General features: G+C 36.0%; 50 protein-coding genes and 6 pseudogenes (1 of these 56 running past the window's edge). 36 read left to right on the forward strand and 20 right to left on the reverse strand.

The genetic code is table 11. The features are described 5' to 3' along the window. From A3835_01775 to A3835_01840, 14 genes and pseudogenes are all read left to right on the forward strand, one after another. Nucleotides 1-452 (forward strand): annotated as a pseudogene (locus A3835_01775) (restriction endonuclease). Next, complete coding sequence (locus A3835_01780; GenBank protein ORI08314.1) at nucleotides 433-1,248, forward strand: DNA methylase N-4; 816 nt, start codon at nucleotides 433-435, stop codon at nucleotides 1,246-1,248. Before A3835_01775 ends, A3835_01780 begins: the two are co-directional and overlap by 20 nt. 286 nt (nucleotides 1,249-1,534) lie before the next feature. Continuing rightward, the gene (locus A3835_01785) at nucleotides 1,535-1,975 is read left to right on the forward strand and encodes an isoleucyl-tRNA synthetase (GenBank protein ORI08315.1); all 441 of its coding nucleotides are present in this window, start codon (nucleotides 1,535-1,537) and stop codon (nucleotides 1,973-1,975) included. A gap of 49 nt (nucleotides 1,976-2,024) precedes the next feature. Beyond that, nucleotides 2,025-2,576: a competence protein gene (locus A3835_01790; GenBank protein ORI08316.1), complete on the forward strand. Its 552-nt coding sequence runs from the start codon at nucleotides 2,025-2,027 to the stop codon at nucleotides 2,574-2,576. Next, nucleotides 2,576-3,694 (forward strand): carbamoyl phosphate synthase small subunit, encoded by a 1,119-nt coding sequence (locus A3835_01795; GenBank protein ORI08317.1) that lies wholly within the window; start codon nucleotides 2,576-2,578, stop codon nucleotides 3,692-3,694. The genes A3835_01790 and A3835_01795 overlap by 1 nt, the downstream gene beginning before the upstream one ends. A 22-nt stretch (nucleotides 3,695-3,716) precedes the next feature. Next, on the forward strand, nucleotides 3,717-4,361 hold the full coding sequence (locus A3835_01800) for a hypothetical protein (GenBank protein ID ORI08746.1): 645 nt from the start codon (nucleotides 3,717-3,719) through the stop codon (nucleotides 4,359-4,361). Between the two features lie 81 nt (nucleotides 4,362-4,442). After that, nucleotides 4,443-5,126 carry a CheY-P-specific phosphatase CheX gene (locus A3835_01805; GenBank protein ORI08318.1) on the forward strand — a complete coding sequence of 228 codons (684 nt, stop codon included), beginning with the start codon at nucleotides 4,443-4,445 and terminating at the stop codon, nucleotides 5,124-5,126. Between the two features lie 92 nt (nucleotides 5,127-5,218). After that, nucleotides 5,219-6,706, forward strand: a complete 1,488-nt coding sequence (locus tag A3835_01810) for a cytochrome C oxidase Cbb3 (GenBank protein ID ORI08319.1) — start codon at nucleotides 5,219-5,221, stop codon at nucleotides 6,704-6,706. Then, nucleotides 6,706-7,371, forward strand: a complete 666-nt coding sequence (locus A3835_01815) for a peptidase S13 (GenBank protein ORI08320.1) — start codon at nucleotides 6,706-6,708, stop codon at nucleotides 7,369-7,371. The genes A3835_01810 and A3835_01815 overlap by 1 nt, the downstream gene beginning before the upstream one ends. Nucleotides 7,372-7,380: 9 nt before the next feature. After that, nucleotides 7,381-7,590, forward strand: coding sequence for a cytochrome C oxidase subunit III (locus tag A3835_01820; protein ORI08321.1), 210 nt, complete (start codon nucleotides 7,381-7,383; stop codon nucleotides 7,588-7,590). Next, entirely contained in the window at nucleotides 7,578-8,441 is an 864-nt protein-coding gene (locus tag A3835_01825; protein ORI08322.1) for a cytochrome C oxidase Cbb3, read from the forward strand. The genes A3835_01820 and A3835_01825 overlap by 13 nt, the downstream gene beginning before the upstream one ends. Then, on the forward strand, nucleotides 8,441-8,653 hold the full coding sequence (locus tag A3835_01830; GenBank protein ID ORI08323.1) for an N- methylation: 213 nt from the start codon (nucleotides 8,441-8,443) through the stop codon (nucleotides 8,651-8,653). The genes A3835_01825 and A3835_01830 overlap by 1 nt, the downstream gene beginning before the upstream one ends. 106 nt (nucleotides 8,654-8,759) lie before the next feature. Further along, entirely contained in the window at nucleotides 8,760-9,329 is a 570-nt protein-coding gene (locus A3835_01835) for a hypothetical protein (protein ORI08324.1), read from the forward strand. Beyond that, on the forward strand, nucleotides 9,322-9,792 hold the full coding sequence (locus A3835_01840) for a 4-hydroxy-3-methylbut-2-en-1-yl diphosphate synthase (GenBank protein ORI08325.1): 471 nt from the start codon (nucleotides 9,322-9,324) through the stop codon (nucleotides 9,790-9,792). Before A3835_01835 ends, A3835_01840 begins: the two co-directional genes overlap by 8 nt. A gap of 122 nt (nucleotides 9,793-9,914) precedes the next feature. Here the strand turns inward: A3835_01840 and A3835_01845 are convergent, their stop codons facing one another. Next, nucleotides 9,915-10,502 (reverse strand): sodium:proton antiporter, encoded by a 588-nt coding sequence (locus A3835_01845; protein ID ORI08326.1) that lies wholly within the window; start codon nucleotides 10,500-10,502, stop codon nucleotides 9,915-9,917. A gap of 151 nt (nucleotides 10,503-10,653) precedes the next feature. Here A3835_01845 and A3835_01850 point away from each other — a divergent pair. From A3835_01850 to A3835_01875, 6 genes and pseudogenes are all read left to right on the forward strand, one after another. After that, nucleotides 10,654-12,998, forward strand: a pseudogene (locus A3835_01850) (nuclease). After that, on the forward strand, nucleotides 12,995-15,814 hold the full coding sequence (locus tag A3835_01855) for a recombinase RecB (GenBank protein ORI08327.1): 2,820 nt from the start codon (nucleotides 12,995-12,997) through the stop codon (nucleotides 15,812-15,814). Before A3835_01850 ends, A3835_01855 begins: the two are co-directional and overlap by 4 nt. Nucleotides 15,815-15,894: 80 nt before the next feature. Next, nucleotides 15,895-16,322 (forward strand): annotated as a pseudogene (locus tag A3835_01860) (50S ribosomal protein L13). Between the two features lie 2 nt (nucleotides 16,323-16,324). After that, nucleotides 16,325-16,714 (forward strand): 30S ribosomal protein S9, encoded by a 390-nt coding sequence (locus A3835_01865; protein ID ORI08328.1) that lies wholly within the window; start codon nucleotides 16,325-16,327, stop codon nucleotides 16,712-16,714. A gap of 153 nt (nucleotides 16,715-16,867) precedes the next feature. Next, on the forward strand, nucleotides 16,868-17,884 hold the full coding sequence (locus A3835_01870; protein ID ORI08329.1) for a flagellar motor protein MotB: 1,017 nt from the start codon (nucleotides 16,868-16,870) through the stop codon (nucleotides 17,882-17,884). Nucleotides 17,885-17,958: 74 nt separating this feature from the next. After that, nucleotides 17,959-18,597 carry a hydrolase gene (locus tag A3835_01875; protein ID ORI08330.1) on the forward strand — a complete coding sequence of 213 codons (639 nt, stop codon included), beginning with the start codon at nucleotides 17,959-17,961 and terminating at the stop codon, nucleotides 18,595-18,597. A 246-nt stretch (nucleotides 18,598-18,843) separates the two neighbouring features. On the opposite strand, the gene A3835_01880 is transcribed toward A3835_01875, so the two are convergent. Next, on the reverse strand, nucleotides 18,844-19,980 hold the full coding sequence (locus A3835_01880) for an oxidoreductase (GenBank protein ORI08331.1): 1,137 nt from the start codon (nucleotides 19,978-19,980) through the stop codon (nucleotides 18,844-18,846). Beyond that, nucleotides 19,977-21,278, reverse strand: a complete 1,302-nt coding sequence (locus A3835_01885) for an MFS transporter (protein ORI08332.1) — start codon at nucleotides 21,276-21,278, stop codon at nucleotides 19,977-19,979. Before A3835_01885 ends, A3835_01880 begins: the two co-directional genes overlap by 4 nt. Before the next feature lie 114 nt (nucleotides 21,279-21,392). On the opposite strand from A3835_01885, the gene A3835_01890 reads away from it, so the two are divergent. Then, nucleotides 21,393-22,034: a non-canonical purine NTP pyrophosphatase gene (locus A3835_01890; protein ID ORI08333.1), complete on the forward strand. Its 642-nt coding sequence runs from the start codon at nucleotides 21,393-21,395 to the stop codon at nucleotides 22,032-22,034. On the opposite strand, the gene A3835_01895 is transcribed toward A3835_01890, so the two are convergent. Further along, on the reverse strand, nucleotides 22,027-22,749 hold the full coding sequence (locus tag A3835_01895) for a hypothetical protein (GenBank protein ID ORI08334.1): 723 nt from the start codon (nucleotides 22,747-22,749) through the stop codon (nucleotides 22,027-22,029). The two genes, A3835_01890 and A3835_01895, sit on opposite strands and share 8 nt — an antisense overlap. A 93-nt stretch (nucleotides 22,750-22,842) precedes the next feature. Between A3835_01895 and A3835_01900 the strand changes: the two genes are divergently transcribed. Both A3835_01900 and A3835_01905 read left to right on the forward strand, forming a co-directional pair. After that, nucleotides 22,843-24,057: a saccharopine dehydrogenase gene (locus A3835_01900; GenBank protein ORI08335.1), complete on the forward strand. Its 1,215-nt coding sequence runs from the start codon at nucleotides 22,843-22,845 to the stop codon at nucleotides 24,055-24,057. 411 nt (nucleotides 24,058-24,468) lie between these two features. Further along, a complete protein-coding gene (locus A3835_01905; GenBank protein ID ORI08336.1) occupies nucleotides 24,469-25,245 on the forward strand; it encodes a hypothetical protein in 777 nt (258 codons plus the stop codon). A 350-nt stretch (nucleotides 25,246-25,595) separates the two neighbouring features. On the opposite strand, the pseudogene A3835_01910 reads toward A3835_01905, so the two are convergent. The 10 genes and pseudogenes from A3835_01910 to A3835_01955 all read right to left on the reverse strand — a co-directional run bounded on the left by A3835_01910 (nucleotide 25,596) and on the right by A3835_01955 (nucleotide 33,377). Next, a pseudogene (locus tag A3835_01910) lies at nucleotides 25,596-25,895 on the reverse strand (molybdate transport repressor). A gap of 80 nt (nucleotides 25,896-25,975) precedes the next feature. After that, complete coding sequence (locus tag A3835_01915; GenBank protein ID ORI08337.1) at nucleotides 25,976-26,521, reverse strand: hypothetical protein; 546 nt, start codon at nucleotides 26,519-26,521, stop codon at nucleotides 25,976-25,978. A gap of 111 nt (nucleotides 26,522-26,632) precedes the next feature. Beyond that, a complete protein-coding gene (locus tag A3835_01920; protein ID ORI08747.1) occupies nucleotides 26,633-27,739 on the reverse strand; it encodes a hypothetical protein in 1,107 nt (368 codons plus the stop codon). Then, nucleotides 27,732-28,421, reverse strand: coding sequence for an ABC transporter ATP-binding protein (locus A3835_01925; GenBank protein ID ORI08338.1), 690 nt, complete (start codon nucleotides 28,419-28,421; stop codon nucleotides 27,732-27,734). Before A3835_01925 ends, A3835_01920 begins: the two co-directional genes overlap by 8 nt. Then, entirely contained in the window at nucleotides 28,421-29,218 is a 798-nt protein-coding gene (locus tag A3835_01930; protein ID ORI08339.1) for an ABC transporter permease, read from the reverse strand. Before A3835_01930 ends, A3835_01925 begins: the two co-directional genes overlap by 1 nt. Next, nucleotides 29,215-30,180 (reverse strand): hypothetical protein, encoded by a 966-nt coding sequence (locus tag A3835_01935; GenBank protein ID ORI08340.1) that lies wholly within the window; start codon nucleotides 30,178-30,180, stop codon nucleotides 29,215-29,217. Before A3835_01935 ends, A3835_01930 begins: the two co-directional genes overlap by 4 nt. An 11-nt stretch (nucleotides 30,181-30,191) precedes the next feature. After that, a pseudogene (locus A3835_01940) lies at nucleotides 30,192-32,028 on the reverse strand (TonB-dependent receptor). Nucleotides 32,029-32,246: 218 nt separating this feature from the next. Continuing rightward, a complete protein-coding gene (locus tag A3835_01945; GenBank protein ORI08341.1) occupies nucleotides 32,247-32,708 on the reverse strand; it encodes a molybdate transport repressor in 462 nt (153 codons plus the stop codon). An 11-nt stretch (nucleotides 32,709-32,719) separates the two neighbouring features. Then, nucleotides 32,720-33,154, reverse strand: coding sequence for a molybdenum cofactor biosynthesis protein MoaE (locus tag A3835_01950; protein ID ORI08342.1), 435 nt, complete (start codon nucleotides 33,152-33,154; stop codon nucleotides 32,720-32,722). Between the two features lies 1 nt (nucleotide 33,155). Continuing rightward, on the reverse strand, nucleotides 33,156-33,377 hold the full coding sequence (locus A3835_01955) for a molybdopterin synthase sulfur carrier subunit (protein ORI08343.1): 222 nt from the start codon (nucleotides 33,375-33,377) through the stop codon (nucleotides 33,156-33,158). Nucleotides 33,378-33,460: 83 nt separating this feature from the next. On the opposite strand from A3835_01955, the gene A3835_01960 reads away from it, so the two are divergent. Continuing rightward, entirely contained in the window at nucleotides 33,461-34,600 is a 1,140-nt protein-coding gene (locus A3835_01960; protein ORI08344.1) for a carboxynorspermidine decarboxylase, read from the forward strand. A 314-nt stretch (nucleotides 34,601-34,914) separates the two neighbouring features. Here A3835_01960 and A3835_01965 read toward each other — a convergent pair. Then, a pseudogene (locus A3835_01965) lies at nucleotides 34,915-35,511 on the reverse strand (dimethyladenosine transferase). Nucleotides 35,512-35,852: 341 nt separating this feature from the next. Here A3835_01965 and A3835_01970 point away from each other — a divergent pair. The 9 genes from A3835_01970 (at nucleotide 35,853) to A3835_02010 (ending at nucleotide 46,633) form a co-directional block, all read left to right on the forward strand. Further along, a complete protein-coding gene (locus A3835_01970; GenBank protein ORI08345.1) occupies nucleotides 35,853-36,800 on the forward strand; it encodes a formate dehydrogenase subunit gamma in 948 nt (315 codons plus the stop codon). 150 nt (nucleotides 36,801-36,950) lie between these two features. Further along, nucleotides 36,951-37,550, forward strand: coding sequence for a selenium metabolism protein (locus tag A3835_01975; GenBank protein ID ORI08346.1), 600 nt, complete (start codon nucleotides 36,951-36,953; stop codon nucleotides 37,548-37,550). Nucleotides 37,551-37,663: 113 nt separating this feature from the next. Beyond that, entirely contained in the window at nucleotides 37,664-38,569 is a 906-nt protein-coding gene (locus tag A3835_01980) for a selenophosphate synthetase (GenBank protein ORI08347.1), read from the forward strand. 92 nt (nucleotides 38,570-38,661) lie between these two features. After that, nucleotides 38,662-39,291 carry an NAD(P)H-dependent oxidoreductase gene (locus A3835_01985; GenBank protein ORI08348.1) on the forward strand — a complete coding sequence of 210 codons (630 nt, stop codon included), beginning with the start codon at nucleotides 38,662-38,664 and terminating at the stop codon, nucleotides 39,289-39,291. A gap of 146 nt (nucleotides 39,292-39,437) precedes the next feature. After that, on the forward strand, nucleotides 39,438-43,532 hold the full coding sequence (locus tag A3835_01990; protein ORI08349.1) for a hypothetical protein: 4,095 nt from the start codon (nucleotides 39,438-39,440) through the stop codon (nucleotides 43,530-43,532). Next, a complete protein-coding gene (gene hisZ, locus A3835_01995) occupies nucleotides 43,532-44,398 on the forward strand; it encodes an ATP phosphoribosyltransferase regulatory subunit (protein ID ORI08350.1) in 867 nt (288 codons plus the stop codon). The genes A3835_01990 and hisZ overlap by 1 nt, the downstream gene beginning before the upstream one ends. A gap of 2 nt (nucleotides 44,399-44,400) precedes the next feature. After that, nucleotides 44,401-45,651 carry an adenylosuccinate synthase gene (locus tag A3835_02000; protein ORI08351.1) on the forward strand — a complete coding sequence of 417 codons (1,251 nt, stop codon included), beginning with the start codon at nucleotides 44,401-44,403 and terminating at the stop codon, nucleotides 45,649-45,651. Further along, nucleotides 45,648-46,070, forward strand: coding sequence for a hypothetical protein (locus A3835_02005; protein ID ORI08352.1), 423 nt, complete (start codon nucleotides 45,648-45,650; stop codon nucleotides 46,068-46,070). Before A3835_02000 ends, A3835_02005 begins: the two co-directional genes overlap by 4 nt. Continuing rightward, a complete protein-coding gene (locus A3835_02010; protein ORI08353.1) occupies nucleotides 46,070-46,633 on the forward strand; it encodes a 5'-nucleosidase in 564 nt (187 codons plus the stop codon). The genes A3835_02005 and A3835_02010 overlap by 1 nt, the downstream gene beginning before the upstream one ends. Nucleotides 46,634-46,753: 120 nt before the next feature. Here the strand turns inward: A3835_02010 and A3835_02015 are convergent, their stop codons facing one another. Together A3835_02015 and A3835_02020 are read right to left on the reverse strand one after the other, a co-directional pair. After that, a complete protein-coding gene (locus tag A3835_02015; GenBank protein ORI08748.1) occupies nucleotides 46,754-47,713 on the reverse strand; it encodes a tellurium resistance protein TerC in 960 nt (319 codons plus the stop codon). 59 nt (nucleotides 47,714-47,772) lie between these two features. After that, a complete protein-coding gene (locus A3835_02020; protein ID ORI08354.1) occupies nucleotides 47,773-48,972 on the reverse strand; it encodes a molybdopterin molybdenumtransferase MoeA in 1,200 nt (399 codons plus the stop codon). Between the two features lie 135 nt (nucleotides 48,973-49,107). Here A3835_02020 and A3835_02025 point away from each other — a divergent pair, with 135 nt between their 5' ends. Beyond that, nucleotides 49,108-50,160: a hypothetical protein gene (locus A3835_02025; protein ID ORI08355.1), complete on the forward strand. Its 1,053-nt coding sequence runs from the start codon at nucleotides 49,108-49,110 to the stop codon at nucleotides 50,158-50,160. Between the two features lie 29 nt (nucleotides 50,161-50,189). On the opposite strand, the gene A3835_02030 is transcribed toward A3835_02025, so the two are convergent. The 3 genes from A3835_02030 to A3835_02040 all read right to left on the reverse strand — a co-directional run bounded on the left by A3835_02030 (nucleotide 50,190) and on the right by A3835_02040 (nucleotide 55,222). Beyond that, entirely contained in the window at nucleotides 50,190-51,845 is a 1,656-nt protein-coding gene (locus A3835_02030) for an ABC transporter ATP-binding protein (GenBank protein ID ORI08356.1), read from the reverse strand. Nucleotides 51,846-51,899: 54 nt separating this feature from the next. Beyond that, complete coding sequence (locus A3835_02035) at nucleotides 51,900-54,206, reverse strand: ligand-gated channel protein (GenBank protein ID ORI08357.1); 2,307 nt, start codon at nucleotides 54,204-54,206, stop codon at nucleotides 51,900-51,902. Nucleotides 54,207-54,391: 185 nt separating this feature from the next. After that, on the reverse strand, nucleotides 54,392-55,222 hold the full coding sequence (locus tag A3835_02040; GenBank protein ID ORI08358.1) for a hypothetical protein: 831 nt from the start codon (nucleotides 55,220-55,222) through the stop codon (nucleotides 54,392-54,394). A 70-nt stretch (nucleotides 55,223-55,292) separates the two neighbouring features. On the opposite strand from A3835_02040, the gene A3835_02045 reads away from it, so the two are divergent. Then, nucleotides 55,293-56,672 carry a glutamate--tRNA ligase gene (locus A3835_02045; GenBank protein ORI08749.1) on the forward strand — a complete coding sequence of 460 codons (1,380 nt, stop codon included), beginning with the start codon at nucleotides 55,293-55,295 and terminating at the stop codon, nucleotides 56,670-56,672. Further along, nucleotides 56,669-57,671, forward strand: partial view of a malate dehydrogenase gene (locus tag A3835_02050; protein ID ORI08359.1) — the 5' portion only. It continues 251 nt past the right edge of the window; the window shows 1,003 of its 1,254 coding nt (coding positions 1-1,003); it begins with the start codon at nucleotides 56,669-56,671; its stop codon lies beyond the right edge, outside the window. Before A3835_02045 ends, A3835_02050 begins: the two co-directional genes overlap by 4 nt.

Raw genomic sequence — 57,671 nt, forward strand, 5'->3', positions numbered from 1 at the left:
AAAATTTATGTGATTATGTGTTTGGCGTAGAGGTTGGACTTGACACAAATGCCAGAAAAAACCGCAGTGGAACAAATTTTGCGAATTTAATCTCAGAAAGGTTTCACTCTGAAAATATCTGCTTTCAAGCTGAAGTATCAAGCTCAAATTTTTCATTAAATTTAGGTAGTGATGTGAAGATATTTGATTTTGCGATTCGCATACAAAATATCACTTATCTAATCGAAGCAAATTTTTATAGTGGCGGTGGCTCGAAATTAAACGAAGTAGCAAGAGCCTATATCGAAATAGCCAAAAAGATCTCATATTTGCCAGAGTATAAATTTATCTGGATCACTGATGGCTGGGGTTGGCACGATGCTAGAAATAAGCTACAAGAAGCCTATAAGAGTGTAAGGATTTATAACCTTGCAAATTTGCACCTTTTTATAAATGAGCTTAAAAATGCATAACGATTTCAGGCTCATAAATGGCGACTGCTTTAGCGAACTAGCTAAATTTAAGGGAGAGTTTGATCTTATCTTTGCGGATCCACCATATTTTCTTTCAAATGGCGGACTTAGCATCCAAAACGGGCAGATAGTTAGCGTAAATAAAGGCAAGTGGGATGAGGGCACAAATATCGATGAAATTGATGAGTTTAACCTAGAATGGCTCAAACTCGCTAAAAACGCACTTAGTAATAATGGTAGCGTGATGATAAGTGGGACATATCACAACATCTTTTCTATAGGTAGAGCGCTTCAAAAGCTTGATTATAAAATTTTAAACATAATTACATGGCAAAAGACCAATCCTCCACCAAATTTTAGCTGCAGGTATCTAACACATAGCACTGAACAGATCATTTGGGCTAGAAAAGATGAGAAACATAAACACATCTTTAACTACGAGCTTATGAAGCGGATAAATGGGGATAAGCAGATGAAAGATGTGTGGAGCTTTGCTGCGATCACTCCTTGGGAGAAAGCATGTGGTAAGCACCCTACGCAAAAACCACTTTCACTTTTGATAAGGCTTATCTTGTTGGCAAGTAATGAAAATAGCGTCATTTGCGATCCATTTGCAGGTTCAGCAACAACTGGCATAGCCGCAAATTTACTAAATAGAAATTTCATAGGCATTGAAAAAGAGCCAGAATTTATAGATATTGCACTTAAGCGAAAGGCTGAGCTAGAAACGAATTTTATAAAATTTAGAGATAAATTTAGTGATATAAAAATGCTTGAGAGCTTAAAATTTGTCTAGATTTAGATACCTTACTTTACAACGATCCGCGCAGCACTTGCTGCTGCTAAGTCGCTAAGCTCAGTACAAACCGGCAAAGCACTTGAGGTAAAAAGCTTGCAAGAGTATTTATCTAAAAAATAATAAATTTAGGACAGTTTGGCTTATAGCTAAACTGTTTTTAAAGTATTGTTGGAAGCAGTAGATGTCTATGTATGGCATTTTGCCTTGAATTTTAGTCTAGCTTTCATCAATCTAGTAATATTAAAGCTTATGTTTAATATAATCTCACTCAAAAGGAGAGATTATGAAAATTTTAAATGCTTTTTTTACGGGTATTATATTTGCCCTTGCTCCTATTTTTACGTTATTTGTTGGAATTTACAACAACTACTTTTCTTACTATGGCATAAGCGAGTATTTTAATGTTATTTTTGTTGATAACGTGCCTTTCTTATGGCTTTTGCCCGTATTTTTTATATTTGGGTATTGCTTTTTTTACGCGCCTTTTAGAAAAATTTTTAGAGCCTTTTATTTAGTTTTGCTGATAGTTTGTGCTTTTAGTTGGTATCCTGACTTTGGACGCACTTTAGGAGAGAATTATTTTATGAGCAAATCGCTATCTTTAGATATCTCATCAAATTTAAAAAATGAGCAAAAGACTGATGGAAAGATACTTTATGATGGACGAAGAGAAATTTATTTTTTAAGAAGCGATAATAATAAAGTCGTTAAAATTTCAAAGTAAAGTTTTACCTTTATTTAGTTAAAATGGCATAAAAATTTAAAGGTTTAAAATGCGTTTAAAACTCCCACACGTTCCGTATATTTCACATAAAATAGCAATAGATCTTCTAAATTGTGGTTTCGTAAGACTAAATAAAGGCATTGAGCCAATCGTAGCAAAAACAAGTGAAATTTTAACAGTCGATATTCAAAAAGAAAGAGCTTTAGATGAGCGAGTAAATGAGCTTTTGGAGAAAAATGAAGACGAGATGCAAACTATGCAAATTGACCGCAAAAATATGTTTTGGCTCGTTAAAAAGAAGCTCGCAGGCGAATTTGATGTAATCTTAACTCACGAAGATAGATTTAGCAATATCGCTCACAAAGTGCTTGAAACTATTTGGAAGAGCGGCCTTGTTGACTATAATGTATCTGAAAATCGCGTAAAAAATGTGATTTATAACTCAATAGACGAGTACTTAAAAAGCTATGAGAAGATAGAAGATGATGTTTATGAAATGATACAAAATTATAAACATAAGCTAATTCCAGGAACTGATGAATATGATCTTGTCTTTGAGCGTTTGTATCAAGATGAGCTTAAAAAAAGAGGCATGCTTTAATGAAAGCTTACATTTATATTGAAAATGGTGTTTTTTTAGAAGCAAAAGCTTTTGGTGCTCACGGTGAATGTGCTGGCGAGCTCGTTTTTAATACCTCGATGACTGGCTACGAAGAGATCATGAGCGATCCAAGCTATGCTGGTCAGTTTATCGTCTTTACGATGCCAGAAATAGGCATAGTAGGTATAAATGAAGACGATATGGAGAGTCTTAGGATTCATGCAAGTGGCGTTATAATGAGAAGCTACAATGAAATTCCATCAAACTACCGCTCGCAAAAATCTTTGGGAAAATTTTTCGAAGAGCAAGGTAAATTTGGCGTTTATGACGTTGATACTAGATACCTCACAAAGATGCTACGCGATGAAGGTGCCTTGATGGCTTATATCTCAACACAGATAAGTGATAAAGATGAGCTAAAACGCAGGCTTGAAAGTAGCGGGCGTATAGAAAATATAAACTACGTAAAAACAGTTAGTGCGATGGATGAGTATGAGCACAAAAAAGGCGCTTGGGATAGAAATTTAAAGTCATATAAGCCGTTAAAAAGTATTGGCAAAAAGATAGCTGTTTTTGACTTTGGCGTAAAGAGAAATATCTTAAACGAGCTATGTGAAACTGGTCTTGAAGTCATCGTTGTACCACACGATACTAAGGCTGAAATTTTAATAGAAAAATTTAAAAATGGTGAGATAAATGGGGTATTTTTATCAAATGGTCCTGGTGAGCCAAAAAATTTAAAGGCCGAAATAGGCGAGATCAAAAAGATGATTGAGGCTAGGATACCTATATTTGGCATCTGTCTTGGACATCAGCTACTATCAAACGCCTTTGGATACGAGACATATAAGCTTAAATTTGGTCAGCATGGAGCAAATCACCCAGTACTAAATCTAGAAACCAAGGCGATCGAGATAACAACACAAAATCACAACTACAACGTGCCAGAGAGTATCGCAGAAGTAGCTGTTGTGACTCATAGAAATTTATTTGACAATACAATCGAGGGCGTGAGATACAAAGACTATCCGATCTTTTCAGTCCAGCACCACCCAGAAGCAAGTGGTGGCCCAAGCGAGAGTAAATATATATTTAAGCAGTTTTTAGAAATTTTATAAGATGCAAAACATAAACCTTTACATGATTATCTCAGTTGCATTTTTAAGTAGCTTTAGTCATTGTGTAGGTATGTGCAGCGGATTTTTGAGCTTGCAGACTCTATTTTTTAAAGGTAAGAATAAAATAGAAATTTTAATGCTAAGCACACTTTATAGTCTAGCTAGAATTTTTGCTTATGTAGTTTTAGGAGCTTTGTTTGGCGCCTTTGGAGCTGTTATTAGCTTTAGCATGCAAGCAAGAGGCTTGATATTTTTCATAGTTGGCTTAATGATCGCATTTATCGGCATTGCCTTACTTTTTAGAGGTGAGCTTTTAAAATTTGTAGAGAATCAAAAGGCGCTTAATTTTGTAGTAAGAATTGCAAAAACAAGGATTCAAAAGAAAAATTTAACAAATTTTTTATTACTTGGTTTTTTAAATGGCTTTTTGCCTTGTGGTGTGGTTTATTATTTTTTGGCACTTGGGATTTTAAGTGCAAATTTTATTGATTCGGCTTTTATAATGCTTGTATTTGGTCTTTGTACATTGCCAGCCATGCTTTTAGCTAGCTTTGTATTTGGAATTTTAAATGAAAAATTTAAAGACATAATGTTTAAGATCTCAGCTAGCATAATGATAATAAATGGAATTTATTTATCATTTTTAGGATATAGAGCAAATGCCTAAGATAGTTAAAGTAAGAGAGATAATTGTTAATTGAGTCAAAATTTATGAAGTTTGATAAATATAACCAAAAAGGAAGAATAAATGAGCAAGATTCTTAATAATCTAACCGTTCTTATCGTTGAAAATGAGGGAGATGGTAAAAAAATAGTACAAGAAGTTATGCGAGATAAATTCGAAAAAGTTATCACTGCTCAAAATGGCGATGAAGGACTTAAGAAATTTAAAAAATATAATCCAAATATGGTTATAACAGACGTTTTTATGCCTATAATGAATGGTCTTGATATGGCTAAATGCATTAAAGAAATTTCAAAAGATACACCTATTATAGTTTTTAGCACAAATAGTGAAAAAGAAACACTTCTAAAAGCAATAGATGTTGGTATTGATAAATACGTTTTAAAGCCGATTGATCTTGATGATTTTTTAGTTACGTTAGAAAATGTCGCTAAAAATAAGATAGAAACAGCAAATATTATTCAGGTTACAAATGGATATAGTTTTAATAAAATAAAACGTGTGCTTATCAGAGATGGTGTTGAAATTTCTCTTACAAAAAAAGAGCTTGCATTTATATCTTTACTCATAAAAAGACTTGGTACGCTTGTACTTCACGATGAAATAAAAAATGTTGTTTGGGTTGGCGAGAGTGTGACAGAGGCTGCTATTAGGACCTTTGTTAAACGTGTCAGAGATAAAGTCGGTAGTAATTTTATAAAAAATGTTCCTGGACTTGGTTACAAAATAGATAGAAGACTCTCTTAGTAAAAGAGAATTTATATTAATTAAGTCTTTTTATAGTTTTTCTACTCTAAAATAACCGAAAATTAATATAAATTTAACTAGGAGGAAAATTTATGCGACCATCCCAGTTGCTACATTATGATTATAGTGTGGCAAAACTCTTTATGTTCTCCACGATATTTTTTGGTATTGTTGGCATGGCTATTGGTGTTTTGGTAGCTTTTCAGCTTGCCTGTCCTGATCTAAACTATATAGCTGGTGAGTATTCGGCATTTGGTAGATTGCGTCCTCTTCATACTAATGGTATCATTTTTGGTTTTATGCTCTCTGGTATATTTGCCACTTGGTATTACATAGGACAGCGTGTTCTAAAAGTATCAATGAGCGAATCTCCGTTTTTGATGTTCATTGGTAAGCTTCATTTTTGGCTTTATATACTTGTTATGATTCTAGCTGTTGTGACACTTTTTATGGGCGAGAGTACATCTAAGGAGTATGCCGAGCTTGAGTGGCCACTAGATATTGCAGTAGTAATAGTCTGGGTGCTTTGGGGCGTAAGTATATTTGGACTTATTGGTATACGCCGCGAGAAGACACTTTACATCTCAGTTTGGTATTACATTGCTACATTTCTTGGCGTTGCTATGCTTTATCTATTTAATAACATGGAAATTCCAACAAGACTAGTGAGTGGATATGGCTCATGGCTACACTCAGTTTCGATGTATGCTGGCTCAAATGATGCTTTGGTTCAGTGGTGGTACGGTCACAACGCAGTTGCATTTGTATTTACAGTAGCGATCATCGCCCAAATTTATTATTTCTTACCAAAAGAGAGCGGACAGCCAATATTTTCTTATAAGCTTTCGTTATTTTCATTCTGGGGCCTTATGTTTATCTATCTTTGGGCTGGCGGTCACCACCTAATATATACTGCTGTGCCTGATTGGATGCAGACTATGGGTTCGGTTTTTTCTATTGTTTTGATTTTACCTTCTTGGGGTTCAGCTATTAATATGCTTCTTACAATGAAAGGCGAATGGACACAACTTCGCGAGAGCCCGCTTATTAAATTTATGATTTTAGCTTCAACTTTTTATATGTTTTCAACTCTTGAAGGCCCTATCTTAGCTATCAAATCTGTAAATGCACTAGCTCACTATACTGACTGGGTGCCAGGACACGTACATGATGGCGCACTTGGCTGGGTTGGTTTTATGACTATGGCAGCACTTTATCACATGACGCCACGCGTCTTTAAGCGTGAAATTTATTCAAAATCCTTAATGGAAGCTCAATTTTGGATACAAACAACAGGTATCGTTTTATACTTTGCTTCTATGTGGATTGCTGGTATTACGCAAGGTATGATGTGGAGAGCGACTGATAGCTATGGAAATTTACTCTACTCATTTATTGATACTGTTGTAGTGCTTATACCTTATTATTATATTAGAGCTATTGGTGGACTTTTATATTTGATTGGCTTTTTGATGTTTACATACAATATCTACAAATCAACTTCTGCTAAAGCTATTTTGGTAGAGCCAAAAAGTGCAACGCCTATGGGCGGTGCTAAAGCCAATGCGGAGGTGATGTGATGTTTGCTTGGTTAGAAAAAAATCCATTCTTTTTTGCAGTTTGCGTATTTATCGTCATAGCCTATGCTGGCGTGGTAGAAATTTTACCTGACTTTGCAAATAGAGCTAGACCACTTGAGGGTACAAAACCTTATACAGTTTTAGAGCTTGCTGGAAAAAATATATATATACAAAATGGTTGCAATACTTGTCACTCACAGATGATACGTCCGTTTAAAGCTGAGACTGATAGATATGGCATGTATTCGCTAAGTGGCGAATTTGCTTATGATCGTCCGCATCTTTGGGGTTCAAAAAGAACTGGCCCAGATCTTATGCGTGTGGGTAATTATAGAACGACAGATTGGCATGAAAATCATATGTTAAACCCAGCCTCTGTTGCGCCAGGTTCGATCATGCCAGCATATCCATTTTTATTTAAGAAAAATGCTGACATAGAGACTGCTTACGCTGAAGCACTAACTGTTAAAAAGGTTTTTAATACACCTTATGATGAGAAAGATATGCCAGCTCTTGGTACTTTTGAGCAAGCAAATGCTAATGTAAAAGAGCAGGCTGCAAGTATCGTTGAAAGTATGAAAGACGAGCAAGTAAAAAGTGCCTTTGCAAAGGGTGAAATTCGTCAGATCGTGGCGCTTATCGCTTATCTAAATAGCCTAAAATAGGAGTTAGTAATGGACATTAGAGAACTTCAAGCTTATGGCTATTTTATTTTGACAGCATTTTTAGCTATCACTTTGTATGCTTATTTTTTTCATCTTTACAAAAGCGAAAAGCAAGGTAGAAGAAATTATGAGAAATATTCGAAATTAGCCCTAGATGATGAGATTGGAAGTAAAATTTTAGAGCAAAAGGCTACAAAGGAGAGCGTATGCAATGGCTAAATTTAGAAGATAATATAAATTTACTTGCGTTAATAGGTGCCATCTTAATTATCGTACTAACTGTCGTTGTAGCTGGCAAGTATGTTGGTCAAATGAAAGTTAAAAAAGATGAAAGCGTAGAACTTAGCGAGCACAACTGGGATGGGATAGGCGAGTATAAAAACCCAGTTCCATTTGGTTGGGCGGTAGTTTTTTTACTAACGCTTGTTTGGGCGATCTGGTATTATTTACTTGGTTATCCACTAAATTCTTACTCACAAATCGGTGAATATAATAAAGAGGTAAAAGAAGCAAACGCTAAATTTGAAAAAGAGTATGCAAACCCAAGCAAAGAAACACTTCATACTATGGGAGAGAGCGTATTTTTGGTGCAATGCTCAGCATGTCATGGCATCACAGGCGATGGCATTGGTGGCAAAGCTGCAAATTTACAAATTTGGGGTAGCGAACAAGGAATAGTCGATACGATACTAAATGGCTCAAAGGGACTTGATTATCCTATGGGTGAGATGCCAGCAGGGCTAGCTGATGCTGATGGAGCAAAGGCTATCGCAGCCTATGTTGCAAAAGAGATAAGTGCTATAAAAAGTACAAAAAATGAAAATTTAGTATCTATGGGAAAAGAGCTTTACGCAGCTTGTGCAGCTTGTCACGGAGATGATGGCAAAGGCATGGATGGTATGTCGGCTGATCTTAGTAAATATGGTTCAAGTGAGTTTATAGTGGATGTACTAAATCGTGGTAAAAGCGGCAACATAGGTGTTATGCCTAAATTTAATGACGGCAGATTAAATGAGATACAACAAAAAGCAGTTGGCGAATATGTCATATCGCTATCAAAGGGCGAATAATGGAAAATAAAAATAGAAACATCTTTGCTTTAAATGGCATTAGCGGTTATTTGGTGGCGGTTTTGCTTTTGCTATCTATCCTTGGCGTACTTACTTATATTGGTATTGGCTTGCAAAAAGATGTAGCAACCAAACCTTACTTATTAAAAGATGCAAGTAGCATTGAGATGAAGAGCGTTGACAACGCTAAACATGTCATTATAAAGGAGTAGTGATGCTAGGCATAATAGAAAAAGCCATAATCTTGCTAATAGTTGTTGCAGGAGCTATTTGTGCGTGGTCAGTGCTTACATCAAACCACCTTTTTGTAGGCTAGGTGTGAGAAAATTTATACTCATTTTTATATTTTTGCTCTCACAAAGTTTGGCTTTGGGAGCAAATTTTGTGATAAATAATGATGAAATTATAAGCCAAAAAGTAAGTGTAAAGCTAAATGAGATCGGCAGTGAGCTTTACGCAAAAAGCGGTATAAATTTAGCAGTTGGCATATATAAAGATGGTGAGCTAGAAGCTCTTTTTAAAGAGCAAAACCTTAGCTCACCTTATGCTTTTTTACTGCTTATAAAGGATAAAAAGAAAGTAGAAATTTTTGCCGATGCTAATACTTCAAAGCTTTTTAATAAAGGACAAATTTTAAGTGTAAATCCAGAATCAGGAACGATAATTCCTATTTTAGTTTCTAAAAATGGCAAAGATGTCTATAATGCTGCTATATTAAATGGCTACGCTGATATTGCCGAACAAATAGCATCTAACTTAAATTTACAGCTTGAAAGTAGTGTTGGAAATTCAAATAAAACTACGTTAAATTTTTTAAGATTTTTTATCTATGGTTTGGTTGCATTTTTTATAATTGTTATCTTTTATAAAAAGGTAAAAAATGGATAAAAAAACCTTTTGGCCTTATGCTATCGTGCTTAGCTTCATTGCTATCATTATCGCTTGCGCAGTAACGATCATCATAGCACTAAAACATCCAGTCGAGATGGATAGCACTTATATGCAAAGCTACCAAAATGTCGATGAAAACATAACCTTTATCAAAGAGAGTGAAAAACGCTTTGATGAGAAATTTGATCTAAAATTTGAGCCAAATTTTAATACCCTAAATGCCAAGTTTAAATTTCATCTAACTCCTAAAAAAGGAGAAATTTCAGCTTTAAAATATGAAATTTTACTCACTCGCCCACAGACAAATAAAGAAAATAAAATTTTAAGAGCTTCATGGCATGAAAATGATCTAGTAAGTGAAGAAACAAGCCTAAAAGAAGGCAGGTGGCAGCTACTTTTAAGGCTAAGTGACACTAATGATACAAGGTATTATAAATTTGACCTTAATGTCACAAAATGATCTTAAAAATGCAGCTTTGGTATCTGAGAAAGATTTCAAAGCTGGGCTTAAATTTTAATAAACTAATCTTTTGGCTAAATTTAAAACCAAAATACTAAGTTTTTATCAAATAAAACTATAAATCAAATCTCTTTAAATCCAAAATTTAATCCCAAACGCTCGCAAGTGCCGACATATTCTTTAAATTTATAGATTAGTGGATGCCATTTTTGCGTATCTATCTTTTCATCTTTTAGCAAATTTTCATCTACAAAAATGCCTGCAATCTTGCAAGTAACGATGCTAAACCACTCTTTTAACTCTATCTTTTCTACAACTGTTTCTATCTGTATCTTGCACTCTTTTATTCTGACGGTTTTTGCATTTATACCAGGCTCTTTGCTGAGATTTGCCACCTTAAATTTGTCGTGCTCGTAGATGTAGCCAAGATTCTTTTTTTCTTCTGGCACTTCACTATCACCAGTTAGTTTTTCCATTTTTTGCACAGCTTCTAGCAGGCTTTCATCACATAAATTTAGCGTGATATCTGAACCATTTTTGATATTTTTAAAGCCTTGATTTTCAATGCCTATGCCAAGCACCACTGTATTTCCTAACGTCCAAGAAGATGAAAGCACCGTGATATCATCGTTTGCATTTTTATCTTTTGTGGTGGCTAACAAAACCGGAAAGCCGTAGTAAAAACCTTGTCTGTTTAACTCTTTATGCATTTTTGCTCCTTTTTTTGTGATTGTAGCTTTTGGCTCTTTAAGGCTTAAAATTTTAATGTATTTAGATGAAAATTTAAAGCTTTATCTAAGCGTAAAAAGCGCTCTTTTATCAGCATTTAGCTATCATTGCTTAAAAATTCAAGAGAGAAAAATGCATAACCTAAACCAACTTTTTGTCTTTACGAACTCGCGTAAGATTCGTGAATTTAATGCAAGTTTTAATGATGAGCTAATCCCAAAAAGCCTAAGTATCGCTGAGTTTTATAAAAAGGTAGTTTATGTAGATGGTAGGTTTGAGATTGATAGCACCTATGCTTTAGTACTTATGAATAGAGCCTGTGCCAGTGTCAAAAAGGCAAACTCGGTTCTTAAAATTCCAACTGAGTTTTTTGAATTTTTGAAAAATAATGACTATCTTTTTTCATTTTTTAAAGAGCTAGCTATTAGTAAAAAGAGTATTGCTGAGATCAAATTTAACGATATTTACGCTAATTTTGAGGAGCATTTAAACATACTTGAAGATGTTTTAAAAGAGTATGAGAGCTTGCTTGATAGAGAAAATCTCTATGATGATATAACCTTGCCAAAAATTTACTCCATTAATGAAGGCTATATCAGAAGCTTTAGTGAAATTTCACTGCACATAGATGGAATTTTAAGTGAGTTCGAGTGGGAAATTTTAGAGAAAATCTCAAAGCTAACTACGCTAAAAATTATCTTTCAAACTAGTGTTTTCAACACAAAGCTAATCAATAAAATAAAACAGATTTTAGCTATTAGCGAGATTGAAAATTACAAAAAATATGAGCTAAATTTAAAGACAAATGAGCTAATTTGCTTAGAAAATATCAAAAAATTTGAGCCAGTCTTAGAAAAGCGATTTGCCACTAGAAGCCTGCAATGTACCTACGCTATGGCAAAGGCGAGCGAGTTTGTGCGTGATGGAATAAAGCCTGAAAACATCGCTGTCATATTGCCAGATGAGAGTTTTAGTGAAATTTTAAGGCTTCATGATAGAGATAAAATTTTTAACTACGCTATGGGCGAGAGCTTTAAAAATACAAAATTTTATGAGACGCTTTTTTACATTACAAGAGCGATCAATGAAGAGGCAAGGCCGGTTTTTGATCAAAATAAGTGTGAGAGCTACGAGGAGCTTGGCTTTATCTTGAGCACGCTTGGTGTAAATGAAGAGCTTTTTAATAAATTTAAATCAAGCTACTTTGAACTTTGTGACTTTGCTAAATTTAAAGAGTTAATAGACGAGCTTTTAATGCTTGAAAATGAGCCAAGATGCGAAGAGAAGCTCGCGCTTGAGCTTTTTAGGATCGAGAATTTATGCAGGTATTTTAGCTTTAGCTTAAAGCAGTTAAGTGAAATTTTTTTGCTAAATATCTCGCGTCTTAGTATCGATGATGTGGGTGGTGGAAAGATCAGTGTCATGGGCATGCTTGAGAGCCGTGGAATGAAATTTGATGGTGTGATCATAGTTGATTTTAATGATAACTTCATCCCAGCAAGAAGCACAAACGAGATGTTTTTAAACTCGAAAGTGAGGCAAAAAGCAGGGCTTATAAGCTACCTTGAGCGTGAAAATTTGCAGAGATTTTACTACGAAAGTCTTATAAATAATGCCAAAAAGGTCGCCATAAGCTGTGTTTTAAATGAAGAGAGTATTTCTTCAAGATTTCTAAAAAATTTCAAAACAATAAAAGACGAGAAATTTAGTGATGAGGCGTATTTAAAATTATTTTTAAAAGGAAATACAAGCCTAAATTTAAGCGATGATGAGATCATTTTGGAGCATGATTTTTTCACTAAACCGCTATCATTTTCTACACTAAATTTATTTCTAACTTGCCCAAGAAAGTATTATTACGCAAAGATAGCTGGTATAAAAGGAGCAAAAGCCATAGCAACTGAGCCAGGATCTAAGCAAGGAAATAGCGTGCATAAGGCGCTTTATGAATACTACACAAGTGATTTTTATAGACAAAAAAATATATTTGATTTGGCTATTTTTAAAGAAATGCTTGCAAAGCAAGATTTTTCTTCGCTTGAGCTTGAGATTTGGTCGCAGAAATTTAAAGAATACGCAGAGTTTGAAAATGAACGTTTAAGTGCTGGCTTTAGGGTGCTTGAGTGTGAAAAAGATATAGAGAGTGATTTTTGTGATGTAAAGATAAAAGGTATTATCGATAGAATCGATACTAACCCTGATGGTGAGCCTTTTATATTTGATTATAAAACTGGTGAGGCAAATGCGAACTCGCTTCAGCTTGCATTTATGAAGCACTTTATGGTAGTGAGGTAAAAAGTGCTTACTTTGCTCTAAAGAATGAACCTGTGCTTATTAGCTCAAAAAAAAGCGTGGATGATCTAAAGGCTGAGATAGAAAATCTAAAGAGCATAAATAACACTAAGATAAATTTTGAAAGAAAGAGCGGAGCTTGCAAATTTTGCGAGTATGCCATACTTTGTAGGAGAGAGTTATGAAAGATTTTTTAGCCCTAAAAGCAAGTGCAGGAAGCGGGAAAACATTCGCTTTAAGTGTTCGTTATATCGCTTTGGTGCTTAGAGGCGAAAATATAAACGAGGTCATCGCTCTAACCTTCACCAAAAAAGCGGCCAATGAGATGAAAGAGCGCATAATCACAACTTTTTTGGACTTGCAAAACAAAAAAGACGAGCTTGATAAGCTTTGCAAAGAGCTTAGCTTGAGCCAAGATGAGGTCATAAAAAGACGCGATGAGAAGCTTGATAGGTTTTTGCAAAGTGAGCTAAAAATTTATACATTTGATGCATTTTTCTCTGGAATCCTAAAGAAATTTAGTCAAAATTTAGGGCTTAGTCCTGATTACAGCGTGCAAGATAGCTTGCAAGATCTGGCATGGAAAAAATTTGTAAAAGAGGCAAGCAAAGATCAAAAGCTTCTTAGTGAGCTTGCACTCATGATGATAATCTCAAGCCAAAAAGAGGCGAGTTTTTCACAGACTTTGGCTAAATTCTATGAGAGCTTTGGCGGTGAGCTAAAAGATAGTGGTGCAAGCTATCCAGATGATAGCAAGGTAAGAGCAGCACAAAAGGAGATAAGTGAGCATATAGCCTTGCAAAATGGTGCTAGCGATACGGCCAAAAAGACATTTAAAGAACAAAATTTATTTGAGCTTTTTAAAAATAAGGTCTTTGAAAGAGAGAGCCTAGATTACCGCACTTTTAGCAAAATTTATACAAGTGAGCTTGATAGGCTCTTTAACGAGCTAAAAGAGGCGGCAAAAGAGTATATTTTGGAGGTTGAAAGATACAGACTTAGTGGCTTTAGCAAGCTCTTAAATGTTTATAAATACTCAAATTTAGAGCTAAATAAAGAGATAAATGCTCTAAGTTTTGCTGATATAAATAAGCTGGTCTTTAAGCTTTTGGTTGAAAATTTTGATAAAGATGTGCTTTATTTCAGGCTTGATGGCCACATAAATCACCTTTTGATAGATGAGTTTCAAGATACAAATGTGATCCAATATGAGATCATCTTGCCAATTATCAATGAAATCGTTTCAGGATACGGGCAAAACGGGCTTGGAAGCTTCTTTTATGTTGGAGATACGAAGCAGAGTATCTATAAATTTAGGGGCGGTAAAAAAGAGCTTTTCGATAAGCTTGGAGAGAAATTTGAGCAAATTTTGGTGGAAAATTTGCCTAGCAACTACCGCAGTTTAAAGGCTTTAGTGAAATTTAATAACGCTATTTTTGAAGAAATTTATCATAGATATGGACTTAGTTTTGAGCCACAAGAGCCAGCTAAAAAAGATAAGGAGCTAAGCTACAAAGTAAGTGGCGAGTGTCCTTATTTTGAGGTCAAGGAAGATGACTATGGCTACTTGCGTGTGCTAAGTGACGAGGATATCGCGGGTACAGTAGTTTCACAAGTAAAAGAGCTGATCGCTGCTGGCGTAAATGCAAGTGAGATAACTGTGCTTTGCTGGAAAAATAGTGACATCAGCCTCATCTCAGAGGTGCTTAGCGTTGAGGGGATAAAAAGCGTAAATGAAGGCACCTTGGAGCTAAAGCGAACGCCGTTTGTTGCAGCGATCATCGAGTATGCGAAATTTTGTCTTTTTGGTGAAGAAATTTATGAAAAAAATGTAAAAGCACTTGTAAATACAAATCCTAAAAGGCTAAAAATAAAAGCCGAAGATAGTGCGACAAAAAGCCTATTTTATCTAGCAAAAAATTTATATATAAATATGGCTGATGTTGATATTTTAAGGCTTTTTGAGTTAAGCAGTGGCTATAAAAATTTAAGTGATTTTATTTTTAATCTTGAAAATTTTAGTTCTAAAATCAGTCCAAAAAGCAGTGACGGCGTGAGAGTGATGACCGTGCATAAGTCAAAGGGGCTTGAGTTTGCTCACGTGATAGTTTGTGATATGATGAGCAAGGGCAGGGGCGATGACTCAAACTTTATAACAGAATATAGCGAAAAAGGCGAGTGGATAGTAAAAAGTAGAATTTCTGGTAGAGAAAATTTTGACCCTGAGTATGCTGGTGTGTTAGAGCAAATAAAAGAGCTTGAGAAGCAAGAAAATATCAATAAAATTTACGTTGCTTTCACTAGAGCTACAAAGTCGCTTATCATTATTAAACAAGCTGCTCCAAGTGGAAATAGTCCTAGCTTTTTTTCTTTTTATACTAGAAGTGATAAAAGCGAAGTAAACGACTATCTTGATCTAAAAGAGTTTAGCTTTGGCAAAATTTTGCCTAGCAAGAGCGAGCAAAAAGAGGCTACAAAAGATGAAAAAATGCCTGAAATTTTAAAGATAGAAAGGCAAGATGTAGAGGCAAGAGAGCAAAAAACGAGCGGTAAAAATTTAGAGGCAATCTATTTTGGCTTAGCGTTTCACTATTTACTTGAGATGAGTGAAAAATTTGATGAAAATTCGCTTTTAAAAGCCAAGAGTTTAATGCTAAATAAATTTTATAAATTTCTCTCACTTGATAGGCTCGAAGATACCTTTAAACGGGCAAAAATGCTAATAAATGAGCCAAAATTTCTAGAGTGCATAAAAGATAAAGGAATTTACAAAGAGCAGCCATTTAAAGTAAAAAATGAACTAAAACAGATGGACTTATTTTGTATTGGAGAGAGCGAAATTTGTGTGATCGACTATAAAACGACAGATAAAAATATTGAGGAAAATAAAAAACAAGTTGGAGAATACAAAGAGGCATTAAGTAAATTTTATCCAAAGCATAGTATAATCGCCGTCATCTTCTACGCTCTTGATGGAAAAATTTCATATATTGAAGTTTAAATGCTACTTAATTTAAGCTTTATAAAAGCATTGTTTAAATACAATCACAATTCAAAAATTAACTTGGCAAAGGTAAGAAAATGACAAAAATAACAAAGCCAAACGAAGTTAAGCGAGACTGGATCGTTGTTGATGCAGCTGGTAAACGTTTTGGTAGATTGCTAACCGAGGTAGCAACTATACTTCGTGGCAAAAACAAACCATGCTTCACGCCAAATGTAGATTGTGGCGACTATGTTATCATCATAAATGCTTCAAAAGTAGAATTTACTGGTAATAACAAAGCTGAAGATAAACTTTATCACAGACACTCAGGATACTTTGGTAGCGTAAAGAGTGAAAATTTGGCGATTTGATAGCAAATAAGCCAGAAAAACTATTTAAATTAGCTGTTCGTGGAATGCTTCCAAAAACTAAACTTGGAAGAGAGATGATAAAAAAACTAAAAGTTTATGCTGGCAGTGAGCATCCTCATACGGCACAAATAGCTAAAAAAGAAGGAAAATAATTATGGCAAAAGTTTATGCAACTGGTAAAAGAAAAACTGCTGTAGCAAAGGTTTGGATAAAAGCTGGAAGCGGTAAAATCGTAGTAAATGGTATGGATCTTAATACTTGGCTTGGTGGGCATGAAGCTATAAAGCTTAAAGTAATTCAGCCACTTCTAGTTACTAAACAAGAGAGTTTAATAGATATAGTAGCTACAACTTTAGGTGGTGGTTATTCAGCACAAGCAGAGGCTTTAAGACACGGTATTTCACGTGCTTTAGCTGATATGGATGCTGATTTTAGAGCAACACTTAAACCAAAAGGCTTATTAACTAGAGATTCTCGTGTTGTTGAACGTAAGAAATTTGGTAGAAGAAAGGCAAGAAGAAGCCCACAATTTTCTAAACGTTAATGAGTTTTTGCAAGTGCTTTTGCATTTGCAAAATTTAAGTTGTGTAAATTTCAAATTTACATTATTAATTAAATTATGATTTAGAGTCGGTTAAATTTTATTCAGTTAAAATATAACCACTTTAAAATAAATCCTAAGAAAGGAATTCTAAATATGAAAAAGATTGCTTTAGCTATGGTTGCCGCAACAGCGGTTTTTGCGTCTAACGCAGCATATAATTATGAAGTTACTCCAACTATTGGTGGTGTTCACCCAGAGGGAAATCTACGTGTAAAAGACCATAACTTCGTTGGTGTTAGAGCTGCTAGAAATCTTGAAGATTTTTTCTTTGATCAAGTAGAACTTGGTGTTGATTACACTCAAAAAGCAAAAGAAAAAACAGGTAGCTTAACAAGAGAAGGAAGAGTTCTTAGATATCATGCAAATCTTGTAAAAGATATAGTTGATTTTGGACCAGTTAGTCTATATGGCTTAGTTGGTGCTGGTTATGAAGATGTTCCAGCTATTTTTGTTAAAAATGAAGATGGCGGTTTTGGCCAATATGGTTTTGGCTTAAGATATCAAGTAACTGATAGATTTGCTCTTAAAGCAGAAGCAAGAGACGCTATCAAATTTGAACATGCTGATCATAACCTATTCTATTCACTAGGCTTTGGTATCGGTCTTGACTCAAAAGCAGCTCCAGTTGTGGCAGCAGCTCCAGTTGCAGCAGCAGCTCCAGCAGCTACTCCAGTTCTTGATGATGATAATGATGGCGTGCCAAATGATATAGATCAATGCCCTAACACTCCAGCTGGCGTAGTTGTTGATGAAAGAGGATGCGAGAAAGTTATCGTTCTTAGAGATCTAGATGTTAACTTTGCATTTGATAGCTACAAAGTCGGACCAAAATATGCAGCTGAGATCAAAAAAGTAGCTGACTTCATGGGCGAACACCCAGATTATAAAGTTGTACTTGCTGGTCACACTGATAGCGTAGGTGCAGAAGCTTATAACCAAAAACTATCTGAAAAAAGAGCAAAAGCTGTAGCTGATGTTCTTGCTGGCTATGGCGTAAGTGAGGATAAAATTTCAACAGTTGGCTACGGTGAGCTTAAACCAATTGCTACAAACAAAACTAAAGAAGGCCGCGCTCAAAATAGACGCGTTGAAGCTACTTTCAATAAATAATCTTATTATTTAAAGTTACTTCTTTTTGGGGCTTAGTTTCGGCTAGGCCCTTTTTTATTTCTACGGAGAAAATGATGAAAAAAACCATACTTTTTGATTTGGACGGTACGCTTATTGATTCAACTTCTGCTATTTTAAAAGGATTTGATAGAGCTTTCTTATCCCATGGTAAAAAAGAGCCAGACCATAATGCATTAAAGTCTTTGGTTGGTCATCCGCTTGAAATAATGTTTGAAAGACTTGGTGCAAGCAAAAATTTAATTGATAGCTATATAAAAGAATATAAAGCTTGCTACGAAAAAATTTATCTTGATGAGACGGTACTCTTAGATTATACAAGTGAAGCATTGAAGGAGGCAAGTAGCTTTGCTGATGTTGGTATAGTTACTACGAAAACTTCAAAATTTTCTATTATCTTGCTTGAGCATTTAGGAGTTATGAAATATATAAAAACTGTTATTGGAAGAGACGATGTTACTAATCCAAAACCAAATCCAGAGCCAATAAATTTGGCTTTAGATAGACTTAATAAAGATAAAAATAATGCATTTATGGTAGGTGACACCATTATGGATCTAATGGCTGCACAAGCTGCTTTTATTACAGGCGTGGGTCTAACTTGTGGATATGGTCAAAAGAGTGATTTGGAGAAATTTAGTAAACATATTTTCTCAAACCCATTTGAAGCCGTTAGCTTTATAAAAGAGGTTTAATAATCTAGTATCCCCAAACTGCTTATACTTTAAATTAAATTCAACCTAACGTTTAGCTTACTTGGCTATAAAATTTACTCCAAAAATTTATTACCTTTGTTTGCTACAAAATCTTTTTAAAAATATTTATTATGAATTTTTAACATCTAAATTACTTAAATTGATTTTCTTAAAAGCCTACTTTCATATTAAATCTATTTTATTTAAAATATGAAAATTTATCTAAAATTAGCTAATTTTAGGAGATCATAGATTTAAGACCCTAGCCACTTTTAGAGCGCTCGCAAATGCAAAATGCAAGTTGTATCCACCAAGCATACCAGTGATATCTAAAACTTCACCTATAAAGTAAAGCCCTTTTACGCTTTTGCACTCTAAATTTTCATCTAAAAAATTAGTTTTTACGCCACCTTTTGTAACTTCAGCCCTTTCAAAGCCAAATGTCCCAGCTGGGGCAAATTCGTAAGCAAAAAGCCTTTTTATGATTTGTTTCTCTTCATCGCTAAATTCATAAAAGGCTCTATCTTTTAGGCCAAAATTTTTTAAGAACTCTAGCACAAATCTTTTTGGTAAGGGCAAAACCGAGCTAAGTTGCTTTTTGCCATTTATTAAATTTTTCTCACTAAATTTGGGCAAAAAATTTATGCAAATTCGACCCTTTTGCCAAAATAGAGAGGCGTTTAGTATTGCTGGTCCGCTTATGCCCCTATGTGTAAAAAGTAAGTCTCCACTAAATTTATGGCTCTCTTTTTTGCTATTTATCTTTACGTCTGCGTTTAGGCTAACGCCACTAAGCTCTTTAAACCAAAACTCATCTTTTTGCACGCTAAATCCAACAAGTGCAGGCGCAAGAGCTGATGTCTCAATACCAAAATCATTTGCTATTTTATAACCAATGTCGCTTGCACCAAGGGCTTTATAGCTTAATCCGCCACTTGCGATGACTAAATTTCTAGCTCTAAATTTCTCATCTTTTGTCAAAATTTCAAAAATTTCATCTACTTTTTTAGCACCAAGAACTTCTTTGTTGTAAAAAATATCCGCTTTTTGTCTTTTTAAAAGCACGTTTAAAACACTCTTTGCACCTCTATCGCAGAAAAATTGATTTTGCTTTTGCTTGCTAAATCTAAGCTCACTAAAAAATTTCAAAACCTGATCAGGGCTTAGTACCTTTAAAATTTGCTCTATAAATTTTTGCTCGCCAAGGTAGTTTTTAGCGCTTACAAAGCGGTTTGTGATGTTACATTTGCCTCCACCGCTTGCTAGGATCTTTTTGCCAGCGCTGCTATTTTTCTCTAAAATCGCAATCTTTTTACCCTTTAAATTTGCTCCTAAAAATAGTCCGCTAGCACCGGCACCAATAATGATGATGTCGTAGATCAAAACTTCAAACTCTCTTTTAAAGCCGCCTCGCTTGTTAGGCGAGAGTCAAATTTGATTACTTGATTTTTCTCGTTTTTGTAATAATCGACTACACCTTTTTGTCTGTTTAGCAGCTCTAAATTTAAGCTAACTTCAGGACTTAGATAGATGTTCTTAAAAATTCTTGGATCGCTTAGGCTAAAGAGCAAAACAAGCCATATCGCGCAAAGCACCACGCAGATGATGGCTAGTGCTTTAAAACCAAAGGCATGCAATATATACCCACCAAATGCACCTCCAACAAAGCTTCCTAGATAGCCAAATGAATTAAAGATACCAAGGGCTGAGCCTTTTTGTGAGGATTTTACAAATTTTGTTGCGGTTGATTGCATGATGGGCTCGTGAAGGTTAAATCCTATAAAAAATATAGCAACTCCCAAAACGAAGATAAAAAGTGTAAAGCTAATGGCAAAAATAGTGTAGGTTAGGGCAAAAAGTAGCGTACCAGCTATCAAGATGACCTTGCTAAGTCCCTTTCCATCGCCAAGGGCGCCAGCTAGCCCCATAGCCAAAAAGCCAAGTACGGCACCAAGTGTATAGACCTTGTAAAGCTCACTACTTTCGTAACCATACTCTTTTACCAAAACGATAGGGATCACCAAAAATGCGATGCTTGCTAACATCTTTTGCATAAAAGAGGTGAAATTTATGATCATGTAGTCTTTTTGTAAAAAAAGCTTACCAAATGGTACTTTTTCACTTTTAGCACTCACTTTTATCTCCTTTGGCACAACAGTGTAAAGAAGTACAATGCAAAGTAGGCTAAGAGCGGCACTTAGATAAAAGAGACTTGAAAGTCCGTAGTCTTTGGCAAGAAGCGGCCCAAGCACCATAGAAAGTGTGAAACTAAGTCCTATAAAAGCACCCATTATTGCCATAGCTTTTGAGCGTTTTTCTTCTGTTATATAGTCACTTATCATCGCAGTTGCAACTGCTCCGATAGCACCTACACCTTGTAAAAATCTACCAAATAGCATGGTAAAAATATCGCTTGTAAGTGCACAAATTATTGAGCCGATGATAAAAACCAAAAGTCCGATCGTTAATGTTTTTTTGCGCCCTATCCTATCCGAGAGCGCTCCAAAAGGTACTTGAAATATCATCTGCGAGATCGCATAGACGCCTACTATTAGCCCTACTAAAAACTCGTTTGCTCCGCGTAAATTTAAGGCATAAAGGCTAAGCACTGGCAAAACTATAAAAAGACCTAAAAATCTGCTTGCTATGATAAAAGATAGTGGTAAAACGCTTTTTAACATAAAAATTTTCCTTATTTTTAAAAGGACTAAGTTTATCATTTTAACGCTAATTTAAATTTAAAAATTTAATCTACTTTTTTGTAAAATACTCCCAAAAATCAAGGAGCTCTTGCAATGAAAATCGTGCTTGCAACGTCAAATTTGGACAAAGTAAAAGAGATAAAAGAATTTTTAAAAGGCAATAAAATTTATGCATTGAGCGAGATTATCAAGCCATTTGAGATCGTTGAGGACGGCAGTAGTTTTCAAGAAAATGCACTCATAAAGTCCAAAGCCGTCTTTGCAAAGCTTAAAGAACAGGGGCTTGATAATGAGTTTATCGCTCTTAGCGATGATAGCGGCATTAGTGTGGATGCACTTGGCGGTGAGCCGGGGATCTACTCAGCTCGCTATTTTGACCTTGATGAAAATGGTAAAGTATGCGGTAAAAACGCAAATGACGCAAACAATAGAGCAAAGTTAATTAGCAAGCTAAAGGCGCTAAATTTAGAGAGTTCATCAGCACACTATACCGCCTGTATCGCCATTAGCTCGAAATTTGGCGACTACACGACGCATGGCTTTATGTATGGCAAAGCGATAGATGAGGAGCGTGGTACAAATGGCTTTGGCTATGATGCACTCTTTATCCCAGATGGCTTTACTAAAACGCTTGGCGAGCTAGGTAATGAGACGAAGCTTAAAATTTCTCACCGTTCAAAGGGACTTGAGCTTGCAAATTTCGTGCTAAAAAGTCTAAAGAAAAACTTTAGTTAAGCTCTTTTAGTCCTTTGTTGGCTCGCTCTAAAAGATCCCGTGCGCGAGGATTTTGCTCTTTTCCATTTAAAATTTCAAGCACTTTTTTGTAGTTTTGGGTAGCTTCGTCCTTTTGATTAAGCTTTGCTAGGTCGTTAGCAAGCTCTACTAAGAGCTCTGATCGCACAAGCTCGTTGCCACTTAACTCCGGCGTGATATCAAGTAAATTTAGCGCTAAAAGGTGGTTTTCGTGGGCTTTGTCAAAGTCATTTTTTAGGTAGTAGGCGCTAGCGATGCCTTTTATACAGATGAGTTCGTCGTTCATTGGGGCATTTGGCGCGTTGTCATAAATTTTTAGAGCTTCTTGAAAATTAGCAAGTGCTTCGTCGTATCTGCATAGCGCCTTTTGTGCCGCACCTAGGCTATGATAAGAGCGAGCTAGTAACAGCTTGTCGCTAACGTTTGCCGCAAGCTCTAGGGCTCTTTGTGAGAGCTCTAACGCTTTTTGTGGCTCTTTATTTACCATGCAAATACTAGCGCTATTTATGAGCGAAGTGATCGCCTGCTCGGTGTTGCCCTCTTTTAAGCAGACATCAGTCGCTTGCTCGGCTAAATTTATGGCTCTCTCCAAATTTCTATCGCTTTTATAAAACTCCCTCACACTCTCTTGTATTGGCTCGTCACAGCTACTTGCAAAGAGGCAAATAGGCGCTAAAAATGGCAAAATTTTCTTCATGTTTTTACCTTTAAATTTTACCTTATTTTACCTTTTAAAGCGAGAAATTTATATTAACTTTGTTAAAATCACTAAAATTTTAAGGAGCCAAAAATGTCAAATATCTTAATCATCGGAGCAGGTGGCGTGAGCCAAGTCGCAACCGTAAAATGTGCGATGAACTCGGACGTTTTTACAAATATCACCCTTGCAAGCCGCACAAAAAGCAAGTGCGACGCGATCGCTAAGTTTATCAAAGACCGCCTAGGCGTGCAAATCGACACCGCCCAGATCGACGCGGACGACACCGACGCGGTCGTAAATTTAATCAAAAAAACGGGCGCCGAGCTGCTACTAAACGTCGCGCTGCCGTATCAGGACCTAACACTGATGGACGCGTGCTCTCGCGCCGGCATCCCATACATCGACACCGCAAACTACGAGCACCCCGACACGGCAAAATTTGAATACAAGCTGCAGTGGGCGAAGGACGGCGAGTTTAAAGCCGCAAACACGATGGCGCTGCTAGGAAGCGGCTTTGATCCGGGCGTGACGAACGTATTTTGCGCCTACGCGCAGCAAAATTTATTTGACGAGATCCATGAGATCGACATCCTAGATTGCAACGCGGGCGATCACGGCTATCCGTTTGCGACGAATTTTAACCCAGAAATCAACCTGCGCGAAGTAAGCGCAAAGGGCCGCTATTGGGAGCGCGGCGAGTGGAAAGAGACCGAGCCGATGGAAATAATGTTCAAATGGGACTACCCGAAAGTCGGCGTCAAGGACAGCTACCTGCTCTACCACGAGGAGCTTGAAAGCTTAGTAAAAAACATCAAAGGACTAAAGCGAATCCGCTTTTTCATGACATTTGGGCAGAGCTATCTCATGCATATGAAATGCCTAGAAAACGTCGGCATGCTGCGCATCGACGAGGTAGAGCATAACGGCGTGAAAATAATTCCGATCCAGTTTTTAAAGACGCTTTTGCCTGATCCTGCGAGCCTCGGTCCTCGCACGAAGGGAAAAACTAACATCGGCTGCGTGATACGTGGCTTAAAAGACGGCAAAGAGCGCCAGGTCTATATCTACAACGTCTGCGACCACGAGGCTTGCTACGCCGAGACGGGCGCGCAGGCCGTGAGCTACACGACGGGCGTGCCTGCGATGATCGGCTCGATGATGGTCGCAAAGGGCATGTGGAGCGGCAAAGGCGTCTTTAATATGGAGAATTTCGACGCCAAACCTTTCATGGATGAGCTAAATAAACAGGGCTTGCCGTGGGAGATGATCGAAATGAAACCGGGCGAGAGGCATGAAGTAAAGTAAGATTCTTATAATATACTTGTAATTTAATTTTTTGAACTATATAAACTCTAAAGGAGAAATATGAAACAAAATAAAATATACGAGTATGATGTCGCACTCTCGTTTGCTGGAGAAAATAGAGAGTATGTATAAGAGGTTGCTGTTTTCCTCAAAAACTTTGGTGTAAAAGTATTTTATGATGATTTTAAACAAGATGAAATTTGGGGTAAAAATTTATTTGAATACCTTCAAGATATCTATCAAAATAAGGCTAAATATACAATAGTTTTTATTTCTGAGCATTATAAAAATAAAAAATGGACTAGGCATGAATATCGATCTGTTCAAGTAAGAGCACTAAACGAAATAGAACAAGAATACATACTTCCTGTTAAATTTGATGATACAGAATTGCCTGGTCTTAATGGAAATTTGGCATATATAAGCGCCAAAAACAAAACACCAAAAGAGATAGCGGATTTTTTTATTAAGAAAATTGGATTAGTTTTTAATCAAAGATGGTGGGGCAAATGGGAACGAAGTAGTATTGTGCTTAGCAATACAGGCTCTTTGCTTATAAAAGACGTAAAACAAAATGGTTTTATTTTTGATTTAATAGTTCAAAATGGAGCATATTTGGGTATATTGGAAAATGAATATGCCAAATTTATATCACAAAATGAAGCTATATTTGAAGAAGGCGAAAGTAAAATTAAATTTGTGAAAATAAAAGATGGAATTCAAATAGAGCCGATAAACTGTCAAAATTTGTGTGGCATAGGTACATATTTCGACAGTATTTATGAATTTCAAAAGGATATTTTTACATTTTATGGCAACATCATAGATGATTTTGTTTTATCAAAAATATATGCATTAATCACTAAAGATAAAAAACATGATTTAGAAAATTATAGTCCAGAATCCAAATGGGAAGATTTTCTAAAATGCTTTGGTAGTAGCAGTGCGTACATTGATAATCTTGATGACTTTAAAGCAACTATAATTGACGCATTTATTCCAGGATTTTATAGTGACTATGCTACGATTTTAATGGTAGATGATAATAAAGAAATTTGGGGCGCCTACTCTGATGTAGAAAAAGTATACTACTTTACAACAGAACAAAGATACAAAAATAAAATTCCAAAAACTATAGAAAATTGGGCAAGTCGTTTCAAGACAACTGATATAATTTATTTGGATTAAAAGGAATTTGAGGTTCATAGCAACAAAATTTAGCTACTTTTTTTCACAACTAGCGCCCCCCCCAAAAAAACACCTTACGCTCGAATACGCTGCCCTTATAGGCTCTTCAATACAGTAGTGGCATCCTTGCTTTTTGCTATTTTTTGCATGATACTCGCGGACGTTTTCTGCGGGTACGCCGTGAACGATGTCTTGGATAATAGCTCTGTTTGTTTGGCTAAGCGTGCTCGCGGTGTATTTTAATAAATAAATTTAGTCTTGCGGGTTTGGCTCAAATTTTGGTCAAATTCGCAAATTTTCGGTCGCCAAAACCAAAAATCAAATTTAGCGCCGGCGGGCCTAGCCAAATTTTACTTTTTCTTATTTTCGCTTTTTTGTGCACTTAGCGCTTCAAATTTCTGCTTTAAAATTTTAAAAATTTCGTGTTTTGAGAGCTCGTATTTGTCGTATATCACGGCGTCATCGTCGCCAATAGGCTGCATGAGGCCATCAGCCGCGTCGCGATCTAGCTTTCCTCGTTTAAATCTTACGTTTAAAACGTCGATTTTGCGCTTGGCATCGACCATACGAACGCCGATCTCTTCGATATCTTTAAAATAAAATTTCGCATTCTTGCCACCTTTTTGTATGAAAAATCCGTCATCTTCGATTTTTCGGCATCACAGAATAAGAAACTAGGATAAGGAGGTAACTTCGGCGCAAGCTAACTTACTGGCGCCGAATTTGAAAGTTATTTTATCACTGCTTCAAAGCTAATATCTACATCTGGATAGCTTTTTCCGCCATGAAATGGTTTGGCAGCAGCAGCAAATTTATCAAAGCTCTCATTTAACTTCAAATCATTTACAAGATCAACTGAAAATTTTGCCATTAGCTTGCCATTTTGTACTTCATATTTTGTTTTAAAAGTTTTTGAATTGCCATTTATGCTAAGCTCAACATCCATTTCTCCAGCCTTATCGTCGCCATTTACTGCTACGATCTTGCCATCTACTGCCTTGCCATCGAAAATAATGCCAATCCTTTTATCGCGGTCAGGCAGCTTTGTGTCGATATCTTTTGGCTCTAGCTTAAATTCAAAGCTCTTTAAAAAATCAGCAAAATTTGCATTTTCTTGACTTTTAAAATTTATCGTTTTAAAAGTACCTGGTACGGCTGTCTTATTTGCTAGCTTGTAGCCAGTAAATGTTACCTTTGGTTCACCTTCTACGCTAAATGCAAGAGCTGAAACTGCAAAAAATGAAGCTGCTAAAGCAACAGAAGTAAGTTTGTTCATAAAGAATCCTTTTTATAATATTGATAATAAATATCGCAAATTATATATCCACTTACTTCAAAAAAGACTTAAAAACTCTTTTTAATTAATGAATAAATTTTTAATATCTTTTTATTCTGGATCATCACTAAAATCGTTATCCCTAAAGATCGCATAAAAATTTATGAGCCAAAAAACAAAAGCGATTGCTATGAGCATTGCGGGCAAATGAATGTAAAAGCCACTCCAAAAATAAGCCAAAATTCCTCTACTAATGCCAGCTAAAAGAACTAAAATAAAAGCAATCCTACTAAGGCGTAAAAACTCAAGTTCTTGTCCGCTGTGACGAAGTCCTGCGACATTAAATATAAGCATCACGCTAAAAATTACCGCATTTATCGCTATTAGATGTATAAAATTTGTCTCAAGATGGAGTTCAAAAATGCCGCTAAAGCCGATACCTAAAAACCCAATCGCTAAAAATAGTTGCATAAAATAGTATAAAAGCACAAAGCTATGCCTAAAAAGCTCTTTATAGTGCCACTCTTTAAGCTTTGCAAGTACCGCACTTCCACAAGCTATCGCAGCATAATAGACACCTAAGCTTGCTTCAAAAAATATATTTAAAAGTAAAAAGGCACAAACGCAGCAGATAGCGATATTTTTATAGATAAAATTTGGCACAAAAACAGCTTCATCCATACCTTTTTCTCTTTTTAGCGCTTCTTTTCCGAGTACGACACTAACGCGGTAAGAGATTAGTAAAATAGCGATTACGTGGATAAAAACTTGTAAATTTAGAAATTTTTCATTGCCACTTATTAGATAATAAATTTCAAAGCTTAAAATGCCAAACAAAAAGCCAAGTACGCCAAATTGATCATCATTTTTATCTCGCCAGATCATATAAACACAAAGCAAAACCAAGTAAAGCCAAAAAAGAGTGATAAAACAATGTGCTAAAAATAGGCTAAAAAATGCCAAGATAAAGCTTGTAAAAAAGAGTGAAAATAATATATAAGCATGTATTTTTAAAGATGCTTGAAAATTTGTCCAATCAGTTAGTCCAGTTAGCAAAAATCCAGCATAAGCAAGCGCTAAAAAAAGTTGCAAAAATATAAATTTATGCAAGCTCACAAAATCAGTTGGAGTAAAAAACACACTAGCACCAAGCACCGCACAGGCGGCGCTCATTAAGAAAAATATCCTCATAGGATGAGTAAAAAAGTTATTAATCATAATAAATTTGCCCTTTGAAATTTTCATCTATCATCTTGCTAATAAACGTAAAATCACGATCTTTGAAATCTTTGTCTATTTCAAGTTCTCTTTGTATGACTGCACCTTTACTTGATAGGAAATAAATTCTATTTGACATCTTTACAGCCTCCATTCTATCGTGTGTGACAAGAACCACACTCATACCTTCGCTCACTCTTTGGCCAATAATCTCAATCAAAATTTCTTTCATATCATAATCAAGTCCAGAAAAAGGCTCATCCATCAAAAGTAGATCAGGCTTTGTCACGACCGCTCTTACGAAAGCTACCCTTTGCCTCATACCGCCGCTTAGCTCGCTTGGGTATTTTAAAGTGTCCTTTTGGCTTAATCCAACCTTTTTAAAAAGCTCTAAAACAGCGTTAATGTCTGGTTTATCCATAACTAAAAGCACATTTTCAAGAGCATTTTTCCATGTTAGCAGGCGATTTTCTTGAAAAAAGTATGTAGTCTTTTTAAAGTTATTAAAAATTTTTCCTTTTCTAGGCTCATTTAGTCCGCTAATAAGCCGAAGTATCGTTGTTTTGCCACATCCTGATGGCCCAAAAAGCGTCACCACTTCGCCACTTTTTACATTTAGGCTAAAATTCCTTACGACCTTATCTCTTAAAATTTCATACTCTACGTTTTTAAGCTCAAGCATCATCTTCTCCAAGGCATCAAAGCTATTTTTAGTGGCTCAATGATGAGGTATTCAAAGAGCATGATAAGAGTGATACTTAAAAGAACATATGCCATTACCTCGGTTGTTTCAAGCATTGCTCTTGCATTTGCTATCTTTGCTCCCATGCCGTTATTTGCACCTAGTAGCTCAGCCATTATCACTATCTTTACGCCCATTGCGACAGCTACGCTAATAGAGCTTATTATGTAGCTTGTAAGATGCGGGATGTAAAGGTGTCTTATCTTTTTTAAAATTCCTAGATTATAAGCGTCAAACATCTCTTTTAGCTCCTCATCTACGCTACTCATAGCAACTGCTGAGCTTGCGAAAGTAAGTGGTAAAACGGTTATAAAGATAGTAAAAACGGTGCTAAAATTTCCAAATCCAAACCAAAAAATAGCAAGCACTATCCAAATAATCGGCGGCATTGACAAAAGTAATGTAATAACAGGCTTTAAAAAGGCCGCAAAACTTTTAAAGCTACCTGCTATTAACCCTAGAAATATACCAAAAAATGTTGCCGAGCAAACTCCGATCAGTGATCTGCAAAGCGTTATATTTATCTCGCTGTTTTTATAATCTTTTAAAATTTCACAGGCTTTTAAAAATACATCTTTTGGTGGCGGAAGCAAGAGTGGGGAGCTAAACTCGCTTCCCACTTGCCAAATGGCTAAGATCAAAAAAACTACGGCAAATCCGCTAAATCCGCCCCAAAAATAGTCAATTATTTTTAAAAAGCTTGAGCGATCTTTTTTAATGCCATCGATTAGTATCATAAAAATAGACCTTTATCTGGCATCTTACCGCCTAGAAATTTTGGATTAAACTGATAAATTTCTTCAAAAAATGCCATGATCTCATTTTGCAGTTCATTTGCTTTTGTCACTGTTAGATTTGCCTTGTCAAAAGCATTTGCAAGTGCTACTTCTGGAGCTGGCAAGTAGCTTGAGCCTATCTTTGCTGCACTTTGCTTGTTTTCAAGTATCCAAGAAAGTGCATTTTTAAGATCACTATGAAGCGTGTCAAATAGACTTAAGTTTTTCTCGTAAAAGCCTCTTTCTACGATAATGCCAGCCATTGGGATTATCGGTTTTGTACCAAAACTCTCGCCCCAAATTTTTGGAAAATCAACTGAATAATGCACACTAACGCCTGCTTTTTTACCACGCAAAATAGTCGCTTCACCAAGAGGTTGTGGGACTATTAAAATGTCAAAATCTTTTTGTAAAAATAAAAGCAGAGCTTCAGGTGGCGTTGCTGTATAGGTGATGTCTATCTTGCTAACGTCTATGCCTCGCTTCTTGCAAAGCGCTCTTAAAACAAGATCAGGCATGTCGCCTCGAAATGGCATGATGAGCTTTTTGCCTACAAAATCCTCTAAATTTTTAATCTTTTCATCCTTAACCATAGCGTTCATAACGCCAAGTGTAAGTAAATTTAACATCGCAAAATCAAGCCCTTGATTTCTTAAATTTGCAGCGACATTTGATGGCGACATCGTGACCTTGATATCTCCGCTAGCTACGCCTGCACGAAGCTGATCTGGTGTTTTCCATATATTTAGACTTACATCATAAGTTTTATTTAACTCGCCTTGCAGCGCAGCAACTGCCATTATGACACTTGGGATCGCTGGTGCGCCCCACATAGTAAAGCTCTCTTTTGCAAATAAATTTGGTGCAAATGCGCTAACGCCTAAAGCTGTGCTAAGTCCTAAAAATTTTCTTCTATTTAACATCTTTTTCTCCTTTAAAAACTGCTGTGAAAGCTAATGAAAAATGTCCTGCCAGGGGCATGAACGACTACTGGATCAAGGGCTGCCACGTGATCGCCACTGATAAATTCTGCATAATCTTTGTCAAATAAATTTGCTACGCCAAATCTTATGCCAACTTTGTTTTTAAACTCTACGCCGCCATAAAGATCGAGCAAGCCAAATCCTTTTGCCGCCTCTTTTTTATCGATGCCCAAGCCATTTTGCTTGCTAAAATCACCTCTAGTTTGCTTTGAAACTAGCCTTAGTGCGGTGCCAAGATTATAGCTGCCAAAGCTTGCATAGTCTTTGTAGTCAAATGCAAAATTTGCCTCAAAAGGCCTTATTTGATAAAGTGGTCTGCCATCAGTTTTGTTTTGTCCGTAGTTGTAGTAAAGTGAGCTTTTTAAGCCAAAATGTCTTGCAAAGCTATATTCTGTATTGAAATTTACACTATAAAGCGTTGCATCAACGTTTCTTGAGATGACGGCATTTTTGTTTAGCGGCATGGCAGCTTTTGAGTGGCGTCTATCAAAAATGATCAAATTTTTAACGCTATCAGCGATGAAATGTCCTCCAAAGCTAAATGCATCTTTGTTTTGAAGCGAGTTTAGGTATTCTTTGTAAAACTGGCTGCCAAATTTAAAGCCAAGAACCGCTCTGTTGTGTCTTTCTGGCTTTAAATTCGGATTTGCTATCCAGCCGTTATCGCCTGCACCATAAAGTGCGTTAAAACGCTCCATGTTGCTTGGCAAACGAGATAAACTTTCAAGTTTTGCAAAGTAGCTATCCTTATCGTTTGGCGTAAATTTATATTTTAGGCTTGCACTAAAAGCGTCTTTTTTGATCTTATCGCTTACGTCTTCACCGTAAATTTGGCGAATTAATTTGCGAGTGGTATTAGGTGCGATCGGATTTTGCACAAAAAATTTAGTGTCGATGCCATTTAATTTACTTCTTTGCTCTTCATATTTTAAGGCAAGAGAAGCTTCGTTTGCTTCATTAAATTTATAAGCAAGTGTGTCAAAGAGCATAAATTTATCATTTCTAACATCAGCAAATCTGTATCCGTTAAAGACCCAGTTATTGCCTTGCTTCATGTATCTTTTGCCGTCATGTTTATCTTTTTCAAAGCCAGCGCCTATTTGATTGTGAAAGCTTGCAAAGTCAGCGTCATACTTTAAATTTGCCTCAAATATATTTCTCTTTAAATCCACTTTTACATTTTGGGTGGCATCTCTTAGATGAAAATTATCAGCTTTTCGCTCAACCTTTTTTAGGATAAATTCGAAATTTAGCGTATTTGAAAGATCTTCTTCGCCTAATCTAATATTTAGCTTGCCAACTTTTCTTGTCGTTTTAAGGCATCCATCACGTGCTCTGGCTGCTTGTCTTTATCGATATTATCCCTTAAAAACGTAAGTCTAAGCTCGCTAAGATCATTTGGCACGAAGCCTAAGATAGCGCTTTGACCTTGTCTATTGTAGCCATAGTTCCATCTTTATAATTATTTGCTTTGGTGAAATTTGCATTTAAGATGGTGTAAAAATTTGCGCCACGATATTTAAAAAGTGATGAATTGTAAAAGCTTTTGCCATACATTCCAGCCGAGATATGAAACATATCAGCTGAGTTATCAAGCAAATTTGTAACAAATGGGTATTCGCCTCTTTGAGTGCGGTCAAATTGATTTTCCACAAAGGCACTTTGTGCAACGTTTGGCGTGATGACTGGTGGCGGTACAAATTCTCTAATAGGCTTTATAACGTCTAAATTTGCTTCATTTGCTAGAAGCAGTGATGAAAGAACTGCTAGGCTTAAAATGGGCCTCATGTAAACTCCTTTTTAAAGATATAATTATGATTTCTTTTATCAGAATTGTAGTAGCAAAAGCCTTTATAAAAGTTGATGTAAGTCATCCTTTAAATTTTTAATCCACATTTACGAGCTTATTGTAGATAAAATGCTTGATTTTATTTTTGCAAGAGTAGCTAAATGGTGTAAATTTAATGTGAAAAATGTATAAAATTTTAAATCATAGGTTGATTTAATTATGCTCTAAAATTATTAAGCCTATCTCTTAGTTCTTTTGAAATGGTAAATTTTGAGAGTTCATATTTATCAAAAATGATGATCAAATCATCACCAAGTGGTTGCACTAACCCAAAGCAAGCATCTCTATCAAGACGGTTTTTCTTAAATTTTACGCTTAAAGTTTCGACTTTTTTCTTATCGCCAAAACTTTTAATGGCGATTTCGTCGATATCTTTAAAGTAAAATTTTATACTTTTTGAGCCTTTTGTGATGATAAATCCATCATATTCAATACGTAAAAAGTTGTTTTGAAAAATTTTTCTAACACAAAAGAACGCTGAGAGAGCGCCAATGATGATGCCAAAGAGAGACGCTGTGCCAAGAGCTAGATAAAAGTAGCCAATGATGCTAAATATAAAAAGTCCAAGCCCAAAGGCTAGCGCCCAAAATACATCTTTTTTACTCTCTTTTGTTATCATCATTTTTCCTTTTAAGCTAAAATTCCAGCACCATTTATCGCTTGGCTGCGCTCTTTTGCATAAATTCTCTCGCCATTTATCACGTCATATTTCCAGATCGGCGCATTTGCCTTAAAGTCCTCGACAAACTCGTTTATAAGCCTTAGCGCGACCTTTCTTTGAGGGCTCACAACGCCTGCAACATAAGAGCTTGTATGCACGGCCACATCACCTTTTGAGTGAGCAAAGAGTACGTAGGCATTTTCTTTTTTGGCTCGCTCCTGCCAAGCATCTAGCCATTTTTTAAGGATCGGCTCATAGATATCAAAACTAAGCGCCGAAATGCCGCCTTCTTCTCTTACGATCCCAACAAAAGTGATGAGCGCACCGCAGTTTTTATCTTTAAAGCGTTCATACCACTCGTTTGTGATGCTTTGAACGTCCAAGCTTCCATTATAAATTTGCATCTTAGCCCCCGCAAACTGGCGGTAAAATAGAAATTTTATCGCCTGATTTAAGAGCGAAATTTATATCACTTACGATCTCGTCATTTACAGCCACAGCACAGATATTTAGCCACTTTTTAAGCTCCTCTTTCTCGCTTAAAACTGCCTTTACCTCGCCTAAATTTTTTGCTTCTACTTTTATACTATCAAGCCCGATAGGCCCAAGAAATTCGATCTCTACCACGTTTTATCCTTTGAGATTTTTGCTGATTTTACTTAAAAATAAATTTAGATATACTTATTTAAAAATTTAAAAAGCGAACAAAAATGAATGAAATTTTAAAGAGCATAAAAACCCCAGCTTACGTCTGCGAAGAGGCCAAAGTACGTAAAAATTTAGAGCTTTTAAGGTACGTAAAAGAGCAAAGCGGAGCTAAAATTTTAGTAGCACTTAAGGGCTTTGCATTTAGCGGTGTGATGGATATGGTGGGCTCTTATCTTGACGGCGCGACTTGTAGCGGACTTCACGAGGCTAAATTTGCAAACGAATACGTAAAAGGCGAGATTCATACTTATAGTCCAGCCTTTAAGGATGAGGATTTTGATGAAATTTTAAAAATTTCAAAGCACATTACATTTAACTCTTTTGCGCAGTGGCAAAAATTTAAAGGCATTGCCCTGCAAAACGGCATCATCTGCGGCCTGCGCGTAAATCCAGAGGTCTCGCTAGCCCCGACTGACAGCTACAACCCATGCGGTAAATTTAGCAGGCTTGGCATCACGAGAGCAAATTTCAAACCTGAGTTTCTTGATGGCATTAGCGGGCTTCATTTTCACGCGCTTTGCGAAGAGAGTGCGAGTAGCTTGCAGACCGTGTTAGAGGCATTTGAGGAGAAATTTGGCGAGTTTATCCCAAAGATGAAATGGATAAACATGGGCGGAGGACATCACATCACGAGGGCTGATTACGATGTGGAGCTACTTATAAAGATAGTTAGGCGCTTTCGCGAGAAATATGGCGTAGAGGTCTATCTGGAGCCTGGCGAGGCCGTGGGCTGGCAGACTGGCTTTTTGATAAGTAGCGTGCTTGACATCGTGCATAACGAGAAAGATATCGCCATCCTTGACACCTCAGCCGAGGCGCACATGCCTGATACCGTGCTCATGCCTTACCGCCCAGCAGTTAGAGGTGAGAGTAAAAATGGCAAATTTGCTTATAGATTTGGTGGTAATACCTGCTTAGCTGGCGATATAGTGGGTCTTGAAGCGGACGATGCGGAGTATAAATTTGATAGCGAGCTAAAAATTGGTGACCGAGTCATCTTTGAAGATCAAATTCACTACACTATCGTGAAAAACACGACATTTAACGGCATAAAACTGCCTGATCTTCTTCTTTTAAAAGAAAATGGCGAGATAAAAATGATCCGCGAGCTAGACTACGAAGAGTATAGGCGCAGGAACTAGAATTTTGCTTTTTTGAAGGTAAATTTGGCTTTTTAAATTTAAGATAGGTCAAATTTATCTACCTTGCAAATTTTGCTAAAAGGGCTTTGAGCTGCCTAAATTTAAAATTTATCTTGAAGCTATTTTCGTTTTCAAAATTTAAACTTATTAATTAAATTTGGCAAATTTAAAGCCCGATTACGAACTCCAAACTGATTTAAATTTATTATCTATAAAATTTAGCTCAATACTTTTGTAAAGCTATCTTGGCTTACTATCCTTTTTAAATTTAGTAAATTTCTAACTTTATCAAAAAGTCACAAGCCACCTTAAATTTAATACCCATAAATTTTGGCAAATTTATCTATCTTTGAGCTTTTTTGCCAGTTGTATTCGGTTTCATTTGCAATATTTTGAGCTAATTCTTTACCAAAATGGTCACTTATGAAGCCAAGAGCCATATCCATGCCAGCGGCTACACCTGAGGCGGTGTAGAATTTATCATCTTTTACCCACCTGGCGTGTGATTGCCATTTTACGGCATCACGGCACTGTTTTACCCATTCAAACGACTTTTTATTTGATGTGGCTTTTAGCCCATCAAGCACTCCAGTGCAAGCTAGCAAAGCTGAGCCAGTGCAGACACTAAGGCAAAATTTTGAAGCCAAAACACACTCTTTAAGATGTGATATAAACTCGTTGTCTTTTACTAAAATCCTTGTGCCCTGACCACCAGGTACCAGCAAAATACTATTTTTTGGTAAAGTGACCAGCTTTTTTGTTTTTACTTCAAAGCCTTGCTTACTTTTTATTGCTTACCATTAAACGATACAAAATTTAGATTTATTCCAGGTACTCTTGCTAAAAAACTCTACAGGACCCATGAGATCAAGTGTCTCGTAATCATCAAAAAGAAGACAAAATAGATTCATCGCTCTGCCTTTTGGATAGAAATTTCAAAAATACTTTGATATTTTAGTTTAAATTTTTAAGAAATAAAGGGGAAAATATAAATTTTGAAAGAATTTTTATCTAAAAAATTGAGATAACTGAAAATTGTTTTTAAAATTTAGATAATAAATTTTTAGGTATATTCTAGTAAAAAATTAACAAAACTTAAATATATTTTATCAAATTATTAGTAATTTTTTTTACTAAGGTTTACTTGTGATTAGCTCTGATATAATAACAACTAAAACAGCATAACTATGTGATTTTAGCATATTTAACTAAAAGCTCAAATCATTAAGTTTTATGCAAATAAAGGAATAAAATGACGAGAATTCTTACTCTACTTTTTACATTGTCTGTTGCGGCAATGGCCATTGAGGGACCAACTGGCGTCAATCAATTTGACAGCACCATTTGGGCAGCACAGAGGATAGAAAATATCAAGCCTTATGAGCATAGCTGGGGTCCGATATTTACTTTTATCCAAGGTAATGATTATTTTGCAATAGCAGCACTTTCTATCATTTTGGCTGTTATTGGAGCATTTGCATTACACTTTTTAATCATTGGACCAAAACATTTTAGTCATGATGGTAAAAAGGTATTTGCTTTTTCATTGATCATACGTATAGCTCATGGTTTGGCAGCTATCTCATGGATCATTTTAGTGCCAACTGGTATCATCATTATGTGGGGTGCAGAGCTTGGCGGTGGAACATTTGTGCGTTTCTGTAGATATTTGCACGATATAGCAACTGTGATCTTTGCTGTTTCTGTGCTTCCTATGTTATTTACCTGGACAAAGAGAATGCTTCCGGCAATTTATGATATCAGATGGATGATGATAGTTGGTGGCTATTTATCAAAGAAAAAGAGACCTGTTCCGGCTGGTAAATTTAATGCTGGTCAAAAAGCATGGTACTGGATCGCTATCCCTGGTGGTATCGTTATGATAATTACTGGCGCGATTATGTATTTCTTAGACTTCAAAGAGCCAGCAGTTGCTTCTTGGTTTGGTCTTACACAAATTGATCTTTTAAGATACAGCGTAATTATCCATAACTGTCTTGGCATCGCATGTGCAGTATTTTTCTTAGTTCATATTTATATGGCAGCTATTGCTATTCATGGTGCTATTTGGTCGATGATTACTGGATATAAAGAGGAAGAAGAAGTTTATGTTCTTCATCACTACTGGTATCAAGAGCTCGTTAGAGAGAATAAAATTCCAGTATCTGATTATGAAAAGTCTTATACAAATTTAAAATAATTAACTTTACTTTGACCTTGCTAGTAAGCGAGGTCAAAGCTCTCTTTTATCTCAAATTTATACATTAAAATTTTTAAAATAATTAATATTTTTTTGGCTATAATCCAAACTAGTTTCAAGGTTTGAAATACTAATTGCAAAAGGAAAATCATGACAACAATTGATTGTAGAAATTTAGAGTGTCCAAAACCAGTCATAATGACAAAAAATGCACTTGATAGTTTAAGTGAAGGCGAAAGCTTAGAAATTTTGGTAAATGCACTAGCCCCAAAAGAAAATATTTCAAGATTTTTAAAAAATCAAAATATAGAATTTAGCCTAGAAAGCAATGGCAACGAGACTAAAATTTTAGCTACAAAAGGCAAAAATGCGCTTGAGCTTACAAATTTTGATGAGTTTGTCTGCGACATAACACCAAAAAATAATAAAGTACTCTATCTGAATGAAGAGCGCGCGGGAAGTGGCGAAGTGGGAATAAATTTACTATCAAAATTCCTAGGAGCTTTTCTTCAAGTCGAGAAAAAACCAAAGATAATAATCTGCGTAAATAACGCTGTGAAAATGACAACAAATCGCTCACACCCAAGCTTTAAGCCGCTTAAAGATCTTGAAGCTGCTGGTGTTAAAATTTTAAGCTGCGGAAGTTGCTTGGAGGCTTATAAGCTAGTAAGTGATCTTGCGATTGGCGAAATTTCAAATGCTTATGAGATCATCGACATACTCTCAACTCACGAGCAAATCAAACTATGATCTATCACGATAAAAAGCTTACGCAGTTCGTTAGAGCCGCTGGTTGAGCTGCTAAGCTTGACCCGTCGGGTCTAAACAAAACGATTAGTAGTTTAAATTTATCTCATCCAAATCTGCTCTCAAGCACCAATTCTAATGAGGATGCGAGTGTTTTTAAAATTTCAAGTGATCTTGCACTTGTTCAAACGCTTGATTTTATAACGCCTGTGGTAAATGATCCATTTATTTACGGACAAATCGCTGCTGCAAATAGCCTAAGCGACGTTTTTGCAATGGGTGGTGAGGTGATAAATGCTCTAAATATCGTAGGTTTTGATAGCTGCAACTTGGCACCTGAAATTTTAGGAGAAATTTTGCAAGGCGGAGCCTATAAAGTAAAAGAGTGTGGTGGCATTATTGTTGGCGGACATACGATCGAGACACAGCAGATGTATTATGGGCTTAGCGTTACTGGAAGGGTGCATCCTGATAAATTTTGGGCAAATAATACAACTATAAATGGCAATGTTTTGATACTTACAAAGCCACTTGGAAGCGGTATTTTAAGTACAGCAATAAAGGCTGATTTATTAAGCATGGAGCAAATAAAAGAGGCTGCAACTATCATGGCACAGCTAAATTTTTATGCATTAAAAGCACTTGATGGCATCAAAGTCTACGGTGCCACTGATGTGACTGGATTTGGCTTTTTGGGACATTTAAGCGAAATGCTAAATGAAAATATCAGTTTTGAAATTTATGAAAAAAACGTGCCAATCATTGCAAGCGCAAAGGAATTTGCAGATATGGGCATTATTCCAGAAGGAAGCTATAAAAACCGCGAATTTGCAAAGCATTTTATAGACAAAGAAGCTGACATTTTACTATTTGACGCACAAACTTCAGGTGGGCTTTTGCTCGCAGTTGGCGAAAAGGACGCGATGCTCGTAGTAAAACGCTTAAAAGAAGTAGGCTATGAAAGCTCGGCTATTGTTGGCTCCGCGGTATCAAAGAGCGAGTTTGGTATATTTTTAAGATAAATTTTAAAAATAGCATGCTATCTCATTGTGTTAGTGAAATCTTTTAATTTACTTAACCATTCTATAATTTCAAAAACTACAAAGGAGAGATGATGAATTATCTTGAAATTTTAAAATTTCGTCATGCTTGCAAGGTTTTTGACGAAAGCAAAAAAATCGGTGCTGGAGAGTTTGATTTTATACTAGAAGCTGGTAGGTTAAGCCCTAGTTCAACTGGCCTTGAGCAGTGGGATATCTTAGTCGTTCAAAATAAAGAGCTTAGAGAAAAAATAAAAGCTCTTTCATGGAATCAAGCGCAAATCACATCTTGCTCACATTTAGCTGTCGTTTTAGCTAAGATCAAAGAGGTAAAATTTGGAAGCACCTACGTTAATAAAATGATCGCTAGAAATACCAATAAAGATCCTGAAGCCATTGCTGCAAGGCAAAAATTTTATCACGACTTTTTGCTGGCAAATTTTAAAAATGATGATGAGCTAACATTTCAGTGGTCACATGAACAATGCATGATAATTGCTACAAATATGATGAATGCAGCTGCAAGTTTGGGCATTGATAGTTGCCCGATAGAAGGCTTTGACAGACACGCTTTAAATGAACTTTTGGGGCTTGATGAGAGCTTTCAAAGAGTGGCTATCATGGTGCCATTTGGCTACCGCCTAAATCCACAACCAAAAAAACTTCGTAGAGAAATTTCTGATATCATTACTTGGATTTATTAAGATATTTGAGCCAAATTTTAAATAAATTTTTGGCTCAATTTTAAATAAATCAATAAATTCTAAATAAATACTTATCTTTATAAACCCAAATCAAGTAAAAATGGGATAAAATCAGAGCCAAAACCTAAACTAACGAGGTGTCTATCGTGCTTGAGAAACAAAAAACCAGCCTTCAAATAGTAAAAATGTTTTATACAAAGTCTATTTTACTTTTACTCTCATTTATATTTTTAGCATTATTTGTAGTTTGTGCCGGTACGAACGATATAAAGTATGATCTTAGCTCAACTAATTCGAATATAAAATCATCAATCTCAAATAGCTTTTTTATAATAAAAAACGATCTATTTTTAAAATCAAAAATGGTTGAAGCAGGTCTTAGCGATATGCTATTTGATAAAAATTCAACAAAAAACGATCTTTATATAGCTTTTTACGTTTTTGATAAAAATAGAAATTTAATCTATTCAAAGAGATTTTTAGGTGCTGATGACATAGCCGAAAAGGATCTATCTTGGCTTAGTTTAAACGAGGCAGATGCTGGGAAATTTACAGTATCAGATCGAGTTTATAAAAATAATCGTTTTAGAGATATTTATGCATCTTATGGACTAAAAAATGGAGGCAGCATTTTAGTTCAAATTGATATAAAATTTTTGCAAAGCTACGCTACTGTAGATTACGATGAGAAAAGCAAAACTTATGCTTATTTGGTGGATAAATATGGAAATTTATCAAGAGATGAGTTTTATAAAAAATTTGATGAATCGATGTTTTTGCCTTATGTGAGTCTTGGCGACGAGTTTAAAGAGGATAAAATAATATTTTCTTTAAGCCATATGAGCTTTTATCTCATAAGCTATATGCCAGAGTATAAAATTTTTGTTATTACCGCTTCAACGAAGCATTTTCATATCTTTATGCAGTTTGTGTTATTTTGGCTATCGATCTTTTGTTTTATATCTTCTTTGATTTTATGGGTTAGAGATGTGAAATTTATAAAAAATAGAATAATGCCAGCTTTAAAAGAGGTAAGAGATACTTTAGATGGCAATGAATACGAGATAAGACGAAGCCTTAATGTAACAGAATTTGAAGATATAAAAAATGGAATAAACAAGCTAAAGATAGAAACCAGAAAAGCAACTGATGGGCTAGAAGAATACAAAAGTAGATTTGGCTATATTTTTGAGCAAAGCTTTTTAAAAATAGTAGTTTATGATGCTTATAGCGGCGATATTATTGATGCTAGTAATGCATTTTTGTCTTCCATTGGTTACACAAAAGATGAGATTATAGAGCTAAATTTAAATGATTTAATAGATGGCGATTTTGCATTGTTTATGCAAATGAAACAAGACGCTCAAAATAGCGATATGAGTTTTAAAATCAAGCTAAAAACAAAAGATGGCAGCACTAAAGAGGGATTTTTACAAGAGTCACAGATCGAACTAAGGGATTCTAGGCTAAATTTTATGCTTATACACGAGCTTGACGATGAAAAATTTACGAAAAAGGATAACGAAGCAATAAATGATTATTCGTTTTTATCGCCAAATGTAATAGCAGAAGCATTAAGCAGCGATCCATTTTCTATCGTAAGAAGTACGCAAAATATCGATAGTGTCTTTAAAGTCCCACAAGATAAGAAGCTTATAAATTTAAAAAATCTAATAAGCCCTGAAAGTTTAGATGAGTTTGCTGTAAATGTTTCTAATGAATCTAAAAAATTCTTTGAAAATGGCGGCAAAAATAGCGAAATCAATCTCGTAGCCAATATGCAAACAAATGAAAACAACAAAACTCCATTTAAGATAAAAGTAAAATTTATAGATAATGGTGCTGATAAAGAGCAAAAAATCATCTACTTTTTTAATGACCTAAGTGATATAGCAAAGTTGCAAGAAAAATATGATGCTGAATTAAAATATTTTCAAAGCATACTTTGGGCAAGCCAAGCGCTTGTCTTTTCATGGGATAAAAAAAGCGACACCCTTTATATCCCAAATGCTATCGCCAAGTCGCTCGGATATGCATTAAATGGGGATATGAGTATAAATTTTGAACGTGCAAAAACTATATTTGTAGATGAATTTGTAAGCTTTAAGGACTTTTTTGACCTTATAAAAAAAGGTGAAGTATATGATGGCGAAGTGCGTTTTTATAGGGCTGATAAAGAGATTATTTATGTAAGGATTAGAGCAAAAGCAATAGCTTTTTATGATGGTGAAGCAAGCGTCATAAAGGGCACAATGCAAGATCTTAGTGTGCAAAATAGCTTTTTTTCTTATCAAGACCTTTTGGCAAAAATTTTCTCATACGCAAAAGAGCAGATTATTATGCTTGATGATGAGTTTAGAATCATAGACGCTAATGACGCTTTTTTCGATACGCTTGATATTTCTAGAGATAAAAATTTTATAGAGAAAATTTACTCAAAAGATATAATAAATTTTAAAAACGGACTAAAAGATATTAAAGATGAAATTTTAAATTCACTTAAAATAACTGGCTTTTGGCAAGGTCTTATTCATGATGTTCGAAGCAAAAATAGACTCGAAGTCATAAGTATAAGCAAGCTTTTAAACGCGTTTGTCGATCAAGAGGGATATATATTGTTAGCTTCAAGCGCAAATGATGATTGCTACAATAAAGAGTATCTCGAATTTATCGCATATCACGATACGCTGACTGGACTACCAAATAGATTTTTACTTTTTAATAAGCTAGAAAATCTTCTAAAACAAGCGAAAAAAAGCTTAAAAATAGCAGCCTTTTATGTCGATTTTGATAATTTTAAATCGATAAATGACGGATACGGACATCAAGTAGGCGATAAAATCCTAATAGAAATTTCAAAAAAAATAGATGAAATTTTTCCAAAACAAGGAATATTTGCAAGAATAGGCGGGGATGAGTTTATAGGTGCTATGCCTTATGAAAATTTGGGAGAAATTTACGAAACTGCTGAAAACATCTTAAGAGTGGGTCAGAGTAAAATTTCTATTGATGATAATGAAAAAAAACTTAGCGTAAGTATTGGTATTAGCTTAAGTAGCGATGCACTTAGCGTTGATGATCTAATTGAAAGAGCTGATTGGGCTATGTATCAAGCAAAGCTTAATGGAAAAAATAAATATTATGTATTTAATTCGAAAAAAGATACATACTTTAAAAATGAATATAGAGATGACTCAAAGATCATTGAAGCTATCGATGCTGGCGAGATGTTCTTGCTTTATCAGCCTGAGATTGATATAAAAAGTGGGGAAGTTAGCAGCTTTGAGGCATTTATTAGATGGAAAAATGGCGATAAGATATTAAGGCCATCAGACTTCTTGCCACTTGCAAAAGGCTCAAAAGCAGTTTTGGCTATCGCATTATTTACACTAAAAGATGCTTTAAAAGCTAGGGCTGTATGGCTAAAAGAGGGGATAAATGCAAAAGTTAGGGTAAATTTATGCATTAAAAAGCTAATGACTTCTGAGTTTTTTGAGAAATTTAAAAAGCTTTTAAAAGATGAGCAACTAGACGCCAATGGTCTAATCATAGACATCGTTGACTCCGCAAGTGGCGTAAATTTAGATGATGTTGTTAGATATATTGATGCTTATAAGGAGCTAGGCGTTAGCTTTTCGCTTGATGATTTTGCATCTTATTCAGGCTCGGTAGAAGCTTTAGGCATGTTAAAAACAAACAGATTTAACATAGATAAAAGATTTTGCAAACAAATTTTTGATTCAGTAGAAGCGCTAAAGACCATGCGTATGATAAAGTATGTATCAGATACATTTAATTTTGATGTCATGATAAAGAATTTAGAAGATAAAAGCATGCTTGAAATTTTTGTTGGATTTGGCTTTAGTAGATTTCAGGGACGGCTTTTTGCGCCAGAGCTTAGCCTGGATGATGTGCTCAAATTTAAATTTGCTCTATCATCTCCGCTAAATGTAAGAAATTTTCAAGATGATGAGAACTACAATATGCTTTGCAAAATAGTAGGTGCAAAAGAGCTTATGATTCGTTTGATAAATTTGCTTAAATGCGATGAAAAAGTAAGCGAAAAATTAAAAATCGAAATAGCAAATCAAGTAGATGATATCAGAACAATAAATGAAAAATTAGCTGAAATTTTAGATACGATCCTTGTAAAAATAGATAAAGAGAACGTAATAAATTTAGCTAATGAGGCAATTTTGTTATGCGACAATGATCTAAATTTGAGTGGAGCGAATAAATAATGAATGAAAATGCTTTAAATGTTTATGAGCACGAAATCCCAAATGGAAGCAAGCTATACTTTGCCAGTAGCGCAAAGCTAAAGAGGCAAATCGAACAAAAAGCTAGTGAAATTTTAGAAAATGAAGGCTTTAGCGAGATCGTAACACCATTTTTCTCATATCACCAGCATTTAAGTGTAGATGCGACAAATCTTTTGCGTTTTAGCGATAGTCTAAATCACGAAATAAGTCTAAGAGCTGATAGCACGGTAGATACTGTAAGGATCGTGCTTAGAAGGCTAAAGGCAAACGAATCAAAAAGATGGTTTTATATCCAGCCAGTCTTTCGCTATCCAAGCCAAGAAATTTATCAAATCGGAGCCGAGCTAATCGGTGAAAATGATGTTTTAAAAAGCATAAATATCGTAGCAAAGCTTCTTAATGAGCTAAAAATGGATACATTTTTGCAAGTGAGCAATATACAAATTCCAAGGGTAATTTGTGAAATTTTAAGTGTACCTATTGAAATTTTTGAAAATGGACAAATGGAAAAAATTTTATCTCAAAATGTTCCATGGCTAAGTGCTCTTGCTCTTTTAAAGTCAGTTGATGAACTGGATGAGGTGATTAAAATTTCTCCAAGCAAACTAAAAGAACCGCTTGAAAATTTAAGGAATTTAGCCAGCGATTTAGAATATAAAAATTTAAGAATAGTTCCGCTATATTACTCGAAAATGAGATATTACGATAGTTTATTTTTTAGATTTTTAAGAAATAACAGCATAATAGCAAGTGGCGGTAGCTACGAAATAGACGGAAAAATAAATAGTGGTTTTGCTGTTTATACAGATGCATTGATAGAAGAAAAAATTAATTTAAGGAAGTAAGAATGAGAAAGGCTGATTTAGTAGTTGGAGTTCAATGGGGTGATGAGGGTAAAGGCAAGATAGTTGATATGCTAGGACTAAACTATGATATGATTTGTCGCTCACAGGGTGGTCATAATGCTGGCCATACGATCTGGGTTGATGGCGTTAGATACGCGCTTCATCTTGTTCCAAGCGGAATTTTGCATAAAAATATCATAAATATCATTGGCAATGGTGTTGTTGTTTGCCCAGAAGTATTAATCACTGAAATGGCTCAGTTTGAAAATTTAGAGGGAAGGCTTTATATTAGTGATAAAGCACATTTAAATCTAAGCTACCATAGCCAAATCGATCAAGCAAAAGAGAGACTAAAAGGCGAAAAAGCAATCGGTACGACTGGAAAAGGCATTGGACCAACTTATGCTGATAAAATAAGTAGAAGCGGTCACAGAGTAGGCGAACTACTTGAGCCAGAGCGTTTGTGCGATGCTTTGATGCATGATTTTGAGACAAACAAATGCGTATTTGACGCACTTGGTGTAAAAATTCCTAATGAAAATGAATTGCTTGAAGAGCTAAAAAGATATAAAGAGGTTTTGGCTCCATTTATCGCAAATACTACAAACCTAGTGTGGAAGGCACTTGATGAAAATAAAAAGGTATTACTTGAAGGCGCTCAGGGCACGCTTTTAGATATCGACCATGGCACATATCCATACGTAACTAGCTCAAATACCATAAGTGCAGGTGCTTGCACAGGTCTTGGACTAAATCCAAAAGAAATCGGTGAAGTAATAGGCGTCATAAAGGCATATACAACTCGTGTTGGCTTTGGCCCTTTCCCAACAGAAGATAAAGGTACGAGTGGCGATAAGATGTGTGATATTGGTAAGGAATTTGGCACAACAACAGGTCGCCGCAGACGTTGTGGCTGGTTTGATGCTGTGAGTGTAAAATATGCTTCAAGACTTGATGGTGTCGATACTTATGCACTTATGAAGCTTGATGTACTTGATGGATTTGAAGTGGTAAAAATTTGCAAAGCTTATCAATATAATGGTGAAACTATCGATTATATGCCGACAGATCTTGAAAATGCAACTCCTATCTATGAAGAACTTGCAGGCTGGGATAGCGTAAAAGGTATAAGCAAATATGAAGATCTGCCAGCAAATGCAAGAGCTTATATCGAGAGAATAGAAGAGCTAACTGGCGTAAAGATCGGCTACATTTCAACAAGCCCTGAAAGAAGCGATACGATCATTAGATGAAAAGCAAATTTACCTCTATTGTTCGTGTAAAAAAGCAAGAAATGGACAAAGTAGAGGCCAAGCTCGCCGTTGCCAGGCTTAATGTGAGAAATTTTGAAGAAAATTTATCGCGTTTAAGAGCTAAACTTGGCGAGTTTGTTTTGCCAAAAAGTGGCAATATAGGCGAACTAAAGGAAAATTTAGAGCTGATAAATATAACAAGGCAGGAGCTAAATGCTTGCAAAGAGAGCCTTGAAATAGCCAACAAAGAAGTTTTGCATTACGAGCATAAATATAAAAATGCAAATTTAGAGTACGAAAAGATGAAATATCTAGAAAAAGAAGAGTTCAAAAAAGAGATAAAACGCATACAAAAGGCTGAAGCACTTGCACTTGATGAGTTTGCAGTAATGAAATTTGTTACTAAAAGTGAGCAGTGATGAGAGGATTTTTGTTATTTTTTGCGGTCCTAAATTTTGCATTTTGCTATGAAGTGCCTGTTGATTGCACACAAATTTTTGAGGCCAGAAAAGAAGAAATTTCAAAGGAACTTGAGATCATAGATGAACAGCGCCAAGCTTTAGAGGTATTTCGCGCAAGCTCAGCAGCAGCCTATGAAGAAAATAATAAAAAGCTTGCCAAAAAAGAAGCTGATCTAAATGCGACAATGAAAGTGATCGAGCAAAAACGCAAAGAGATCGATGAAGTGGTCGCCAAAAATGAGAAAATTTTAAAAGAACTTCGCACAATGACTAGTGATAAAGTCAATGAGTCGTATTCTAAGATGAAAGATGGCGCGGCAGCTGAGGTGCTCTCTAAAATGCCTAGATCAAACGCAGCCACCATACTTTATGCTCTTGATGCCAAAAAGATATCTACTATCATGGCAAAAATGGATCCAAAAGTAGCATCTGAGATCACCACTTTGCTTCAAAAAGGGCCACCATTTGCTGATGAAAAAGGCGATATGCCAACTCCAGCTGGTAGCATAAATATACAGTAATCAATTTTTTACACAAGCAAACAAAATTTTAAAAAATTTAGATACCAAGATATAAAGCACTTGCTTATAAATTTTTGATTTTAAGCTTGCCTACCTTTAGCTTGTATACTTTTGTGGTAGTTATTTTTTAACCAAACTTACTAGGACACCAACTCCAAGGATGGCTAGAATGATAAAAAGGCTAATTTGTGCAGAAATTTCAAATCCGTGATGAAAGATATGAGCAGTCGCATTTACAGCTAGCTTTGCTGCGATAAAAAATAAAAGCACGATAACGGAAATTTCTAAATACTTTAAAAAATTTTTGAGTGCTTCAAGCACAAAATAAAGCGTTCTTAGCCCAAGTATTGCAAATATCATCGCTGAATAAACAATCACAGGATCTTTACTCACAGCAATGACAGCCGGAACGCTATCAAAAGCAAATATCACATCGCTTAGCTCAATCACGCAAAGGCACAAGAATAATGGTGTTGCTATCCAAGTAGCTTTTAGTGTTAAAATTTGATCGTTAAGAGTAGTTTTTTGACTATCTGAAATTTGCTTAGAAATTTCGCTAAATTTAACAAAAAAGCTATGTCCAAAAAGCTGTGGTAAAACCGGAAAAAAGCGATAAACTGCCCTATAAGCTATATGGTTTGAATAATCTTTTATATCTTCATCACACTTATCTTTTTTTATCATCATTACGGCACTATATGCGACTATTGCCGCAAATATTAGCTCCATCCAAGGAGAGATGGCAAAAAGCATCGTACCTACGGCTACAAAGATGAGCCTAAATATCATAGCACCTATAACGCCAAAGTAAAGCACTCTGTGGCGGTAAATTTCAGGTATCTTAAAGCATGAAAAAATCGCCATCATCACAAAAAGATTATCTACTGAGAGCGACTTTTCTAGCGCATATCCTGCAAAATAAAGACTTGCTATTTCACTGCCTCGCTCAAAATATAAATATATGCCAAAAAGTACCGAAACTCCTATCCAAAAGATAGACCAAATACTAGCTTGTTTTAGTGAAATTTTCTCATCATGTTTATGAGCAAAAAGATCTATTCCAAAGGCAAGTGATGCCATTAGCAGAAAAACTATAATTGTTTGAATTTCTAATGTGTTCAACTTTTATCCTTAAAATTTTAGCAAGGCATCATCAAGACTTCTACTATCTCGCCTTTTTTGAGAATTTCTTTATCCATTTGGATCATTAAAAGTGCGGCTTTGTTTGTTAAATTATTTACGATCGCTGAACTGCCAAGCTTTTTGCCATTTAGATTTACAAAATTTTTTCCTTCACGATTTTCTAAATTTACAGCCGTAAATTCTAAAAATGGTGAGCGTTTTTTATAGTCTTCGTCCATTATCGCCGTGATCTTTGGCTCTTCTTGACCAAACCACGCATTTATTAGGACTCTTACGTAAAGCACACACATAACCATTGCCGAGTACGGAAATCCAGGCAGTGCAAAGATGTATTTATCGCCTGACTTTGCCACTCTGATATGACGACCCGGTTTTATGGCAGCACCTTCGATGATAAGGCTAAAATTTTCATTTAAAGCGCCTTTTACAAAGTCGTAATCACCCATGCTTATGCCACCAGTCGTCACTAATATATCAGCTGATTTTAGTGCGTTTATGATCGCTTTTTCGACAAGCTCAGCCTTATCTCTTACGATCTCACAAATGACCGGCTCTGCACCCATTTTGCGTATCTGCATAGCGATGCCTACGTGATTTGAGCTGTGAATTTGTGCTGGATTTTCTAATGGCTCGCCAAGGTCTTTTATCTCGCTACCAGTTGCAAGTATCGCCACTCTTGGACGCATAAAGACGCTTATGTGAAAGTGACCAAGTTCTGCTAGAAGTGCTATCTCAGCGTAGCTTAGACGAGTGCCTTTTTTAATCAAAATTTCACCTTTTTTGTAGCTTTCTCCTACTTCGCGCACAGCAAAACCCTTTGGCACGCTCTTTTTGATGATTATTTTTGAGCCGCTAACCTCGACATTTTCTACCGGGACAAGTGTGTCAGTGCCTTCGCTCATTAGTGAGCCAGTGAAAGTTTTGACGCATTTGTTGCTCTCTATAACCAGCCCTTTATCGCTTCCAGCAGGCAGGTCTGTGATGAGCTCAAGCTCGCTTAGGCCATCTTTAAAGGCAAAAGCGTATCCGTCCATCGCTGAAACTGGCTTTGCTGGGTAATTTTCAGCGGCTGTCACGTCGTAGGCGATATTTCTATCAAGTGCATCTGTGATGGCTACTTTTTCGACCTTTTCCCACGCATTTATTGTATCTTTTAAAATTTTTAGGCTATCTGCGTAACTCATAAAATCTTTCATTTTTATCCCTTTTATGAAATTTTTGCATATTTTATCTACTTTGCTCTTAAAAAAATTAATCTTTGTTTTATTTAATGATTATTAAAATGTCGTTTAAGAAATCAGTTTGATTTTACCCTATACACAGGAATATTCATGAATAAAACAGTGCTTTACATCATTGCAGGTGCAAGCTTAGGCATTCTTGGCCCAGTGCTTGTTTATTTTGGCAACCCAGCAAATATGGGCGTTTGTGCGGCTTGCTTTTTAAGAGATAGCGTAGGCGCTTTTGGATTTCATCAAGCCAAAGTGGTACAGTATCTAAGGCCTGAAATTTTAGGGCTTATCATCGGAGGCTTTTTAGCAAGTATGCTTTGGAGTAGAAATTTCACTCCAGTATCTGGCAGTGCAGCATTTTCTAGGTTTTTCTTAGGTGTGTTTGCGATGATTGGCTGCCTTATCTTTTTGGGTTGCCCATGGAGAGCGTTTTTGCGCCTTGGAGGCGGAGATATGACCGCTATTGCTGGGCTTGTTGGCTTATTTGCTGGCGTTTTTGTTGGACGATTTTTCAAGAAAAATGGTTACGTTATACCTGAAAATGATGCCACTACAAAACCAGTTGCCTTTTTACCATTAATTATTGCTGTTTTGCTTTTAGCAGCCCTTGTTTTTGGTTTAAAGCTTGGCGATAATGGTGCATTATTTAGCTCAGAAAAAGGCCCAGGCTCACAGCATGCAAATATCCTTATCTCGCTTATTTGTGCTATTGTTATTTTTATGCAAAGAAGCAAATTTTGTTCGGTTGGTGCGATCAGTAAAGTTTTTGAGCGTGATTTTTCGATGTTTTACGGCATCGTATCGGTTGTTGTTTTTGCTAGCATTACAAATTTAGTGTTAAATCAATACAAATTTGGCTTTGAAGGTCAGCCTATCGCTCACAATGACATTCTTTGGAACTTTCTTAGTATGACACTCGCTGGTCTTTGCTTTAGCCTAAGTTATGGCTGCCCAGGCAAACATTTAGTACAAATGGGAGCTGGAAATTTAAGCTCGGCTGTATTTGTTTTAGGTATGGGAGCAGGTGCTGCGATAAGCCACAACTTCATACTTGCAAGCTCACCAGCTGGCATCACTCCTTATGCTCCATATGCCGTAGTTATCGGCTTTATCTATGCTATTTATGTTGGAGTTTTTACTAAAAAAGCATAATATAAATTTGGCTGCTTTTGCAGTCAAATTTACTCACTTTTTATATCTATCACCTCATCAAAAAGTTCAAAAAGCTCGCGTTGATGTGTGATAATCATCACGCTAAGTTCCTTAAAATCGCTCTTTAAATTTTTCAAAATTTCAGCCACTGAAGTATTATCAAGTGCTGAGGTTGCCTCGTCTAAGAATAAAAATTTAGGCTTTGCAAGATAGACTCTGGCAAAATTTAGCCTCTGAGCCTCGCCTCCACTCATAATCTTAGGATAGTCTAAAATTTCATCTAAATTTTTAAATTTGCTAAGGCCAACTCTGGCTAAAATTTTATAAATTTCACTATCATTTTGCTCATTTTTGTTCGGATAGGAGATGAGTTCTCTTAGGCTAGATCTGACCAAATAAGGCTTTTGGGGTATAAACATAACTCCATTTTTTGGCATCGATACTTCTGCTTTGCCATGCTGCCAGAGATTTGCTAGGTATCTAAAAGCCGTACTTTTACCAGCTCCACTCTTTGCATTTAATACCAACCATTTTTTTGGTGTTAAACTAAAGCTCAAGTTCTTAAATAAAATTTCATCGTTTGGCGTCTTTAGTATTAAATTTTTACAAATCACAGCTTCGTCATTTTGACTAAATTCGTGAGCCTTTTTTATTTCGCTGAGCATACTCACAAAGGCATATATACGCTCTACGCTAGCTGAAAATTCCATTATCTGCTTGTAATAGTCCATAAACCACGCAAGACCATCTTGAACTTTATAAAATGCTGTTTTTGCCTGCATCATATCACCAAAGCTCATAGTGCCAGATAAATAAAGTGGCAACGAGGCAAAGATTGGGATTAGGTTTGTTATTTTTAGGTAGCTTGCACTAAAGCACTCAAGCCTAAATTCGGTGTTGATAATATACTTATAATTTTTGACTATTTTTAAGAAATCATCTCTAAACCTCATTTTTTCTCTTTTTTCTCCGTTTAAGAATGCGGCTGCTTCTGCATTTTCTATAAGGATTAGTAGGTCTGCTCTATAGTTGGCTTCAAGATATTGTTTTTCAAAATTTAGTGGTTTTAGCTTTTTGTCAATAAGGTGAGTGACGAGTGAACAAATGAGTGTATAGATGATAGCTATGTAGACTAAAAAGCCACTTATCTCTAAATTTATTCCAGCAAGTTCAATCTTTAAAATTTTAGAAGCTTGCCAAAGAATAAAGACGAATGCTATTAAATTTGCGACATTATAAACAAAGGACTTTACTAAATTTACACTTCGCTCGACAAATAAAAAACTATCTTCAGCGATCCTTTGATCAGGGTTGTCAAAATTTGTACTTGTAAGACTTGCTTTATAAAAACTAGAGTTTTCGAGCCACAGATCTTCTAGTTTTGAGCTTAGATTCTCTCGCCAGGAAATGATGAGAAATTTCTTTAAATAACTGCCAAAAACTATAAAAATAACAATAAATAACGTATAGAGTAAAAATTCTCCCACAAGATGCAATATCACACCCTTGCTAAACGTGCTTAGTGCGTCGTAAAAACGCTTCTCCCACTCATTCATCAAAACGGCTATTTTTGTCACGCCAAGACTTGCAAATATCATCAAAGCTAGAACCACCCATGCTTTAAAAGCCTTTTTATTTAGCCAAAACCAAGATGAAATTTCAAAAAATTGCCTTAAAATTCTCAAATTTTTCCTTTAAATTTAAAGGCCCAAGAGCCAAAAAAGGCCTTGGGATTAAATTTAGTATTTGTAGTTAAAGCTTAATGTAAAGCTTCTTGGATCGCCGTAGAAGTTGTTTATGCCAGCGGTTCTATTGTGTGTATTGTAAAAATACTTCTTGTCGGTTATGTTTTTAACGATCAGTCCCACACTAAAGTTGTCGTTTATCAAGTAGTTGATATTTGCATCCCAAAGAGCATAACCTTTTTGCTCTGGTACGTAGTAGCTTATGGCTGAGCCTGAGCTCATATTGTCTTTCATATAGATACCACTTGTTTTACCTTGGTATCTAACACCTGTGCCAATGCTTAGTTTTTGAGTGCCAACAAGTGGTATTTCATAGCTTGTATAGAGCTTAAACATATGTCTTGGGATATATTTTTTAGCATCAGCTCCTTTGTTGTAATCAACATTTGATGACGTTTTTCTTTCACTTTTTAGATATTCGCTTTTATTAAATGTATATCCAGCCATCACGCTCCATCTCTCAGTTATCGAACCCGAAATTTCAGCGTCTATACCTCTACTTCGCACCTTACCTTCTGCGATAGAATAGTTTGGATTATTTGGATCTGTTATGGCTCTATTTTCTTGGATTATTTGAAAGAGTGCCACAGCTGTATTTAACGCACCTCCTAAAAACTCAGACTTCACACCTGTTTCTACATTGTATCCTACGACTGGTTCAAGGACATTTTTATTTGCATCAGTTGCGCTTTGAGGCTTAAAAATTTCAGCATAGCTTACGTACCAGCTATGATCTTTTAAAAAGTCCCACGTTAAACCTGCATAAGGTGAAAATTTTGACTTTGTGATATAGGTGTTTGCAGATCTTGCACCAGTTTTATGATTTTCATTAAAGCTGTCATATTTTACCCTAGCAAATCTTCCACCAAGGATCATATGCCAATCATCACTAAAGTTATATCTAGTGCCAGCTGTTAGAGCTTGCTGGTAAATTGTATTTGTAAATGTTTTATTTAAAGTTGAATTTGTTCCACCCCAGTTTGGCTCGGCTATGGCTGAAGAATTCCAGTTATATATGCCAAGTCCAAGTGATGCTAAGGATATACTTGGCATTCTGATATCATGCTCTACAAATTTCTCCTTACTAAGTGAGCCATTTACGAAGATATCATGTTTTTGTCCAAAAAGTTCATACTTTCCATCTACTCCAAGCTTCAGATTGACCTCTTTTGAGCCATTGTCGTATTTTTGTAAGCGTATATCATGAGTTGGAGTGGCTGGATTATAAGGATTAACACCGCCCATTGAGCCAAATTTTATTATGCCATCGCTTTTTGTATAGTTTAGCTTCGCATAGGCTTTGTAATCATCATTAAACTGATGAGAAATTTCTGTAAAGGCATTATATTTTTCATAGATGCTATTGTTCCAGTTTGCTCCAAAATAGCTCTTTCTATCCAAATTCAAATTATTACCATCTTTATCAAGTGCTGGTACGCCGTATATATCATAGACCTCACTTGTCTTTTGCCAGATAAGCCCAGCGGTAAGTAGTGTTTTATCAGTTAAATCAAACTCAAATATCCCACCCAGTGCTCCACGCCAACCGTTGCGATAGTGCTTGTATGTACCATTTTTACTTAAAACGCCAATGAGTCTTCCACGCACTGAGCCAGATTCATTTAGTGAGTTGCTAATATCAAATGTGCCTCGGTAGTTATCCCAGCTACCTAAATTTAGGCTTGTGTTGAAGGCAAATTCGCTTGTTGGACGTTTGCGGACTAAATTTACAGTGCCGCCTGGCTCACCATTACTTTGTGTAAGGCCTGCTGCACCTCTTAAAACCTCTACTCTATCGTAAAACTCAAGATCTGTAAATTCTTTAGAATAGCCAAGTGGTCCTTGGACTGATGAGGATACAGACGAGGCGATACCATCTTCTTGTATGTTATCTACATCAAAGCCACGCGAATTTATCCTAAGGCGCCCACTATCGTTTCTAACGGCAATTCCAGGGGCGTATTGCAAGGCTGAATTTACATCTTTTAAATTTAGATCTTTTATAAGTTGATTTGAAATGACAGAGACTGATTGTGGTGTCTCTTTTATGCTTAGACCTAGTCCAGTTGCAGTATTCATTCTATCGGCTGTGTATGAGCCAGTGCCTTCGGTTTTTGAAAGATCGCTCACCACTTGCACTTCTGCAAGATTAGCATCGGTTGCGAAGGTTTGGTCGTTTGAACTAGTACTATTTTGGGTAGTGGATGCATCGTTTGTCTTGTTTAGATCGGTGCTATTTGCTGCACACAGTGTATTTACACTAAGAGCTACCGCAAGTGCAATGGATAGCTTATATCTCATAATATACTCCTATTTTAATAATCATTATTATTTTGGAATTATATAAATCAGAGATTAAGAAATGATAAAATTTTGACTTATAATTTACAATTTCTTTATAAATTTGAAGAGATTTAAATAATAATTTTAAAAATTAAATTTCGTAAGTTAGTGTATTTTAGCCGCCAAATGACGGCTAAGAGAAGTTATCTTAAAATTTGAATCTTTGCTTTTGCGCGGAGTTTATCAAAATAATCAGCCATAAGTTTTTCTTGCTCGCCTTGATAAAGCTCGTTTATAACATTATCTTTAACATCTGCAAAGCTTGGAGTGTATGAGCCTATTTTCTCTTTTACATAAAACATATCAAAGCTGTCAGGCCCTTGCAAAGGCTGTGTGTAGTCACCGTTATTTGTGCTTGAGATGATCGCAGCAAGCCTTGGATCTATGCTTTGATAGTCCAAACTAACCTCTTGTGTTTGCACGCCGTCTAACAGCTTCGGACTTGTCTTTTGAGCCTCAAGTAGCTCAGGATCTTTTGCTCTATAAACTACGACTCTAGCGGTGCTAAAGACCTTAAATTTATCAGGATTAGCATCAAAATACATCTTTGCTTTTTGCTCATTTACATTTTTGCCAGCTTCAGCCAAGATACTTTTATAAAGCTTTTCTTGAAGCATCTTTTTTTCTATGTTGTTTTTAAACTCCAAAAAGTCCATGCCTTGAGCTTGGATAGAGCTTCTAAACTGCGAATTTGTCATGCCATTTTGCTTTGCGATTGATTCGATTCTATCGTTTAGCTCAAATGGCGTTACGCTAATGTTTAAATTTTTTATTTGAGCATCTTCGAGTCTATCTCTTATGAGCAAATTTAAAGCATCTTGTTCGCTAGCTCTTAGCTGCTCTTTCAAGCTATAAACTTCATAAAGTGTGATGGGTTCGTTCTCTACAATAGCTGCGATACCGTTTATCATCTGAGCCGAATATAAATTTAAAGCACTTAGCATGCCAGCAGCCAAAAAGAGCAATTTTTTCATAATAAAACCTTTATTTAAGTATTTAGTAAATATAATTTTGGGCAATTATAACATAAAAATAAGGCACAAAATGATAGTTACTAGATTTGCTCCGTCGCCTACTGGATACCTACATATAGGCGGACTTAGGACAGCCCTTTATAATTATTTATACGCAAGAGCTAATAATGGAAAATTTTTACTTCGCATCGAAGATACTGACTTAAAACGAAACTCTGAAGAGGCCACGCAAGCCATAAAAGAGGCATTTGCTTGGTGCAAGCTTGATCACGACGGCGAAGTGACATATCAGTCAAAGAGATTTGATCTTTACAAAGAGTATGTTAAAAAGCTACTTGATGAGGGCAAAGCCTATAAATGCTACATGAGCAAGGACGAGCTTGAAGAGCTTAGAGCTAGCCAAGAGGCAAGAAAAGAGCGTCCAAAATATGATAATAGATATAGAGATTTTACTGGCACGCCTCCAGCTGGCATCGAGCCAGTCATCCGTATCAAAGCCCCACTTAGCGGTGAGATCGTCATACATGATGGTATAAAGGGCGAGGTCAAATTTAAGGTTGAAGACATATTAGACGACTTCATCATCGCAAGAAGCGACGGCACACCGACTTATAACTTTACGGTTGTGATAGATGACGCACTAATGGGTGTAACAGACGTCATCCGTGGTGACGATCACCTCTCAAATACTCCAAAACAGATCGTTCTTTACGAGGCACTTGGCTTTAATACACCAAAATTTTATCACGTCGCCATGATAAACGGCGAGGATGGTAAAAAGCTTAGCAAGAGGCACGGTGCAACTGACGTTATGGAGTATAAAAAGATGGGCTATTTGCCTGAAGCACTCTTAAATTTTCTCGTTCGTCTGGGCTGGAGCCACGGCGATGATGAGATTTTTACTATTGAGGATATGCTTAAATACTTTAATCCAAACGACATCAACAAAAGCTCAAGTACCTATAACGCTCAAAAGCTTGACTGGCTAAATTCTCACTACATTAAGACTTTACCTTACGAGAGGCTAGCGCACGATATGCTTGAGTTTGGCGTTGATTTTAAGGCTTTGGTGAAGGGTGAGCTACTGCTAAATTCACTCCGTGAGAGATCAAAGACACTAATAGAAATGGCAGACAGTGCAAATGCGATAATCAATGCTCCAAAAAGCTACGATGAGAAAGCTTGGGCTAAATTTATAAATGAAAATAGTAAAGAAAATTTGGCTAAATTTGCTCAAATTTTAGACCGTGACCTTGACGCTAAGGGCTACGAGGAGCTAACTAATAAATTTTTAGAGCAAAATGGCTTAAAACTAAAAGACCTAGCTCAGGCTCTAAGAATAGCGCTAACTGGCTCAAGCGTGAGCCCAAGCATCTTTGAAGTGCTTGAAGTAGTGGGCAGTAGCGAGACGAAAAATAGAATACAAAATTTATTAAAGGAAGAAAAATGACACATGTAACTAAAGAAGAAGCACTAAACTACCACATAGGCGGTAAGATCGAGATAAAGGTAAAGACGCCTTGCGAGACATCAAGAGACCTTTCAATGGCCTATACGCCTGGCGTTGCAGAGCCTTGCAAAGAGATAGAGGCTGACAATGAACTAGCTTATAAATATACAAATAAAGCAAATCTAGTAGCCGTCATCACTGATGGTACAGCTGTTCTTGGACTTGGCGATATCGGCGCTATCGCTGGTAAGCCAGTTATGGAAGGAAAGTCAGTTTTATTTAAAAAATTTGCAAATGTTGATGCCTTTGACATCGAGCTAGACGAGCATGATCCTGATAAGATCGTTGAGATTTGCAAGGCTCTTGCTCCGACATTTGGCGGTATAAATTTAGAAGATATCCGTGCTCCAAAGTGCTTTGAGATCGAGAGAAAGCTTCAAGAAGCAGTCGATATCCCAGTCATGCACGACGATCAGCACGGCACAGCGATGATAACAAGCGCTGGCATGATAAATGCGATGGAAATTTCTGGCAAAGATATATCTAAGATAAAAATCGTAGTTAGCGGCGCAGGTGCAGCTGGCATTGCGTGTGCAAAGATGTATAAAGCGCTTGGTGCAAAACACATCGTGATGATAGATAGTAAAGGCGTTATTCACTCAAAAAGAACAGACCTAACGCCTGAAAAGATAGAGTTTGCGCTTGAAACTGAGGACAGAACTCTAGCTGATGCGATGAGGGGTGCTGATATGTTTTTAGGTCTTTCAAAGCCTGGCGTTGTGACAAAAGAGATGGTTGCGTCAATGAATAAAGAGCCTATCATCTTTGCTTTGGCAAACCCAGTACCTGAAATTTTTCCAGAGGATGTTGAGGCTGTAAGAAGTGACGTTATGATGGGTACAGGCAGAAGCGACTATCCTAACCAAGTAAATAACGTTTTGGGCTTCCCATTTATCTTTAGAGGTGCGCTTGATGTTAGAGCTAAAAAGATCACTGAAA

The organism is Campylobacter concisus (assembly GCA_002092835.1).
Lineage (GTDB): Bacteria > Campylobacterota > Campylobacteria > Campylobacterales > Campylobacteraceae > Campylobacter_A > Campylobacter_A concisus_K.

Excerpts from the sequence above, each read along its gene's own strand:
- A3835_01915 (ORI08337.1), bottom strand. The coding sequence starts at position 26,521 with ATGAACAAACTTACTTCTGTTGCTTTAGCAGCTTCATTTTTTGCAGTT.
- A3835_01985 (ORI08348.1), top strand. The coding sequence starts at position 38,662 with ATGAATTATCTTGAAATTTTAAAATTTCGTCATGCTTGCAAGGTTTTT.
- A3835_01790 (ORI08316.1), top strand. The coding sequence starts at position 2,025 with ATGCGTTTAAAACTCCCACACGTTCCGTATATTTCACATAAAATAGCA.
- A3835_01960 (ORI08344.1), top strand. The coding sequence starts at position 33,461 with ATGAATGAAATTTTAAAGAGCATAAAAACCCCAGCTTACGTCTGCGAA.
- A3835_01885 (ORI08332.1), bottom strand. The coding sequence starts at position 21,278 with ATGTTAAAAAGCGTTTTACCACTATCTTTTATCATAGCAAGCAGATTT.
- A3835_01825 (ORI08322.1), top strand. The coding sequence starts at position 7,578 with ATGCAATGGCTAAATTTAGAAGATAATATAAATTTACTTGCGTTAATA.
- A3835_01800 (ORI08746.1), top strand. The coding sequence starts at position 3,717 with ATGATTATCTCAGTTGCATTTTTAAGTAGCTTTAGTCATTGTGTAGGT.
- A3835_01815 (ORI08320.1), top strand. The coding sequence starts at position 6,706 with ATGTTTGCTTGGTTAGAAAAAAATCCATTCTTTTTTGCAGTTTGCGTA.
- A3835_01830 (ORI08323.1), top strand. The coding sequence starts at position 8,441 with ATGGAAAATAAAAATAGAAACATCTTTGCTTTAAATGGCATTAGCGGT.
- A3835_01970 (ORI08345.1), top strand. The coding sequence starts at position 35,853 with ATGACGAGAATTCTTACTCTACTTTTTACATTGTCTGTTGCGGCAATG.
- A3835_02020 (ORI08354.1), bottom strand. The coding sequence starts at position 48,972 with ATGAAAGATTTTATGAGTTACGCAGATAGCCTAAAAATTTTAAAAGAT.
- A3835_01785 (ORI08315.1), top strand. The coding sequence starts at position 1,535 with ATGAAAATTTTAAATGCTTTTTTTACGGGTATTATATTTGCCCTTGCT.
- A3835_01840 (ORI08325.1), top strand. The coding sequence starts at position 9,322 with ATGGATAAAAAAACCTTTTGGCCTTATGCTATCGTGCTTAGCTTCATT.
- A3835_02000 (ORI08351.1), top strand. The coding sequence starts at position 44,401 with ATGAGAAAGGCTGATTTAGTAGTTGGAGTTCAATGGGGTGATGAGGGT.
- A3835_01925 (ORI08338.1), bottom strand. The coding sequence starts at position 28,421 with ATGCTTGAGCTTAAAAACGTAGAGTATGAAATTTTAAGAGATAAGGTC.
- A3835_01950 (ORI08342.1), bottom strand. The coding sequence starts at position 33,154 with ATGCAAATTTATAATGGAAGCTTGGACGTTCAAAGCATCACAAACGAG.
- A3835_01935 (ORI08340.1), bottom strand. The coding sequence starts at position 30,180 with ATGTTAAATAGAAGAAAATTTTTAGGACTTAGCACAGCTTTAGGCGTT.
- A3835_01890 (ORI08333.1), top strand. The coding sequence starts at position 21,393 with ATGAAAATCGTGCTTGCAACGTCAAATTTGGACAAAGTAAAAGAGATA.
- A3835_02015 (ORI08748.1), bottom strand. The coding sequence starts at position 47,713 with ATGGCATCACTTGCCTTTGGAATAGATCTTTTTGCTCATAAACATGAT.
- hisZ (ORI08350.1), top strand. The coding sequence starts at position 43,532 with ATGAATGAAAATGCTTTAAATGTTTATGAGCACGAAATCCCAAATGGA.
- A3835_01845 (ORI08326.1), bottom strand. The coding sequence starts at position 10,502 with ATGCATAAAGAGTTAAACAGACAAGGTTTTTACTACGGCTTTCCGGTT.
- A3835_01810 (ORI08319.1), top strand. The coding sequence starts at position 5,219 with ATGCGACCATCCCAGTTGCTACATTATGATTATAGTGTGGCAAAACTC.
- A3835_01895 (ORI08334.1), bottom strand. The coding sequence starts at position 22,749 with ATGAAGAAAATTTTGCCATTTTTAGCGCCTATTTGCCTCTTTGCAAGT.
- A3835_01930 (ORI08339.1), bottom strand. The coding sequence starts at position 29,218 with ATGATACTAATCGATGGCATTAAAAAAGATCGCTCAAGCTTTTTAAAA.
- A3835_01875 (ORI08330.1), top strand. The coding sequence starts at position 17,959 with ATGAAAAAAACCATACTTTTTGATTTGGACGGTACGCTTATTGATTCA.
- A3835_01795 (ORI08317.1), top strand. The coding sequence starts at position 2,576 with ATGAAAGCTTACATTTATATTGAAAATGGTGTTTTTTTAGAAGCAAAA.
- A3835_02040 (ORI08358.1), bottom strand. The coding sequence starts at position 55,222 with ATGAAAAAATTGCTCTTTTTGGCTGCTGGCATGCTAAGTGCTTTAAAT.
- A3835_01780 (ORI08314.1), top strand. The coding sequence starts at position 433 with ATGAGCTTAAAAATGCATAACGATTTCAGGCTCATAAATGGCGACTGC.
- A3835_01805 (ORI08318.1), top strand. The coding sequence starts at position 4,443 with ATGAGCAAGATTCTTAATAATCTAACCGTTCTTATCGTTGAAAATGAG.
- A3835_01865 (ORI08328.1), top strand. The coding sequence starts at position 16,325 with ATGGCAAAAGTTTATGCAACTGGTAAAAGAAAAACTGCTGTAGCAAAG.
- A3835_01855 (ORI08327.1), top strand. The coding sequence starts at position 12,995 with ATGAAAGATTTTTTAGCCCTAAAAGCAAGTGCAGGAAGCGGGAAAACA.
- A3835_01870 (ORI08329.1), top strand. The coding sequence starts at position 16,868 with ATGAAAAAGATTGCTTTAGCTATGGTTGCCGCAACAGCGGTTTTTGCG.
- A3835_01920 (ORI08747.1), bottom strand. The coding sequence starts at position 27,739 with ATGATTAATAACTTTTTTACTCATCCTATGAGGATATTTTTCTTAATG.
- A3835_01975 (ORI08346.1), top strand. The coding sequence starts at position 36,951 with ATGACAACAATTGATTGTAGAAATTTAGAGTGTCCAAAACCAGTCATA.
- A3835_02025 (ORI08355.1), top strand. The coding sequence starts at position 49,108 with ATGAATAAAACAGTGCTTTACATCATTGCAGGTGCAAGCTTAGGCATT.
- A3835_01945 (ORI08341.1), bottom strand. The coding sequence starts at position 32,708 with ATGATAACAAAAGAGAGTAAAAAAGATGTATTTTGGGCGCTAGCCTTT.
- A3835_01820 (ORI08321.1), top strand. The coding sequence starts at position 7,381 with ATGGACATTAGAGAACTTCAAGCTTATGGCTATTTTATTTTGACAGCA.
- A3835_02010 (ORI08353.1), top strand. The coding sequence starts at position 46,070 with ATGAGAGGATTTTTGTTATTTTTTGCGGTCCTAAATTTTGCATTTTGC.
- A3835_01900 (ORI08335.1), top strand. The coding sequence starts at position 22,843 with ATGTCAAATATCTTAATCATCGGAGCAGGTGGCGTGAGCCAAGTCGCA.
- A3835_02005 (ORI08352.1), top strand. The coding sequence starts at position 45,648 with ATGAAAAGCAAATTTACCTCTATTGTTCGTGTAAAAAAGCAAGAAATG.
- A3835_02045 (ORI08749.1), top strand. The coding sequence starts at position 55,293 with ATGATAGTTACTAGATTTGCTCCGTCGCCTACTGGATACCTACATATA.
- A3835_02035 (ORI08357.1), bottom strand. The coding sequence starts at position 54,206 with ATGAGATATAAGCTATCCATTGCACTTGCGGTAGCTCTTAGTGTAAAT.